47 protein-coding genes and 1 pseudogene (2 of these 48 cut by a window edge) are annotated in these 57,671 nt (G+C 34.0%); 31 read left to right on the top strand and 17 right to left on the bottom strand.

The genetic code is table 11. The annotated features are described in order from the left end of the window. The 11 genes and pseudogenes from CGC52_RS00740 to CGC52_RS00690 form a co-directional block, all read left to right on the top strand. Positions 1-1,012 carry the 3' portion of a Wzz/FepE/Etk N-terminal domain-containing protein gene (locus tag CGC52_RS00740; protein WP_095893156.1) on the top strand. The gene continues 71 nt to the left of window position 1, outside the view, so 1,012 of the gene's 1,083 nt are visible here — the last part of the coding sequence; its start codon lies beyond the left edge, outside the window; it ends in the stop codon at positions 1,010-1,012. A 230-nt stretch (positions 1,013-1,242) separates the two neighbouring features. Next, positions 1,243-3,498, top strand: a pseudogene (locus CGC52_RS00735) (helix-turn-helix domain-containing protein); the annotation flags it as partial. 252 nt (positions 3,499-3,750) lie between these two features. Beyond that, complete coding sequence (tatC, locus tag CGC52_RS00730; RefSeq protein ID WP_042345283.1) at positions 3,751-4,572, top strand: twin-arginine translocase subunit TatC; 822 nt, start codon at positions 3,751-3,753, stop codon at positions 4,570-4,572. 59 nt (positions 4,573-4,631) lie between these two features. Next, the gene (locus CGC52_RS00725) at positions 4,632-5,285 is read left to right on the top strand and encodes a hypothetical protein (RefSeq protein ID WP_042006507.1); all 654 of its coding nucleotides are present in this window, start codon (positions 4,632-4,634) and stop codon (positions 5,283-5,285) included. Positions 5,286-5,501: 216 nt separating this feature from the next. After that, positions 5,502-6,239 (top strand): LPS export ABC transporter ATP-binding protein, encoded by a 738-nt coding sequence (lptB, locus tag CGC52_RS00720; protein WP_042006509.1) that lies wholly within the window; start codon positions 5,502-5,504, stop codon positions 6,237-6,239. 454 nt (positions 6,240-6,693) lie between these two features. Next, positions 6,694-7,527 (top strand): 50S ribosomal protein L11 methyltransferase, encoded by an 834-nt coding sequence (gene prmA, locus CGC52_RS00715; RefSeq protein WP_095893154.1) that lies wholly within the window; start codon positions 6,694-6,696, stop codon positions 7,525-7,527. 10 nt (positions 7,528-7,537) lie between these two features. After that, positions 7,538-7,828, top strand: a complete 291-nt coding sequence (locus CGC52_RS00710; protein WP_042345277.1) for an ATP-dependent Clp protease adaptor ClpS — start codon at positions 7,538-7,540, stop codon at positions 7,826-7,828. A 48-nt stretch (positions 7,829-7,876) separates the two neighbouring features. Then, entirely contained in the window at positions 7,877-9,283 is a 1,407-nt protein-coding gene (gene hutH / locus CGC52_RS00705) for a histidine ammonia-lyase (protein ID WP_095893153.1), read from the top strand. Positions 9,284-9,551: 268 nt separating this feature from the next. Next, positions 9,552-11,222 carry a murein L,D-transpeptidase gene (locus tag CGC52_RS00700; RefSeq protein WP_095893152.1) on the top strand — a complete coding sequence of 557 codons (1,671 nt, stop codon included), beginning with the start codon at positions 9,552-9,554 and terminating at the stop codon, positions 11,220-11,222. A 17-nt stretch (positions 11,223-11,239) separates the two neighbouring features. After that, complete coding sequence (locus CGC52_RS00695; RefSeq protein WP_042345271.1) at positions 11,240-12,490, top strand: ABC transporter permease; 1,251 nt, start codon at positions 11,240-11,242, stop codon at positions 12,488-12,490. Next, positions 12,483-12,875 carry a thiol-disulfide oxidoreductase DCC family protein gene (locus CGC52_RS00690; RefSeq protein WP_095893151.1) on the top strand — a complete coding sequence of 131 codons (393 nt, stop codon included), beginning with the start codon at positions 12,483-12,485 and terminating at the stop codon, positions 12,873-12,875. Before CGC52_RS00695 ends, CGC52_RS00690 begins: the two co-directional genes overlap by 8 nt. Before the next feature lie 14 nt (positions 12,876-12,889). Here the strand turns inward: CGC52_RS00690 and CGC52_RS00685 are convergent, their stop codons facing one another. From CGC52_RS00685 to CGC52_RS00675, 3 genes are all read right to left on the bottom strand, one after another. Continuing rightward, the gene (locus CGC52_RS00685; RefSeq protein WP_095893150.1) at positions 12,890-13,897 is read right to left on the bottom strand and encodes a lysylphosphatidylglycerol synthase transmembrane domain-containing protein; all 1,008 of its coding nucleotides are present in this window, start codon (positions 13,895-13,897) and stop codon (positions 12,890-12,892) included. An 18-nt stretch (positions 13,898-13,915) separates the two neighbouring features. After that, positions 13,916-14,266: an aspartate 1-decarboxylase gene (panD, locus tag CGC52_RS00680; RefSeq protein WP_042345342.1), complete on the bottom strand. Its 351-nt coding sequence runs from the start codon at positions 14,264-14,266 to the stop codon at positions 13,916-13,918. A 1,006-nt stretch (positions 14,267-15,272) separates the two neighbouring features. Beyond that, positions 15,273-15,779: a helix-turn-helix transcriptional regulator gene (locus CGC52_RS00675; RefSeq protein WP_095893149.1), complete on the bottom strand. Its 507-nt coding sequence runs from the start codon at positions 15,777-15,779 to the stop codon at positions 15,273-15,275. A 367-nt stretch (positions 15,780-16,146) separates the two neighbouring features. Between CGC52_RS00675 and CGC52_RS00670 the strand changes: the two genes are divergently transcribed. From CGC52_RS00670 to CGC52_RS00625, 10 genes are all read left to right on the top strand, one after another. Beyond that, positions 16,147-17,172 (top strand): aldose epimerase family protein, encoded by a 1,026-nt coding sequence (locus tag CGC52_RS00670; RefSeq protein WP_369800761.1) that lies wholly within the window; start codon positions 16,147-16,149, stop codon positions 17,170-17,172. Positions 17,173-17,207: 35 nt separating this feature from the next. Beyond that, positions 17,208-18,488 (top strand): adenosylmethionine--8-amino-7-oxononanoate transaminase, encoded by a 1,281-nt coding sequence (bioA, locus tag CGC52_RS00665; protein WP_095893147.1) that lies wholly within the window; start codon positions 17,208-17,210, stop codon positions 18,486-18,488. 325 nt (positions 18,489-18,813) lie between these two features. Beyond that, the gene (gene mltG, locus CGC52_RS00660) at positions 18,814-19,857 is read left to right on the top strand and encodes an endolytic transglycosylase MltG (RefSeq protein WP_095893146.1); all 1,044 of its coding nucleotides are present in this window, start codon (positions 18,814-18,816) and stop codon (positions 19,855-19,857) included. Between the two features lie 78 nt (positions 19,858-19,935). Further along, a complete protein-coding gene (locus tag CGC52_RS00655; protein WP_095893145.1) occupies positions 19,936-22,344 on the top strand; it encodes a thiamine pyrophosphate-dependent enzyme in 2,409 nt (802 codons plus the stop codon). Positions 22,345-23,003: 659 nt separating this feature from the next. Further along, positions 23,004-23,831, top strand: a complete 828-nt coding sequence (folP, locus tag CGC52_RS00650; protein ID WP_042347908.1) for a dihydropteroate synthase — start codon at positions 23,004-23,006, stop codon at positions 23,829-23,831. After that, positions 23,824-24,417 (top strand): hypothetical protein, encoded by a 594-nt coding sequence (locus tag CGC52_RS00645; RefSeq protein WP_095893144.1) that lies wholly within the window; start codon positions 23,824-23,826, stop codon positions 24,415-24,417. The genes folP and CGC52_RS00645 overlap by 8 nt, the downstream gene beginning before the upstream one ends. Before the next feature lie 51 nt (positions 24,418-24,468). After that, complete coding sequence (locus CGC52_RS00640; protein WP_042006574.1) at positions 24,469-25,254, top strand: diadenylate cyclase; 786 nt, start codon at positions 24,469-24,471, stop codon at positions 25,252-25,254. Positions 25,255-25,438: 184 nt separating this feature from the next. Then, positions 25,439-26,710, top strand: coding sequence for a DUF2851 family protein (locus tag CGC52_RS00635; protein ID WP_095893143.1), 1,272 nt, complete (start codon positions 25,439-25,441; stop codon positions 26,708-26,710). Positions 26,711-26,802: 92 nt separating this feature from the next. Continuing rightward, entirely contained in the window at positions 26,803-27,765 is a 963-nt protein-coding gene (locus tag CGC52_RS00630; RefSeq protein ID WP_042006576.1) for a Gfo/Idh/MocA family protein, read from the top strand. A 2-nt stretch (positions 27,766-27,767) separates the two neighbouring features. Next, complete coding sequence (locus tag CGC52_RS00625; protein ID WP_095893142.1) at positions 27,768-28,427, top strand: YggS family pyridoxal phosphate-dependent enzyme; 660 nt, start codon at positions 27,768-27,770, stop codon at positions 28,425-28,427. Positions 28,428-28,546: 119 nt separating this feature from the next. Here the strand turns inward: CGC52_RS00625 and CGC52_RS00620 are convergent, their stop codons facing one another. The 9 genes from CGC52_RS00620 to lpxD form a co-directional block, all read right to left on the bottom strand. Next, positions 28,547-29,890: a TlpA disulfide reductase family protein gene (locus tag CGC52_RS00620; RefSeq protein ID WP_095893141.1), complete on the bottom strand. Its 1,344-nt coding sequence runs from the start codon at positions 29,888-29,890 to the stop codon at positions 28,547-28,549. Between the two features lie 192 nt (positions 29,891-30,082). Then, positions 30,083-31,246, bottom strand: coding sequence for a class I SAM-dependent methyltransferase (locus tag CGC52_RS00615; RefSeq protein WP_095893140.1), 1,164 nt, complete (start codon positions 31,244-31,246; stop codon positions 30,083-30,085). A gap of 86 nt (positions 31,247-31,332) precedes the next feature. Next, positions 31,333-31,725 (bottom strand): hypothetical protein, encoded by a 393-nt coding sequence (locus tag CGC52_RS00610; protein WP_042006582.1) that lies wholly within the window; start codon positions 31,723-31,725, stop codon positions 31,333-31,335. A gap of 157 nt (positions 31,726-31,882) precedes the next feature. After that, positions 31,883-32,911 carry a uroporphyrinogen decarboxylase gene (gene hemE, locus CGC52_RS00605; protein ID WP_095893139.1) on the bottom strand — a complete coding sequence of 343 codons (1,029 nt, stop codon included), beginning with the start codon at positions 32,909-32,911 and terminating at the stop codon, positions 31,883-31,885. Between the two features lie 79 nt (positions 32,912-32,990). Continuing rightward, on the bottom strand, positions 32,991-33,740 hold the full coding sequence (tpiA, locus tag CGC52_RS00600) for a triose-phosphate isomerase (protein ID WP_095893138.1): 750 nt from the start codon (positions 33,738-33,740) through the stop codon (positions 32,991-32,993). Positions 33,741-33,922: 182 nt separating this feature from the next. Further along, positions 33,923-34,489 carry an elongation factor P gene (efp, locus tag CGC52_RS00595; RefSeq protein ID WP_042006589.1) on the bottom strand — a complete coding sequence of 189 codons (567 nt, stop codon included), beginning with the start codon at positions 34,487-34,489 and terminating at the stop codon, positions 33,923-33,925. Positions 34,490-34,527: 38 nt separating this feature from the next. Further along, on the bottom strand, positions 34,528-35,319 hold the full coding sequence (gene lpxA, locus CGC52_RS00590; RefSeq protein WP_042006642.1) for an acyl-ACP--UDP-N-acetylglucosamine O-acyltransferase: 792 nt from the start codon (positions 35,317-35,319) through the stop codon (positions 34,528-34,530). A 10-nt stretch (positions 35,320-35,329) separates the two neighbouring features. Continuing rightward, on the bottom strand, positions 35,330-36,724 hold the full coding sequence (locus CGC52_RS00585) for a bifunctional UDP-3-O-[3-hydroxymyristoyl] N-acetylglucosamine deacetylase/3-hydroxyacyl-ACP dehydratase (protein WP_042006591.1): 1,395 nt from the start codon (positions 36,722-36,724) through the stop codon (positions 35,330-35,332). A 14-nt stretch (positions 36,725-36,738) separates the two neighbouring features. Continuing rightward, the gene (gene lpxD, locus CGC52_RS00580) at positions 36,739-37,758 is read right to left on the bottom strand and encodes a UDP-3-O-(3-hydroxymyristoyl)glucosamine N-acyltransferase (protein WP_095893137.1); all 1,020 of its coding nucleotides are present in this window, start codon (positions 37,756-37,758) and stop codon (positions 36,739-36,741) included. Positions 37,759-38,166: 408 nt separating this feature from the next. Between lpxD and CGC52_RS00575 the strand changes: the two genes are divergently transcribed. The 4 genes from CGC52_RS00575 (at position 38,167) to CGC52_RS00560 (ending at position 41,793) form a co-directional block, all read left to right on the top strand. Then, entirely contained in the window at positions 38,167-38,841 is a 675-nt protein-coding gene (locus tag CGC52_RS00575) for an alpha/beta hydrolase (RefSeq protein ID WP_042006644.1), read from the top strand. A gap of 36 nt (positions 38,842-38,877) precedes the next feature. Further along, positions 38,878-39,747: an ion transporter gene (locus tag CGC52_RS00570; protein WP_042006594.1), complete on the top strand. Its 870-nt coding sequence runs from the start codon at positions 38,878-38,880 to the stop codon at positions 39,745-39,747. After that, on the top strand, positions 39,740-40,645 hold the full coding sequence (gene miaA, locus CGC52_RS00565) for a tRNA (adenosine(37)-N6)-dimethylallyltransferase MiaA (protein ID WP_095893136.1): 906 nt from the start codon (positions 39,740-39,742) through the stop codon (positions 40,643-40,645). Before CGC52_RS00570 ends, miaA begins: the two co-directional genes overlap by 8 nt. Before the next feature lie 140 nt (positions 40,646-40,785). After that, the gene (locus CGC52_RS00560) at positions 40,786-41,793 is read left to right on the top strand and encodes a PTS transporter subunit IIC (RefSeq protein WP_206675634.1); all 1,008 of its coding nucleotides are present in this window, start codon (positions 40,786-40,788) and stop codon (positions 41,791-41,793) included. Between the two features lie 70 nt (positions 41,794-41,863). Here CGC52_RS00560 and CGC52_RS00555 read toward each other — a convergent pair whose 3' ends face one another. From CGC52_RS00555 to glyA, 3 genes are all read right to left on the bottom strand, one after another. Further along, entirely contained in the window at positions 41,864-43,414 is a 1,551-nt protein-coding gene (locus CGC52_RS00555; RefSeq protein WP_095893134.1) for a DUF4301 family protein, read from the bottom strand. Between the two features lie 256 nt (positions 43,415-43,670). Continuing rightward, positions 43,671-47,069 carry a T9SS type B sorting domain-containing protein gene (locus tag CGC52_RS00550; RefSeq protein ID WP_095893133.1) on the bottom strand — a complete coding sequence of 1,133 codons (3,399 nt, stop codon included), beginning with the start codon at positions 47,067-47,069 and terminating at the stop codon, positions 43,671-43,673. Between the two features lie 160 nt (positions 47,070-47,229). Continuing rightward, the gene (glyA, locus tag CGC52_RS00545; RefSeq protein ID WP_095893132.1) at positions 47,230-48,504 is read right to left on the bottom strand and encodes a serine hydroxymethyltransferase; all 1,275 of its coding nucleotides are present in this window, start codon (positions 48,502-48,504) and stop codon (positions 47,230-47,232) included. Between the two features lie 370 nt (positions 48,505-48,874). On the opposite strand from glyA, the gene CGC52_RS00540 reads away from it, so the two are divergent. After that, complete coding sequence (locus tag CGC52_RS00540) at positions 48,875-49,729, top strand: YicC/YloC family endoribonuclease (protein WP_095893131.1); 855 nt, start codon at positions 48,875-48,877, stop codon at positions 49,727-49,729. Positions 49,730-49,737: 8 nt separating this feature from the next. Continuing rightward, positions 49,738-50,307 (top strand): guanylate kinase, encoded by a 570-nt coding sequence (gene gmk, locus CGC52_RS00535; protein WP_042006607.1) that lies wholly within the window; start codon positions 49,738-49,740, stop codon positions 50,305-50,307. A gap of 103 nt (positions 50,308-50,410) precedes the next feature. Here gmk and alr read toward each other — a convergent pair whose 3' ends face one another. Then, the gene (gene alr, locus CGC52_RS00530) at positions 50,411-51,532 is read right to left on the bottom strand and encodes an alanine racemase (protein ID WP_042006609.1); all 1,122 of its coding nucleotides are present in this window, start codon (positions 51,530-51,532) and stop codon (positions 50,411-50,413) included. Between the two features lie 278 nt (positions 51,533-51,810). Here alr and mscL point away from each other — a divergent pair, with 278 nt between their 5' ends. The 3 genes from mscL (at position 51,811) to CGC52_RS00515 (ending at position 54,397) form a co-directional block, all read left to right on the top strand. Continuing rightward, positions 51,811-52,194 carry a large conductance mechanosensitive channel protein MscL gene (gene mscL, locus CGC52_RS00525; RefSeq protein ID WP_042006648.1) on the top strand — a complete coding sequence of 128 codons (384 nt, stop codon included), beginning with the start codon at positions 51,811-51,813 and terminating at the stop codon, positions 52,192-52,194. Positions 52,195-52,388: 194 nt separating this feature from the next. Continuing rightward, positions 52,389-53,699, top strand: coding sequence for a methylmalonyl-CoA mutase family protein (locus CGC52_RS00520; RefSeq protein ID WP_095893130.1), 1,311 nt, complete (start codon positions 52,389-52,391; stop codon positions 53,697-53,699). Next, the gene (locus CGC52_RS00515) at positions 53,663-54,397 is read left to right on the top strand and encodes a hypothetical protein (protein ID WP_095893129.1); all 735 of its coding nucleotides are present in this window, start codon (positions 53,663-53,665) and stop codon (positions 54,395-54,397) included. The genes CGC52_RS00520 and CGC52_RS00515 overlap by 37 nt, the downstream gene beginning before the upstream one ends. 14 nt (positions 54,398-54,411) lie before the next feature. Here CGC52_RS00515 and CGC52_RS00510 read toward each other — a convergent pair whose 3' ends face one another. Beyond that, positions 54,412-56,979, bottom strand: a complete 2,568-nt coding sequence (locus CGC52_RS00510) for a BamA/TamA family outer membrane protein (RefSeq protein ID WP_232751823.1) — start codon at positions 56,977-56,979, stop codon at positions 54,412-54,414. A gap of 37 nt (positions 56,980-57,016) precedes the next feature. On the opposite strand from CGC52_RS00510, the gene CGC52_RS00505 reads away from it, so the two are divergent. Beyond that, positions 57,017-57,671 carry the 5' portion of an RNA methyltransferase gene (locus CGC52_RS00505; RefSeq protein WP_095893128.1) on the top strand. 74 nt of this gene lie beyond the right edge of the window, so 655 of the gene's 729 nt are visible here — the first part of the coding sequence; its start codon is at positions 57,017-57,019; its stop codon lies off the right edge, out of view.

The raw sequence follows: 57,671 nt of genomic DNA, 5'->3' as shown, positions 1-57,671 counted from the left end.
TCGTAAGTATATCTTAAAAGTTACAATCTTATTTTTCATCATAGGAATCTTAGTTGCTTTGTTTTCGTCAAAGGAATATACCGCAACTACACTGATGATTCCTCAAACTACTGATGGTAAATCAATTGGAGGAGGATTAGGTGGGTTTGCGGCTATAGCTGGAATTAGCTTAGGCGGAGCTTCCTCAGAGGAGGTTCCCATTACAGTTTACCCAAAAGTGGTTCAAAGTGTTCCGTTTAAAAAGAAATTAGTACAAACTCCTTTGAATTTTGAAAACATTTCAGAAAAGATTACCTATAAAACTTATTGTGAGGATCATGTAAAACCTGGTATATTGGATTATGTGAAAAAATATACTATAGGTTTACCTGGGTTGTTGTTTGGAAGCAAAGAAGAAGAAAACACTTCTGAGGAACAAAAGACCGTATTACAACTATCTCAAAAGGAGCGAGAAATTTTAAATAGCGTTGATAGTCAATTGTCAATTACAATCAATGAAAAAGAGGGTACGATTATGCTATCTTACTCAATGTCGGAGGCCTTAGCAGCTGCTCAGATGTTACAAAGTGCTCAGAATTTATTACAAGAGAGTATTACTGAATTTAAGACTCAAAAAGCAGTTGAAGAATTAGATTTTATTAAGGAACGCTATCAAGAAGCTGAGAAAGATTTCAAGAGTAAACAATTTGCTTTGGCTCAGTTTCAAGATAAAAATAGAAATCTTTTTAGTTCGTTACCTCAAACTCGTTTACAGCAATTACAAACAGATTATAATTTGGCTTTCAGCGTATACTCTGAATTGGCTAAACAATTAGAAAGCAAAAAGATAAAAGTAAAAGAAGACCAACCTATTTTCACTATTATTGAACCTGTGAGTGTTCCTAATGAGCGTTCAAAACCAAAACGACCGATGATAGTTGCTATTTGGACATTTTTAGGTATAGTGATTGGTATAGGAGGTGTTTTTATAAAAGATTTTATCAAACAGATTAAACAAAAGAAAGAAGCTTAGTAAGGCTTCTTTTTTTGTTAATTGAATGTGTCAAATAGTTTGGTATGAGTTGGCAAAACCAATAATTTACTACAAGAATGCATAAATAATCACTCTTTCTCAAATTTTGTTACTGTTTTATGGTAAAAGTTTACTCTTCACTGATTTATTTAATCTATTGAATTTCAAGGGGGTTGAATGTTAAAGTTTATTTGCCTAAATTCTAAAGATTTTTTACCTTTACCCCCAATCAAAATAGTTGCCTTATGGAGGAACTCATACTCACGTTAATAAATCAAACCTCACAAAATATATTTCTAACAGGAAAAGCAGGAACAGGAAAAACTACATTACTGCACAAAATCATTAAAACTACACATAAAAATACTATTGTGGTTGCTCCCACAGGCATAGCAGCTTTGAATGCAGGTGGAGTTACCATTCACTCTATGTTTCAGTTGCCTTTTGCGTCATTTTTACCAACATTGTCCAATCCACCTGTGGTTTATGCTAATTCGCGTTTTGAAAATCGGATGACATTGCGTAAGCACTTTAAAATGAGAAGAAATAAACAACAGTTATTTCATCATTTGGAGCTATTGGTTATTGACGAGGTGAGTATGCTACGTGCCGATGTTTTGGATGCTATGGATTTTATGTTGCAAAATATTCGAAAAGACAAACGTCCTTTTGGAGGGGTACAAGTTTTGTTTATTGGAGATTTATTGCAGCTACCACCCGTAGTCAAAAACGAAGAATGGGAGGTTTTGAAAACATACTACAGTGGGATATTTTTCTTTCAGTCCAAAGTTATTACTGAAAATCCGTTATTATACGTAGAGTTGGATAAAATATATCGACAGTCGGATGATGATTTTATTTCCATACTAAATAATCTTCGAGATAATAAATTGAATTTCAGTAATATGGAATTATTACAAGGTTATGTAAATCCTAATTTTAGATCGGATAGACGAAATGAATATATCACTTTGACGACTCACAATGCCAAAGCTGATGCTATTAACAATCATGAAATGAGAGAGTTACATAGTAAAGAATATATGTTTGAGGCAGAGATCGTAGGTGATTTTCCTGAATATATGTATCCTATAGATAAATATATTTACCTAAAAGAAGGAGCGAGGGTTATGTTCATTAAAAACGACTTATCACCTGAAAAATTGTTTTTTAATGGAAAAATGGGAACCGTAAAGAGGCTTTCGGATGATGAGATTGAAGTTCTTTTAGATGGAGGAAAAACCATTAATGTTGAAAAACATGAATGGGAAAATATCCGCTATCAGATTAATGAGCAAACCAAAGAAATTGAAGAAGAGCGACTTGGAACGTTCTCACAGTATCCATTGAGGTTAGCTTGGGCAATTACTGTACATAAAAGTCAGGGGCTTACTTTCGAAAAGGCAATTTTAGATTTAGACCATGTGTTTGCCCCAGGACAATTGTATGTAGCTTTTTCTCGATTGCGTTCCATGGAAGGAATGGTATTGCTTTCTCAAGTTAGTAAATATGGTATCGAAAATAGTGAGGAAGTGGTTCAGTATGCAGTAAATAAAGCTAGTCCAGAACAACTTTCTCAAGCATGTGTCAGTGGTGAAAAAGCGTACTTAGAGAATGCCGTTTTACAATGTTTTCAATGGGATAATTTGCTAGGAAATTGGAACTTACACAAAGGTAGCTATGTAGGAGATATGGGAAATAAGAATCTTTATAAAGACTGGGCATTAGAACAGATGAATCAGGTCGTTGAAATGGTTATACTGACCGAAAAATTTACCAAACAGTTGAAACATATCTTACATACTGACTATGATTTTAACTTCCTCTATGAGCGTTTTGAAAAGGCATATCTCTATTTTTTTCCACGATTAGAGGTTATTTGGTATGAAGTCTTACGAGTGCAAAAAGAGATTGAAACTCATAAAAAAGTGAAACAATTTCGTGAGGAACTTATTGATTTGGAGAGTGTAACTTCGGAAGTAATACGTAGCCTATTTAAAACAAGACAAATGATGCAATTGGCTAAAAATCAACAGCCATTTAATAATTCTTCCATCAATCTTTCGCCGTTGGTAAGGATTCGTGAAAATTTAATATTAAAAGCAAAAGAACAGCTGAAAGAAAAACGACTTTTTGTGGAGGAGCAATCACATCAAGCAATAAAAATTGCTACCAAAGAAAAAGAATCGACCTATGATATCACCTATCAATTATGGAAAGAAATGCGTTCTGTTGAGGCAGTTGCAGAAAAACGCATGTTTACCACAGCAACTATCTATCGACATCTTATGAAGTTAATGGAAATGGATAAGGTGCAAATTTCAGAATTGCTATCCGAACAGGCTCTAAACGAACTGACAACTGTTTTTGAACAGGAAGAAGATTTGAGTTTAGGATATATCTATGACCTTTTGAACGAAAGATACACTTGGGATGAATTACGCCTTTTTAAAAGTTATTTTTTGAAAAATATGAGTTCAGAATGAATAGACAGACTCTGCAAGAATCCCTTCCTTATGGTTTATAAACTATAAGTGCATTTAGTCAGTATTTTAAACGGCATCAGGAAACAAAAAGTTCTACTTGATGTAATTATATAAAAGGATTTTTAGAGTAATTTTTTAGTGGTACTGCTTCAAAAAACTATTCTAAAAATTCCAAAAATTCAAAACAAAACGTATATTTGCACATTATTTATCAAACGGAGAGAGCTATACTCTTTATTTTCAAACAACTATATGACACAGCAAAAAGATGAAATGTCTTTTTTAGACCATTTGGAGGAACTACGGTGGCACCTAATCCGCTCCACTGTAGCCGTTTTGGTCATTGCCGTAGTGGCGTTCTTCTTGAAAGATTTTATTTTCGATACTATTATTTTTGGACCTCGAAAAGGTGATTTTATTACCTACGAAATGTTTTGTAAATTGGGACAATTTTTTAATTATGAGAGTGATTTCTGTATGGAAAAACTGCCTTTTAGCATCCAAAATAGAACAATGGCAGGACAATTTTCAGTGCATTTATGGACATCTATTTGGGCAGGAGTTATTCTTGGTTTTCCTTATATTTTGTATGAAATTTGGAGATTTATAAGTCCAGGGCTATATGAAAATGAGCGAAAAATAGCGAGTGGTTTCATTTTCATAGCGTCCTTGTTGTTTTTTATGGGAGTGTTGTTTGGTTATTACATGATTGCACCTCTTTCTATAAATTTTTTAGGAACATATACTGTTAGTCAAGAAGTTGCAAACCAAATTGATCTAAATTCTTACATTTCGGTAGTCCGATCATCCGTAATTTCGTGCGGTTTAGTATTTGAATTACCTATTATCATTTACTTTTTAACCAAATTAGGACTCATAACCCCGACTTTTATGAGGAAATATCGTCGACATGCACTTGTTTTGGTACTTATTTTAGCTGCAATCATCACACCTCCCGATGTAGCGAGTCAAATTATTGTAGCTATTCCCATTATGTTACTTTATGAAATTAGTATATTCATTTCAGTCTACGTTTTGAAAAAGGAACAAAAGCGTAAAGCAAAAGTGGAATAAAATCCTATAAATGAAACATTATCATATTTTCAAAACATAATTTAATATTTTAAGGTTCAATGAATTGTAAAACCTACCTAAAGCAATTACCTAACGTGAAAACGTTAAAACAGATTTGTCGTGGCAGAGCTGTGATGGATTGGATTATTTGTGGATATGAGTTTGAAACCTACCACACCTTCTACAAGAGTAAGCAAGAGGAGTATGACGGCACCGAGGCTCAATGGGGCTTAGGGTTTGAGGATGAAGATGGAATCTCCCTGTCGTTCTATTTTCTTGACAAGGCGTGTCTGATTGTGCCGTCAGCGAGTTCGGAAGATAGTAAAGATGCGAACAGTCAGTTGTTTGAAAAAAAAATACCGAAGATTTTTCATCCTTATTTTCGTAAAAATTTTTCGAATTCTGATATTCCGTTCGTGTTGTGGTCATTGGATGGAGAAACGTGGAATGCTGAGGAAAATTTTGAAATTGAAGAAATTATTTCTAAATTTGACCAAATCACTACTAATCCTGCCGTCTATAAGCAATGGGCATTTGATTTCTTTGGTGATGAAACTTATTTCAAGGAAGATGCTTCCGAGCAGACTATTACGGACATTTATGAAGGTAAGATACTCACCGAAGCAATGGTATATAGTTTAGTGAGCGAAGTGCATGATTGGGTGGATTTGGAGGCCGAATTGGATGAAATGCCATACCGATTTGAGTTTTAAATCCTAACCATTTTTTATACCAAAATTCAAGCAGGAAAATTTATCTTTTGGTGTGGATAAACAATATTTATTCTGAGTTTAAAGTTAAACCAAAGTAGTTACAGTTATGCAAAACGAGGGGTTTGTTAGCTTTGGTAGTATTTGGAGTGTATTGTTCTAACTAATAGCATTAATATTGCTCGAAAAATTAAATTTATTGCATATTTTTTACATACGATGAAATTAATAGTCAATGATATTATCAAAATCTATAAAGGAAGAAAAGTTGTTAAAGGCGTTTCTTTGGAGGTAAATCAAGGAGAAATTGTTGGGCTTTTAGGGCCTAATGGAGCGGGTAAAACAACATCTTTCTATATGATTGTGGGGTTGATTAAACCCAATGGAGGAACTATTTATCTTGATAGAGAGAATATTACTGACTATCCGATGTATAAAAGAGCTCAGCGAGGTATTGGGTACTTGGCACAAGAAGCCTCCGTTTTTCGTAAATTAAGTATTGAGGACAATATCAAAAGTGTGTTGCAATTGACCAAGTTATCGAAAAAAGAACAACAAATGAAAACCGATTCATTGATTGAGGAGTTTGGTTTGGGACATATTCGCAAAAACCGAGGTGATTTATTATCAGGAGGTGAGCGACGTCGTACTGAAATTGCACGAGCATTAGCAACAAGTCCAAAATTTATTCTATTGGATGAACCTTTTGCAGGAGTTGATCCCGTGGCTGTAGAAGATATTCAACGTATTGTTGCACAGCTTAAAAATAAAAATATTGGTATCCTAATCACCGACCATAACGTACAGGAAACTTTAGCGATTACTGATCGTACTTATCTTATGTTTGAGGGAGGAATTCTCAAAGCGGGAGTTCCTGAAGAGTTGGCAGAAGATCAAATGGTTAGAAAAGTTTATTTAGGACAAAATTTTGAATTGAGAAGAAAAAAGTTATTTTAGTAAGGAGTTCCCACTTGTATTTTTTTGAACTATTAGCGTTGTTGAAATAGTTAGGAATACAATGTTTATGTCTTCTTCATTTTCAATACTTGAAAGAGTTACTCCATAGGTCGTTTGTAAAATGTGATTAATCCAAATTAATTATGTTTCTGATTATTAGTAGATTGATGTATCATTTAACTTACTCTTAATTAGTTATACGTTGATTCGGTATATTTTTTCTGGGAAAAGCAATAGCAAGAATCTGATTTTTAGGGGTTTATTTTTTGTAAAATTAGAGCCTTTGTCCAAAATGTTTATGTGGAATGGGTAATTGAGTATCAAATAAATTCTAAAAATTTAAGACGAATTTGGTTTGTGTGTATTATTTTAAATATGAAATAGTTATATTAGAATGTTCTGCAAATCATATTTTCAAAATAAACTTGTATAAAATAGTAAAGAAGTATTACAAATGAATTATATAGAATATGATTTCAAAATAGAACCTCAGGGAGTTGCTTCTGAGATTCTGGTGGCTGAGTTAGCAGAATGGGGTTTTGAGAGTTTTGTTGATACCGAACGAGGGATTTTGGCCTATATTCAAGAAAGTTTGTGGAATGAACATATTTTAGATGAGATTTATATTTTAAAATCGGAGGAATTTCTCATAACTTATTCATTCCGAACTATTGAGCAAGTAAATTGGAATGAAGAGTGGGAAAAGAATTTTGATCCCATTTCAGTAGATGGTTTGTGTACGGTTCGGGCTCCTTTTCATCCAAAAACAGACACTAAATATGATATTATTATCGAACCCAAAATGAGTTTTGGAACAGGACATCATGAAACGACTTATATGATGTTGCAGTTTTTATTACAGACCGATTTTAGCGGAAAATCGGTACTTGATATGGGTTGTGGTACCAGTGTTTTGGCGATTATGAGTGAAAAACGAGGTGCGACCAAAATTACGGCAATAGATATTGACGATTGGTGTGTTGAAAATTCAATAGAGAATATACAACGAAATGATTGTAAGTGTATTGAAGTGAAGTTAGGTGATGCTTCTTTATTAAAAAACGAGCATTTTGATGTGGTAATAGCTAATATCAATCGAAATATTTTATTAAATGATCTCTCGTTGTACGCAGCGACTCTATCGCAAAATGGAATGGTGCTTCTCAGTGGATTTTACAAAAGTGATATGCCAGTAATCCTTGAGGAATCCAGTAAACATGGTCTTTCATTTGTTGAAAATTTAGAACGTAATGAATGGGTAGCAGTAAAATGTGTCAAAAAAGATTAATTTTTGTAATATGCTAATTTTCAATCATAAAGAGCAAACCCAAACTGAAACCGAAACGCTTGTTGAGGAATTATTGGATAGGGAATATCATCTTGTTTTATACAACGATGATGTAAACACCTTTGATCATGTGATTGATACATTGGTACGAGTTTGTGATCATACCTATGAACAAGCCGAACAATGTGCTATTATAGTGCATTACAAAGGAAAATGTGATGTAAAATCAGGAACCTACAAGACCTTAGAACCGATGTGTACTGCACTTTTAAATGCCGATTTAAGTGCTGAAATTGAGTGATTTCTATATTCTTGTCGAAAAACTGATCGAATTAAACGAAAAATTGAAATGAATCACTATATATCTAACGATACATTATTTTTAGAAAATATTGAAAATCTCTTAATTGAGGATGTAAAACTCAAATTATCGGAGGAGGCAAAAATAAATATCCAAAAAAGCCAAGATTTTTTGAGTAGATGGTCTCTTGAGCATCAAAAACAAAATATTCCTAACGAAAATGCTGATTTTCAGTGTCGTTTATTGAAATCCTATGCCTGTGGTGTAGGTACTGCCATTCCTGATGAGGTGGTAAAATTGATGTTATTTTTAAAAATACAGTCTTTTTGCTACGGATTCAGCGGTATACGTCTAGAAATTATTGAACGATTTTTGGATTTTTTTAATTACAATGTATTGCCAGTTGTTTATTCAAAAGATACACCAGATGATCGTATTTCATTGGCTCACTTGTCTTTACCGCTTATTGGCGAGGGTGAGGTACGCATTAAAGGAAAGATTTTTTCCTCCTGTGAGCTGGAAGAAAAATTTGGGTGGAAACCGTTGCATCTGAAAGAAAAAGAAGCCGAAATCTTGTTAGGAGGTACACAATTGACAACTGCTTATGGAGCTTTTAATATGATCAAAGCTCTTAAATTGTGTGAGTTATCGGATTTTATAGCTTCGGTTTCTTCACAAGTTTTCGGAGTGAGTGACTTGTTCTTCTCAGAACAAGTCCAAATCGTTCGTCCACATAAAGGGCAAATTCAAACAGCAGAATCGTTACGCAAATTTCTGAAAAACAATGAAATAAATGTGGAACGTTCAGAGTTTGATACAGCTCCCGAGGCTTTTCGTGCTATTCCACAGGTGCATGGGGCTGTCAAAGATACGGTAGCCCATGTTCGAAAAGTTATTAAAACCGAAATTAATTCTGTAACGGATAATTTGTTGGTTTTTTCTAAAGAAAACCAACTGATTTCCAGTGGAAATTCACATACTTTACCCTTGTCATTAGGTTTAGATTTTCTTGCTATAGCATTGACAAGTTTGGGAAATATGTCAGAACGACGAATTTTTCATCTTATTTCATCAAGAGAAGATGAAAAGGAGGATTTTTTCTTAGATTTATCTGTTTTTCAACGTATAACAGAGAGTATTTTAGCTGAAAATAAGCGGTTGTCTACACCTGTGAGTGTTGAAAGCCCTATTTTTACTGAAAAAATGACTGATATTAAAGGAATGGGAGGTAGTTCGGCTGTAAAATGCTTGCAGGTTATTGAAAATATTGAACAAATATTAGCTGTTGAGTTATTAGTCGCGGTACTATGGTCAATAAATCAAAAAATGACCTTCACATCTTCTGTTTTGAATGAGTATATTGACTATTTGGAGTTACGAGCTGAAAAAATATCCCTGAAAAAAAGTATCGAAAAAACCATACAATTTTTTAAAATAGAGAAGAATGAAAACTAAATGGTTGTGTTATAAAAAGTATGATGGTAGTTTTGATTGTCAGGCTGAGCGTAGTCGAAGCCTCGTAATTACAGGGCTTCGACTACGCTCAGCCTGACAGAAATATCCACTTTATTAAAAGTATCATACTTTTTACAACACTTCCAACTAAATTATTGAATTTAAACGCTTTGTAACTGAAAAACGTATCTCAGTATCGTGCTCAATATGAGTAATTTACTATCGGAAATGAAAAATAAAAACATTAAAACTTAAAAATAAATAATAGATGAATAAATGTTTGTTGGTTCTTTTAGCGGGTTTTCTGCTTTTTCAAAGTTGCAAAAATAACCCCAATCCAAAGGAATTAATTGATGAAATCAAATCACGTGAAGTATTTGAAAATAACGAAACAATCTCATTTTCAGATACAACACAACTGTCCTTTGAGAGAATAGCCATAAAAGATAAAGAGGTTTTGGCGGAATTGAAAAGTTTTTATTCCCAAAATGGCTACAATACACGTTGGCTTTACGAAAAAAAACCGACTCCGTTGTTTTATGGTTACATGAAAGTATTAGAAAAATCAGAAAATTACGGGCTGAATCCAGAAACGTATCGCCATAAGGCACTGAAATATTTGGTGGATAGTCTTTATTCCAAAACGATTGATTTTACGGAACTTGAACAAGCCGATAGAGAAATAACGGCTTCTTTTTTATTGTTAACGAAGCATTTAGGTAGCGGACGTGTATCTAAATTATCACATGGTCAACACATTTGGAAGCCAACCAAACGCAACCGAAACGATGTTGAAATTCTATTGAAATTGGAAGATACGGACGATTTGGTAACGGTGGTTGATGCCCTACATCCGAGTCATCTTCTCTACAAGCGAATGAGTGAAAAATACGCTGAATTGAGAGCTGATACTCAGCCGGATTCAATCATTAAAGTTGCTTTTGAGAATCCAAAGTTATTTGTTGATGGGTATAAGCATTCGGCAGTGGAGGCTATGCGGCATAATTTAAAACAGAAAGGTTATGAAGTCACTCCGTTGGTTTCGACAAATGTGGTTGATACCGTTTTGTTAAATGCCCTCAAAAAGTTTCAGGAAACCAAAGACATTACCCCTGATGGTGTTCCAGGGAAGACAACTCTCTATCACTTAAATATGACCAAGGCTCAAAAAGTGGAACTTCTAAAACTTAATATGGAGCGTATGCGTTGGTTAAACAATGATTTGGGTGATGATTATCTCATTGTGAATATTCCTGATTTTAAGTTATTTGTATATCATAAAGATTCAATGATTCATCAAATGAATGTGGTAGTAGGCAGGGAATATACCGCAACTCCTGTGTTCGTTGATTCAATTCGTCATGTGGAATTTCGACCTACTTGGACGGTACCACAGAGCATTATTCACAATGAAATGATTCCGCAAATGGTATCAGAAAATGATGCCGAAAAATACCAAAAACGGGGTTATACCATCTATGAAAATGGTGAAAAGGTTGATCCTAATAGTGTAGATTGGACAAACCCTGAAATCAGAAAACGTAAATTTCGTTTTGTAGAAGCTCCATCAGCTCGCAACTCGTTAGGGTTGGTAAAGTTTATATTAACCAACGATATGAGTATTTATTTACATGACACTCCTTCAACACGATTGTTTTCACGTGAAGAAAGAGCTTTTAGCCATGGTTGTGTGCGTGTGGAACAACCTGCCGAATTGGCGTATTTACTGCTTAAGAATCAAGATGAATGGACTCGTGAGAAGGTAGACCAAGCAATGCAATCGGGGCCCAATCAAAATCGTATTACTCTAAAAAACAGATACTTAATCAGTTTGTTGTATATTACCGCTTGGGTTGATGAAAATAATCAGCTTATTATCAAAAATGATATTTATGGTTTTGACCAACAGCAACTTAAAGAGTTGAAAGTATATGAATAGACTTAAAATTTCGTAGTATGGCAATCCGATTTACAGTTATTCGAGAAAATATAAAAATTGCTTTAGAGTCAATCAAAAGCCAGTTGTTGCGTACAATTCTTACGGTGCTAATCATTGCTATCGGTATAACGGCATTAGTCGGGATTTTGAGTGTTATCACAGCACTCCGCAACACTTTGGAAGGTAACTTTTCAAAAATGGGATCCAATACATTTTCTATTACACGCTATCAGTATACCCAACGAGTTCAAGGTAGCGGAGCTAATGAGAAGATAAATCCGCCCATTAGTTACCAAAATGCAATAGCGTTCAGAGAACAATTACAAAATCCGTTTGCACAAATCAGTATTTCATTGTTTTCATCTGCTTCGGTTGAAGTTAAATACGAAAATCAAAAAACCGATCCTTCATCAAAAGTGATTGGAGTGGATGAGTTCTATATTAAAAATTCGGGCTTAGAACTTGACAGTGGTCGGGATTTCAGTAAGTTAGATATTGAGAATAATGCAGAAGTTTGTATTATTGGAGCTGATTTTACAAAAAAATTATTAAAAGATGTCAATCCTATTGGTAAGGTTATTTCTATCAAAGGACATAAATTTACAATTATTGGCGTATTGGAGTCAAAAGGTTCTACATTTGGAAATAATGAAGATATGCAAGTGTTGATTCCATTAGGGATTGCTCGTTCGGTTTTTACGCTCCAAAATCCGAATTTTGCAATAAAAGTAAAGGTAAATGATAAAGGTAAGCTAGATGTCGTTATGGATGATGCACTTATTGTTATGCGTAACATTCGAAGCCTCAGACCATTGGATGAAGATAATTTTGGTATGGAACGCAGTGATGATTTATTGCATCGTATTGAAAGTATCACACAAGGCATTGGAATTGCAGGGTTTGTGATTGGATTGATTACTATTTTAGGATCGTCGATTGCTTTGTTGAATATTATGCTCGTTTCTGTAACTGAACGTACCAAAGAAATTGGTATTCGCAAGGCTTTAGGAGCTCATCGTAAGGCAATTACAATGCAATTTTTCACTGAAACAGTTATCATTGCACAATTGGGAGCCATGGCAGGAATTGTTTTAGGCATAACATTAGGTTACTTCATTTCACTCGTAGCAGATTTTGATTTTATAATTCCATGGGGAGTCATTTTTGTGGCCATTTTGATAGCCTTTGTAGTAGCCATTATTTCAGGGTTATACCCTGCGATGAAGGCTTCCAAGTTAGATCCTGTTGAAGCTCTTCGTTATGAATAATTCTTTTTTGATTTTTGATGGTGATTGCCTTTTTTGTAATTGGATAGCTTATCATTTAGCAAAATCCGACAAGCGGGATAGTTTTAAATTTCTGTCAAGCACCTCTGAAACGGGACAATATTTTATCGTAAAATATCAATTGCAAAAGTTTGTAGATAAAACAGTTATAGTTCGAGTAGGGGAGGTGTTTTATATAAAATCAAAAGCCATTTTTATGTTTTTGAAAGAAAGTAATATGTATCCATTGCTTCGGTTTATTATTTGGATAACTCCTGCATTTATAGCTGATTTTGTGTATGACATTATTGGAAAACATCGTAGGAAACTCATTAAAAAAGAATGCCCCATACTGCCTCCTGAAATTCGTAAAAAGTTTTTGAATTAATTTGGTTCAAGGCTCTACGAGTTGCGTGTTTTCGGTATTTTTCTCATTCTTAGAAAGAAACATTTTTCATCTTCTCGATATCTATTTAATAACGGGAGTAAAATAAAAGAAATTCCTCCGAAAAAGAGAGTCATAAAGAACTGTGCTGTCCATACAATCCAACCAAAAGCGGTACCTGACACTAAAGGTATGCCAAAAAGTAGTAAAATTTCTGCTATAAAAAAGGGATATGAACCAAAGCCACCATTAGTAAAAGCTATGGCAAAACTGCCTACTACAAAGGATGTTAGTACCGTTCCTATGCTAACGTAGGAGGTCTCAGGTAGAGCAAGAAACGGAAGATAGAACATCAAAACGTACATTGTCCAAATGAAAATTGTATGCAATAAAAAAGCTCCTCGTCGCCGTAGTTTAAGTATGGAAAAAATACCTTCTTTAAGTCCTGCTACAAAATTGCGTACCTTTAAAGCAATGAAATGTGTTGATTTATAGACCCATATAGAAAATAATACTCCAAGAACTAATACAATTCCTAAAAGAAAAATCAATTTTTGGAAAGGAATTATAGACAGTAAAAACTCGCTAATTAAATTAAATTGAAGTAGAAAAGCAGTCAACGTGAACGATAGTAATAGGATTAGATCAACTACTCGTTCCGAAATTATGGTTCCTATACTTTTGTCAAAAGGAACACCATCATAACGATTTACTACCAAAGCTCTTGATATTTCCCCAGATCTTGGGATAGTAACGTTTACTAAATATCCGATAAAAACTGCCATTATCCGATTATAGCTACGAGTTTTGTATCCCATAGGGTTGAGTAATAATTCCCATCGTAAAGCACGTGAGACATTGCTCAAAAAACCGAGTAAAACTGATAATATAATATAAAAATAATCCGCTTTTAAGAATTTTTCTTTGATTTCATTCAGCTGCTCATCAGTGAATTGGCTGTAGGCATACCAGCACAGAAAAACACCTAAAAATAGCGGAAGGATAGTTTTTATTAACTTCATTATCAGTATTTTATGTTTTATTTATTCTATTTTATTTGTCTTTTCATTGGGGAAAATAATCCAAGGTTTAAAGGCCTTAGCTTCCTCAAAATCTAAAATTCCGTAGGAAATGATGATAATGATATCGCCTCGCTGTACCTTCCGAGCTGCAGGCCCGTTAAGAATTACCTCTCCCGAACCTCGTTTTCCTTTAATAATATAGGTCTCTAAACGTTCACCATTGTTTACGTTTACGATTGCAACTTTCTCTCCTTCAATCATATTGGCCGCTTCCATCAAATCTTCATCGATTGTGATGCTTCCTACATAATTTAGGTCAGCTCCAGTAACTGTAACTCGGTGAATTTTAGATTTTAATACTTCTATTTGCATTTTGTAAATCATTAAAAATCGGGCAAAGATACTAAAAAAAGAAATAATTAAAGTTTTCCATAAAAATTTTATCACAAATTTGAATTCGTATGATTGTTATTCCTTTTAAAGAGTAGGGGATAGCGATTATTCTTGTTAGATAGAACTTCTTCGATGAAAAATACATTGGATAATACAACCTCAGCAAAAAAATGTTGACCAAAATAAAAAATAAAAATCCGTTAATGGAAGTCGTTTTTTCAGGATTTATTTTATAAAGTTGACTGCGAATATATCTGTAAAATTTTACAGTTTAAATAATTGGTAATAAGTAATTTATATATCAATATATAAATAATAACTTTAATATATATAAAAATATGTTTTTGAAGAAGTATTAATGTAATTCAAATATCTGTAAATCAATTATTTAAAAAGAAATATCAAAATAACTGCCAAAATGTCATATATTAATAAATTGTTACTAATATTAAAGTATTAATTTATAAATTAATATATAAGTATTTTATAATCATTATTTTATATATAAAAAATTTTATTTCATTTTTTCATCTTATTTTATTAGTAAAAATAGTATATATTTCAAATGATTTTTATGAGGTAAAAAATAAACTTACGTTCGTAAAAACTATTTTTGGACGCTGAATTAATATGGAAAATAACTTCTTACTATGTTATCTAGGAAAGAAAAAGCGAATAAAAAATGGGAAGTAGATTTCTAATCTTGATATTTTCCTATTGTAGCAGTTCTGATGAGCAGACATCATCTGAGAATAGGAATTTTGTAAGATGAAACGTGAGGTGTTTATCACAGCATGACATATTTAGGAAAGTATAAAAAATTGATGTCAATGTCAAGTGTTTGACCTGATGTAATACCACCTACAATTTGTTTTTACATGTACAGACTTTAGTACCAATAACACGAGAGAAAAGAGGTAGCACAGTAAATTGTACCCATCCCAATGAATTTAAGTGCAAAAAAAGATTTGTTTACAAAAGTAAATTAATTTTCGAAAACCTCAAAGCTGTTATCGTCATAAAAAAAGATAATCTTCTTCAATTGTTTTTTATTGTTTACTTTTGTAACAGATGTATTTTCTACAACTTTGGAGATTGGTGAAATCTGTTGATAAGAAATTTCGCTTTCAGGTTCTTTTACTTTTGCTACGTTTTGAGGTGGGCTTTGTTTTCTTTTAGTAGTAGCAGATTGTTCGGGTTCATCACCAAAAAGATTTGTTTGCATAATAGACTTTTTTTCTTCAATTTTAGTTACAGAATTTTCTTTAGAAGGGAAATTACCTTTTCCTTGTGTTATCCAGTGGAAATTAACTTCAGGAAACTGCTCTATGAGCTTCATTATGAACTCTAAACTAGGTTTATTACGTTCAGACAATAAATGCGAAATACTTGATCGTTGTATGTCAAGTATATCAGCTAAAGAAGAAGCATTAAGGTCATAGTGTTCCATAACTTCTTGTAACCTTTTAACGAAATCAGGGGTGTTTATCATTGTAAAGTCTTTTTAAAATTAAAGATAGCACAAATGTAAACTATTTTTTTGAAACATACAAACATTAAAAGTAATGAACAAAGTTTATTGCAAGTACTCTAATTTACAATTGTAACGCAAAAACTGTAAATTATATTCATATACACAAATGTAAACACGAATTAGATTTATTTAGTAAGTACAATTTTGATAATTAATTTTCTCTCACAACTATCCTAAACTTTTTTCATAAAAATTGCCTGAGAATGCCTTATATTTGTAAAAATCTAACTCCCGTCCGAAAGTTTTTAATTTTGGGACGGGAGTATGTTTTTGTGTAAAATCTTTGCAAAATCCCAAAAAAAGGTGTACATTCGTCCGAAAAAATATAATGAAACAGATACATAAAAAAACTTTCGGAACATACGCAGGTAAAAACGTAACACTCATCACGTTAGAGAATAGTAAAGGTATGGAAGTCTCCATTATGAACTACGGAGGTATCATCACTTCTATAAAATATCCTGTGAATGGAAAAAAAATAGAAACAGTCTTAGGATTTGATACTTTTGAAGAATACTTAAGTGAGGCTTATCGCAAGGAATATCCTTATTTCGGGGCTATTATTGGACGAAATGCAGGGCGTATTAAAGGAGGAAAAACAACGCTTAATGGTAAAGAACTTCAGTTGACGGTGAACCATGGAGCAGCTCAATTGCACGGTGGTTTTCAAGGATTCGATAGTAAAGTTTGGGAAATTGTTGAAGTTGGTGATAGCCAGAATTTATTCGTAGTCTTAAAATACACTTCACCAGATGGAGAAGAAGGCTTTCCAGGCGAAGTCGTAGTAACCGTTACTTATTCACTCAACGATGATAATGAACTTCGTGTGGATTATCATGGAAAAACGGATAAACCAACTATTTTAAACCTGACACAGCATACGTATTTTAACTTTAATAGTGATTCAAAAAATATATTGAACCATCTTTTACAGGTCAATGGAAATCGCTACTCGCCATTGAATCCCGACTATTCTCCAACTGGTGAATTGCTTCTTGTAGAAAATACACATTTAGATTATAGAAAACCAGTAACTGTACATCCAGATATAGACAATGCTTTTCCTCGTCAAGTATCTGAAAATGAAGTTGTAGGTTCGTTGATATGTGAAGAAAGTAACATCCGAATGGACGTAAGAACCAATCAGCCTGTACTGCATATTTATGGAGGATACTACGTGCCAGAGCTACATCCAGAAGGCAGAAAATCAACAGGACAAAACGCAGGAATATGCTTTGAATGTCAAGGATTTGCTGATGCTCTGAACTATCCGCAGTTTCCGTCAACGCAATTGAATCCTGAGGATGAATATTCCTATTTTGCAACATTCCACTTTTTTGAAAATAAATAGGTCAAAATGCTACCTATATTTTACATATTTTTAAAATGAATTTACAACAACGAGACGAACGCCATCTATGGCATCCTTACACTCAACATAAAACAGCCATGTATCCCATCGGTATTGTTAAAGGAAAAGATGCCTTACTTTGGGATGAAAACGGTAAACAATATATAGATGCTATCGCCAGTTGGTGGGTAAATGTATTCGGACATGCTAATCCTCATTTAGCCGAGGCAGCTTTCAAACAACTCTCGCAACTGGAACATGTGCTCTTTGGTGGATTTACTCACGAACCAGCTGTAAAACTCGCCGAAAAACTAATTGAATTATTGCCTGAAAATCAACAAAAAATATTCTTTTCTGATAATGGTTCAACGGCAGTAGAAGTAGCTATAAAGATGGCTATTCAATATTTTTTTAACAAAGGACAAAAAAAGCATGTTATTGTAGCCTTTGAAAACGCATTTCATGGTGACACCTTCGGAGCAATGGCAGCTTCAGGGATTTCTTTTTTTACCGAATCTTTTAAAAATCAGTTACTTGAAGTGGTTCGTATTCCAATTCCTGAAAAAGGAAAAGAACAGGATTCGGAGAGAAAATTAGCTGAAGTCATAAAGAAATACAATCCTGCGGCTTTCATTTTTGAACCTTTAGTACAGGGAGCTGCGGGTATGCGAATGTATGCACCTGAAGCATTGGATAGATTAATTCAAATAGCTAAAAATGAAAAAGTTATCACAATAGCTGATGAAGTAATGACAGGATTTGGCAGAACAGGAAAAATATTTGCCTGTGATTATTTGAATGAAAAGCCAGATATCATTTGTTTGTCCAAAGCCTTAACAGGAGGTACGATTCCACTTGCAGTAACTTCAACTACTCAAGCTATTTTTGATGCTTTTTGTAGTGATGATGTTAATAAAGCATTTTTTCACGGGCATACCTATATGGCAAATCCTACAGGTTGTGCTATTGCTTTGGAAACCATTCGAATTTTGCAAACTAATGATTGTAGCCAAAACATACAGCGAATATCAGATTTGCATAAACAGTTTATAAATAAAATGAAAAGCAGCTCAAAGACAAGCGGTTGGCGTAGTTTGGGAGTAATTTTAGCTTTTGAAGTGAACACTAATGCAGGAAATGAATACTATGGCAGTATACGCAATCAGCTATATGATTTTTTTATTTCTAAAGGAATTATCTTGCGTCCTGTTGGAAATACAGTATATGTATTTCCTTCCTATGTTATTACAAATCAGCAGTTAATGCAGGTCTACGATGCTATTGAAGAAGCCATTGAAAAATTTGGAATTGAATAAATAGGGAAATACATATTTAGCACTGTTTGAAACTATCAGTTTCGGTGGTTATTTTTCAATTTTCATTAATTTGTAATCACTCCCGTCCGAAAGTTTTTAATTTTCGGATAGATATTTTGCTATAATACTCTGATATCGTGTATTTTATCTTCGGTAATATTGACCATTTCAGGCGGTCCAAATAGGTCGTTCTAAATGGGAAAATTTTGAGTTCGCCTAATGCTATATCCTTTATTTATCAATAAACCTTTGGTAAAGCCAAATATTCTTGTAAATTTGTGGCATATTATTTTTACGTAGAATATAAATTTCAATATATAACGACATGTATTTCAAGAAAATATTAATCGCTATTTCAATTATTGGTTTAATTATTTTAGGTTTCTTTTCCTACTCAATTTACAATCTTATTTTAGCTCCTAACACCAATTTTGAGGAGCGTGAAATTGAAATATTCATTCCAACAGGAGCTTATTTTAGCGATGTTACGCATGTGCTAAATCCATATTTATCTGATATAGAATCATTTATACAGGTAGCCAAGCAAAAAAAATATGTTGATAACATCAAGGCGGGTCGTTATATCATCAAAAAAGGAAGTAGTAATAATGACATAATCAATGTATTACGCAGTAAAAATAGACCTATAAAATTGACTTTCAACAACCAAGAGACGTTAGAAAATTTAGCAGGACGGGTTGCACAGCAAATTGAAGCGGATAGTATTTCGCTGTTGAATGCTTTCTTAGATCCCCAATTTTTGACTGAAAATGAATTTACATCGAAAGATGTGTTAGGAATGTACTTACCCAACACGTATGAATTTTTTTGGAATACTTCAGCTACGCAGTTTAGAGATCGTATGCTCAAGGAGTACCGTCGTTTTTGGAATTCAGACAGAATAGAAAAAGCTAAAAATCAAAATCTTACGCCAAAGCAAGTGAGTGTTTTAGCTTCGATTGTGCAAAAAGAAACAGCGCAAGTATCGGAACAGAGTAGGGTAGCGGGGGTTTATATCAACCGTTTAAGAAATAATATGCTCCTTCAAGCCGATCCTACGGTTATTTATGCCATCAAGGAACACACTGGTAAGCATGATACTATCATAAAAAGGGTGTTAAATCGTGATTTGACAATCGACTCTCCGTATAACACCTATAAGCACGCAGGACTGCCACCAGCTCCTATTGCCATGTCGGATATTTCAGCAATTGAAGCTGTATTAAGCCCTGAAAATCATGATTTTTTCTATTTCGTAGCAGATGTCGAAAAACCTGGGTTTCACAAGTTTGCGTCTACCTACTCGCAGCATCTGATTAACAGTCGAGCTTATCACGAGTGGATTAATGCACAAGGAATTAGAAGATAAACGGATGAAGCATACCTCAAATTCTTTGCTTATATCATAAAATTATATTACCTTTGAGGTCGCTATATTTTCAGAATTATGACACGAAAAAATAAAATACAAACAACAATTCATTTATCGAAAGAAGATATTTTAACAGACTATAGAACAGCAGTAATTAGCCGTGAATGTAGTCTTCTGGGTAGGAGAGAAGTCCTTACCGGAAAGGCCAAATTTGGTATTTTCGGAGACGGAAAAGAAGTACCTCAATTGGCAATGGCTAGAGCGTTCCAAGATGGTGATTTCAGAAGTGGGTACTACCGTGATCAAACTTTTATGATGGCCATTGGAGCATTTACTATTGAAAACTTCTTTGCAGGACTCTATGCTAATCCTGATATCGAAGCAGATCCAACCAGTGCAGGACGGCAAATGGGAGGGCATTTTGCCACTCACAGTTTGGACGAGAACGGCAATTGGAAAAATTTATTACAACAGAAAAATAGTAGTAGCGACATTTCTCCCACTGCTGGACAAATGCCACGTTTACTTGGATTAGCTCAGGCTTCAAAAATATTCAGGGAAGTACCCCAAACAGAAAAAGAAAAATTTTCAAACAACGGAAATGAAGTAGCTTGGGGAACTATCGGAAATGCCAGTACCAGTGAAGGTCATTTTTTTGAGACCCTCAACGCTGCAGGGGTGTTGCAAGTACCTATGGTAATTTCGGTTTGGGATGACAACTATGGAATTTCGGTACCTGCTAAATATCAAACTACTAAAGAGAATATTTCCGAAATATTGAAAGGATTCCAGCGTGATGAGAATAACAATGGTTATGAAATTTTCGTTGTGAACGGATGGGATTATCCTGCTTTGTTGGAAGTTTTTGAAAAAGCTGGAAAAATTGCTCGTGAAGAACATGTCCCTGTACTGATTCACGTTCGAGAACTCACACAACCTCAAGGACATTCAACCTCTGGATCGCACGAACGTTACAAAAGTACTGAGCGACTGGAGTGGGAACGTGAATTTGACTGTAATCTGAAAATGCGTCAGTGGATTGTTGAGAGTGGCATTGCTACCGAAGAAGAAGTAGCATCCATTGATGCTGAGGCTAAGAAAATGGTTCGGGATGGGAAAAAACGAGCTTGGGAAGCTTATCAAAATCCTATTTTCAGGGAAAGAAACAATTTAATTGAAATTATAGAATTATCTGTAAATGAATCATTTAAAAATTATGATGCTGTTCAAAGCATAAAAAACCATTTAGCCTCTATTTCTACCATTTCACGCCGAGATGTAGCAAGTGCCGCACGTAGAGTATTGCGATATGTTGCCACTGAAACGACAACTAACGCAGAAACCTTACGTAGTTGGATCAATGATTATTTTGCTGAAAATCAACCGAAATATAGCAGTCATTTGTATATTGAAAATGAAAAAAATCCAACATTGGTCACAGAGGTAAAACCTATCTACAAAGAAAATGCTGAACTGGTTGATGCTAGGGTAGTGCTACGCGAAAATTTTGACGGATTATTTGCTAAATATCCGAATTTACTCATTTTTGGGGAAGATACAGGAAACATCGGTGATGTAAATCAAGGATTGGAAGGTTTGCAAAAGAAATATGGAGAGCTGAGAGTTGCTGATACTGGTATTCGTGAAGCTACCATTATTGGACAGGGTATTGGTTTGGCTATGAGAGGGTTACGCCCAATTGCCGAGATTCAATATCTAGACTATATTTTATATGGATTACAAACGATGAGCGATGATTTAGCTACGGTACATTATCGAACCTTAGGTCGGCAGATGGCTCCGCTGATTGTCAGAACTCGTGGACACCGTTTGGAAGGAATTTGGCATGCAGGTTCGCATATGGGAGCTCTGTTGCATTTATTGCGTGGCGTACATATTCTGGTACCTCGAAATATGACCAAAGCGGCAGGTTTTTATAATACCTTATTAGAGTGTAACCAACCTGCAGTAGTCATCGAATGCCTAAATGGATATCGACTTAAAGAGCAGTTACCGAGTAACTTAACAGAATTTAAAACTCCTGTAGGAGTAGTAGAAACGGTACGTGAAGGAAAAGACATTACGATAGTTTCCTATGGTTCAACATTACGAATCGTCTGTCAGGTTGCTGAAGAGTTGTCTGAATTTGGAATTGACGCGGAAGTTATTGATATTCAGTCTTTATTGCCGTTTGATTTGAATCATGATATTGTAAAAAGCATAGCTAAAACGAATCGTTTGCTAATTATTGATGAAGACGTTCCAGGCGGAGCTTCGGCATACATCATGCAAAAAATATTAGAAGAGCAAAATGCGTATCAGTATTTGGATTCCGCTCCTCAAACTCTTTGCTCAAAAGATCATCGACCTGCTTATGCTAGTGATGGAGATTATTTTTCAAAACCGAATGCGGAAGACATCTTCGAAAAAATTTATGAAATCATGAGAGAGTCAAATCCTGCAAAATTTCCAAAAATTCTTTAGTTCAGTAGGAAATTCAAAATAACGTTATTAAAATCTCCAAGGTTTATCATAAGGTAGAATTTAGGAGATTTTTCTTAATTTTAAAAATACTATTTTACATAATGTAAATTATAGTACAAAAATATGAAAAGAAAAAAATATTACAAAACAACGATAATCAGATAAAATTATATAAAATGAACTCGTCTTGACTTTTTATTTTGCTTAAATTACTATCTCAAAGAACCAAAAATATGAAAATCATTAAGTTAAATCTTCTTTTTATGGATTTTTAACGAAAGAATCATTACATTTACTTTTTAATGATTATTTTTTTCAAATAAATCGAGATACCTTCAATGTTTAAAAAGAAATGTCACTTAAATTCCATTAGTAAGTGCAATTTTTTGGGATCGTTTTTCTCTTTTTTCTTTGGGCTGGCTCAAAGAGCAAAATTCTTCCAAAAACCTCAATCAATTTCAATGATTTTTATACGGAACTGCCGAGGAATCAGGTCTAAAATTTGTCCGATTACTGGTTTATTTGTACCTTTGCTTCGTTTGGATGGTACTATAATTGATAAAATTCGGCATTTTTTTAATATACAGTATTCTCAAGTAACTTTTATTTAGAAAGTTTCGGACGGTTATGAAAGTATTTATAAAAGAAAACATATACAAATGACAATCAATTGCAAAGGAATTTTAGTTTCATTAGAACGTCCGAAAGTGATGGGAATTTTGAATGCTACACCCGATTCATTCTATGAAAACAGTCGGATTACAGAAACAGAGGTGTTGAAAAAAGCTACGCAAATGTTGGTAGATGGTGCTGATTTTTTGGATGTTGGTGGATATAGCTCACGTCCAAATGCGGATGAAGTTTTAGAAATTACTGAATCACAACGCGTTGTTCCAATCATTCGTAGTCTAGTCAAAGAGTTTCCAAATTTGCCAATTTCCGTGGACACATTTCGTAGTGAAATCGCACGACAATGTTTGCTTGAAGGTGCGGCAATGGTAAATGACATTTCAGCAGGACAGTTGGATGAAAAGATGTGGGATGTTGTGGCTGAATTCCAAGTTCCATACATTGCAATGCATTTGCGAGGTACTCCACAAACTATGAATCAATTTACTGATTATGAAAATATTGTCACTGAAATGATTCATTATTTTTCCAAAATAAAAGCTAAAGCACAGCTGTGGGGTATCAATGATTGCATCATTGATCCTGGTTTCGGTTTTTCAAAAACCTTAGATCAAAACTACGAAGTTTTACAAAAAATGGAATTATTCCAATCGTTGGACTCACCTATTCTGGTAGGATTTTCAAGAAAATCAATGCTATATAATCTTTTGGGAGTCGATTCTTCTAAGGCTCTGAATGCAACCACGGTAGTTAATACAATAGCTCTGATGAAAGGAGCTTCTATTTTGAGAGTTCACGATGTTAAGGAAGCGGTAGAATGTGTAAATATATTTAATAAAACATCTGAAAATGAATAGATTAATTATTTTAATACTTGCTCTTTTACTTTGGTCGTGTAACGAACGTAGCGTACAGTTACCCCAACTTTCACAGGCTCAACTTCCTACCGAGGTTACGGATTATTCACCCATCTATATCTTTTTTAATGAAAATTCTGGATTAGCCGACTTGAACAGAAAGAACATGATTTCAACAACCCATTGGGTATTTAACATTGATAAGCGATTACCTCTGTCTGAAGTAGGAAAAACAATGTTAACAATGCAGAAAAAACGGGCTACGATGAGTTTTCACAGTAATCCTGATGCAAAAAACTATTTCACTATAGCCGATATGCATGATCATAAGTATAAATTTTTAGAGTTTACTACTACCCAATTTGAGGTAATTACTGAAATACAAAATCAAGATAAAATATTAGAAATAAGTGATTTTAAAAACATAAAACACCTTATAGAAACACTAAAAGCTAATCCAAGTGAAACAATTTCCATGGATGGGAGTATATCGTTTCAAGATTTTGTTGTATTTTTACAGAAGATACAAGAAGTAGGTCTTTTTTTTAAGACAATAACCATTCTTGATATTGATAAAGTCAAATAAAGAAAGGTAAAAAAGGTTCTACTAAAAACCTAATCAGAAAGTAAAAAGGATATGAAATTATTTGAGATTTTAGATTTTTCAATAGCCGATGCTATTGATATTCTTTTAGTTGCGATGTTGCTTTACTATGTGTATCGGCTTATTCGTGGTACAGTGGCAATTAATATTTTTTTGGGAATTGTCATCATCTATTTAATTTGGAAAATAACGGAAGCCTTACAGATGCAATTGCTCAGTAGTATTTTAGGTCAATTCATTGGTGTGGGGGTTTTTGCTCTGATTGTTGTTTTTCAGCAAGAAATACGAAAATTCTTACTTACCATAGGTTCAACAAATATTACAGCACGAAACAAATTTCAAAAGTTTTTTGGCTTTTTGCGTCTGACAAAAAAAGAATCCGCATTGGATGTGAAAGGATTGATTGCCGTATGCCGAAAATTAGGGGCTAACAATACTGGAGCGTTAATTGTACTGGAACGGAACATGTCATTAGAATTCGTTCGAGAGACGGGCGATAAAATGAATATCGAATTTTCGCAACCCATAATTGAAAGTATCTTCTTTAAAAACAGTCCTTTACATGATGGTGCTATCATCATAAAGGGAAATTTTATAGTAGCAACCCGTGTCATTCTGCCTGTAGCAGGAGAAAATAAATTGCCTAAACATTTCGGATTACGACACCGAGCGGCTGTATCTATTTCGGAAAAAACGGATGCTTCAGCATTAATCGTTTCAGAAGAAACAGGACGTATTTCGTACGTAAAAGGAGGAGATTTTATCAAATATAAAAATGATGAAGAACTCTTCCTTTTGATTAATAAGGACTTAGGATAAAATCAAAATTTTCAGATTTGATACTTTGAATTTTTGATAACTAACCTCTGAGGATTGAATCTCTACTCCTGTTACTTTAAATATTTAAAATAATATACTGATTTACAACAACTTAGATTCATGTTTTTATTAATCCATAATTTAGGTTAGGAATTACTTGGATTTTGTTAATTAAGATTGCTCTATGAAAGAAGATTTTTTGCAGTACCTTTGGAAACATAAAATAGTTCCTCAAGTTTCTACGCTCACTTCTGGTCAAAATCTTGTTATACATTCTTTTGGAACACCAAACAGACTTTCAGGGGCTGATTTTTTTAATGCTCAATTACAAATTGATGAACAACTATGGGCAGGAAATGTGGAGTTACACGTAAAATCATCCTATTGGTATGCCCATCGACATGAGCAAGATCCTGCTTATCAAAACGTTATTCTACATGTGGTTTGGGAACATGATGTGGAAGTTTTTGATTGCAATCAACGTCCTATTCCTACTTTAGAACTTCGACACGTTATTGATCAAAATATCGTAAAACGATACGAAATCTTATTTTCTAAATCTCATACATTCATAAATTGTGATAAAAACTATAAAAAAGTACAAGAATATATCTCTTTTTCATGGAATGAGCGTCTTTTTGTTGAAAGATTAGAGCAAAAATCCTTTTTAATTGATAAATTATTGACAGAATCACATTCAGATTGGGAGAAGGTATTGTTCTTAATGCTTTTAAAAAGTTTTGGAGGGACTGTTAATGGAGAAAATTTCCTAAATATTGGGAAAACAATTGACTTTTCCATTATTCGGAAAGAGAAAAATAACCCGCTGTATGTAGAAGCTCTACTTTTTGGACAAGGTCAATTACTTTCAAAACCTACTGAAGGTACATATTTCCAAACACTATTGGCTAATTATGACTACCTAAAACGAAAATATAATCTGAAAAACAATAATTTGCATCTTGAATTTTCCAAACTCCGACCACAAGGTTTTCCAACCATTAGGCTTTCGCAATTGGGACAAGTATATGAAAAAAACGAAGGATTATTCTCAAAAATAATAGAAACTAAAGACATACAACAACTCAAAACTGTACTTACTGTCGAAACATCGCCTTTCTGGGAAACGCACTATACCTTTGGAAAAACGTCTAAAAAAGTAAAAAAGAAAATCAGCAATTCGTTGATTGAACTGATTTGGATAAACGTCATATTGCCTGTTAAATATATATACTTCAAATATTTAGGTAAAGACATTTCTGAAGAACTTATGGAAAGTCTACGGCAAATGAAACCTGAAAAAAATACGATTATTGACCATTTTGAAAATATAGGAGCATATCCAACTTCAGCATTTGATACTCAAATTTTATTACAACAATATAACCAATACTGCAAAGAGAAAAAATGCTTGAATTGTGCAGTAGGGATATCTTTATTAAAAGAAGAAAAATAGAGAATCTACTATTCTTCTGTTATAAAATTAATGATTGTCAATAAATATTTTACTAATATTTTTTATATCTTTGTGACTTTAAAACATAATAAATGAAACTAAAAGCAGGAGTTTTAGGAGCTGGACATTTAGGAAAAATACACCTACGATTGTTGAATCAATCTGAGAAATATGAATTAATGGGGTTTTATGACCCTGATAAAGAAAACGCTCAAAAGGTGAGTCAAGAGTTTGGTTATCACTGTTTTGATAGTATTGATTCGCTGATTGAATCTTGTGATATGGTCGATGTGGTTACCCCTACTTTGAATCATTTTGAATGTGCTGAGCGAATCATTACGAGGGGTAAGCACCTGTTTATAGAAAAACCAATAGCTAACACGGTTGAAGAAGCGGAACACATTATCGCTTTGGCAAAAAAACATAATGTTAAAGGTCAAGTCGGGCATGTAGAACGGTTCAATCCTGCTTTTTTAGCAGTGAAAAACAGCATTAACAATCCAATGTTTATTGAAGCTCATCGTTTAGCTGAATTTAACCCTCGTGGTACAGATGTTCCCGTTGTGTTGGATTTAATGATTCACGACATTGATGTAATTCTAAGCATTGTACAATCAAAAGTAAAACATATTTCTGCAAGTGGAGCTTTAGTTATCAGTCAATCACCAGACATAGCCAACGCTCGTATTGAATTTGAAAATGGTTGTGTTGCAAATCTTACGGCAAGTCGTATTTCAATGAAAAATATGCGAAAATCACGATTTTTCCAGAAAGACGCCTATATATCAGTTGATTTTTTAGAGAAAAAGGTCGAAGTAGTCAAAATGAAAGACGCTCCCGAAATAGCAGGTGATTTCGATATGATTTTGCAAAATGCAGAGGGTGAAAAGAAACAAATATATTTTGAAGTCCCTGAAATTAAGGGAAATAATGCTATTCTAAACGAATTGGAAGTATTTGCCGATGCTATAAATAATAATACTACACCTGTTGTAACCCTAGAACAAGGTACGGAGGCTTTGCGAATAGCCAAACAAATCATCGAAAAATTGTAGGTATGAATATTGCTGAGAATCTGAAAGGGCTACAACAATCAATCCCTGAATGGGTTACGCTAGTTGCGGTCTCTAAATTCAAACCAATTGAAGATTTGCAAATAGCCTACGATGCTGGGCAGCGTATTTTTGGGGAAAGTAAAATTCAAGAAATGACCCAAAAAGAGGCTCTTATGCCAAAAGATGTACAATGGCATTTTATCGGGCATGTACAACGCAACAAAGTAAAATATATGGCACCTTATGTGAGCTTGATTCATGGTGTTGATAGCTTAAAACTGCTTGAAGAAATTAACAAACAAGCACTTAAACACAATAGAATTATTGATTGTCTGTTACAAATTCACATAGCTCAGGAGGAAAGTAAGTTTGGATTTGATCCCCAGGAAATTTTTAACCTTTTGGAAAATCCTACATTTGATAAATTACAAAATATACGTATAAAAGGTATCATGGGAATGGCTACCTTTACAGAAGATAAAAAACAAATAGCTTCTGAATTTCAATCACTTAAATCTGTTTTTGACTTACTAAAAAACAAACAACATCCTCTTTTGAATGTTGAAATTTTATCCATGGGGATGAGTGATGACTATCCAATAGCCATTGAGTGTGGGAGCACCATGATTCGTGTGGGGAGCAAAATTTTTGGATCTCGATAGAAAACTTTTACTCAGAAAATACTACTTCAGAAGTTACAAAATAGATTGATATATAAAAAACTGTCTACAGAAAATTTTCACTTCTATAGACAGTTTTTATTATTTTGTATGATATTGGATTATAAGTTTTTAACCAATAATTCTTTAATTTCAGGAGATGATGGTCTCGGTGCGTCTGCAGATATTATTTTACCTTCTTTATCTAATAGAATGAATCTTGGGATAGACGAAACGGAATAATCTTGTATAAAATTTTGCCCCTCTGTTGTCATTTCAGCATACAATTGGATACCTTGTAATTTGTTTTCTTTCATATATCCCAACCATTTATCTTTATCTTGGTCAATAGAAATGCTCACAAAAGCAATATCTTTCCCATGAAATTCTTTCTCAAGAGCTTGTAATGCAGGAATTTCATTGAGACAAGGCTTACACCAAGTTGCCCAAATATCGATATAGACTAATTTCCCCTTCAAATCATCCAATGAAGTTTTTCCTCCTTTAAAATTTTCGTATTCAAATTTTGGAGAAATAACTCCTGCTTTTAAACTTTTCAATTTTTCCAATTCGGCATAAAGTTGCTCAGCATGTTTCAAATAATCTTCTTTGGTAACATTATCTTTTATAACCTTGTAAATGAATTCATTAGTTTCAGAACCATTTTGTGGATTCAGCGCAAAAACCAATTGTTCAGCAAATACACTTCTAATTTTAGCCGGTTTCACAGCTTGAATTTCTTCAGCCATAGCTTTCCAATCAGGCTCTTGGTTCATGTATTTCCCGAAGAAATTTTCCATAACCAATGATTTGTATGTTTCAAACAACTCAAAATCAGTTTCGTTGGTGTAATCTACTTTATCTAATTCGGCTTTAAACTCAGCAGGCATCTCAATTTGTCTTCCACTGAATTGAGACTTAACACGTGGGTACAATGCTTTCAATTGCAAGTCAAAATAATGGTTTGATTTCTCTTCCAACTTAACAAATTCTTTTGGAAGCCCTTTATAGTTTGCTAAAAATTCATCATTTTGTTTTTTGATATCAGCAACTGTCGTTTTGAATCCATCCAGCTCCTCACTCAAGATTGTTTCTAAATTTTGTCGAGTTTCATTTATTTTTTTGTTTTTCTCACGTAAAAAGACTTGTATGATGGTGTCTTTTCCTGAGAAAGTTACTTTTTCAGGACTGATATTAATCCCTAATTCGTCTCCTTTTTGCAAATACAAAGGAACCATAGCCGTTTGTTGAACCAACAAATTGTAGTAGTTCGTACTGATTGTTAAAGTATCGGCAAACGTTCCATCAGATTTTACATTCAACGTATGACGTTCTGTTCCACCGATAAGTTCTACTGGCATTCCCATATAGCCATCTATTTTTCCTGAGAGAATCACATGGTCAGCCTTCTTTCCACACGCTACAAATCCGAGAGTAGCGAATGATACAATAAATAATTTTTTCATTTTCTGTATGTTACAATTAATATTAAAAAATCGGTGCAAGATACAATATTTTTCCGATGTATCTTATTTCTTTCCTAAGAAATTTTACTCCGAATCCGTATTAGAAAAATAAGCATTAAGAAACTCATCACCATAGAAGAAATAAAAAGTTGATATACAACAACGGTTATTGCATTATGAGATTATAGCTTATTAATAGTTACCTTCCTCTAATCTCCCTAAAATTATTTCTTTTCCTGTTACAGATTCTGTAAAAATTAAATAACGATTACCTCCTTCTTTAATTTTGTATTTTTTCTTGATTTCTTCCACTGAAAGAGGATAATTTTTGGAGATAATATTATATTTAGCTCCTTTTTCGATATTTTTTGCAGAAATTACTTCTGATTTAAGCGTACGACCTGGAAAATTAGGTGTTTTTATATCAGATGTATATAGATGTGTATTTGGGTGTAGCTTTTCTAGTCCAAAATGAACAGCTATATGACTAAAAGCTCCCGATTTGAGCAAAGCATTATTCGGAATATAGATAAAATTCTTCACTTTTGAGAAAGCAACATTTTTTTTATACTTTTCATCGAAGAAAAATGTAAAAATGGGATCTTCACTACCTAAGTTTATACATCTACACTCTGTTTTTGCTTCTATCTTATACCTATTTTGTGTGATAAAAATTTCTTTAACTTCGTTTTTTACTGCAATAATATCTATTCGCTCCACGAAAGGAAGCGTTTGTATCAAATAGGTCAAGTCAATCAACGGGGAGAGCTTTACTAATATTTTATCGGAAATATTCCACAACTGTGGTTGCAACTCCAAAAGATTGGGAGAAAGATCTTCCAGCAAAAATTTCTTCTTGTTATGAATATCTCGACGAGCGGGATCAATATAAATAACATCATATTTTTGTTGGTTTTCAGCCAGAAAATCAGTTGCATTTTGCAGATGAAAATTTGCATTCCTACCTAATATTTGCCAATTGTGTTTAACCAAGGACAGAAGTTCTGGATTTTGTTCTACCAAATGCACTTCTTCAAATCTTTTTGATAGGAAAAAGGCATCAATTCCCAGCCCACAGGTGAGGTCTAAAAATCGTTTTCCTCTAAGATTCAAGGATTTAAATTCAGCTGTTTGTTGCGATGAAGCTTGTTCCAAATTCAGCTGTGGGGGAAAAATAATATTCTCATGGAGCAAAAAAGTAAATTTTCGCGAAGCCACGTTTCGTCCCACTATTTGCTGAGCTAACTCTTTATTGGTAACAGATTCAAAGATAGGCTTTTTGAGTAGTAGTTCTGAGATATTTATATCCTGATTAGTAAGAATAAAATTTTGAACTTTAGGATCTAAAATATTCATATATAACAAATTATACACAAACTTTATCCGATTTAGGAATGTTCTATTTTTAGGTTAATAATACTGTCAAATACTATTGTTTCTAATCAGAGTTCCTGCATTTTAGTAGCTAATGTTTCAATAAATTTTGAAATCGGATTTTTGACCATCATTGCCATCATTGGATTAAAACTTCCTTCAAATAGTAATTGAACTTCACTTTGATTTTCAGCTATTTGAACAATGTTAGTAATCAGCGTAAAAGGTATTTTATCTCCCACAGCTCCCATAACAATTTGTGTATAAGGTGTTTTGCTTTTTTTCTGCAAGGCAATTTCAGGCATTCCTTTCAAAGCAAAAACAAATGAATTTTCATCAATAACTTCAAATTTACTGATAGATTCAGGCATTAATTTTTTAAAGTTACGAAGATCTTCCAACATCGTAAACAGTTCTTGAGGGTTTTTGGAAACCACTACTTTTGGGCTTTCTAAATTCATCTTATGACTTTTATAAATAGATATATATAAAGCAAGATTTACAATAAAATTACTTTCATTGTAAATCTTATTATTACATTGAAAAACAATGTTTTACAAAAAAAGTTTCTTAAGTAATATCTTACCTAAGTTGTTCATAATCCCAGAAAAACTTGCTCTATTTTTCTCTGTAAGATTTTACCGCCTCCACAAAAGCTTTTGCGTTTTCAACAGGAATGTTTGGCAGAATTCCGTGTCCTAAATTGACGATGTAGTTGTCTTTCCCAAAATCGTCAATCATTTGATGTACCATTCTTTTGATTTCCGAAGGCGGAGAGAGTAATCGTGAAGGGTCAAAATTTCCTTGTAACGTAATTTTTCCTCCCGTAAGTTCTCGAGCTATTTTCGGAGTACACGTCCAATCCACACCAAGTGCGGAAGCTTTGGATTTTGCCATTTCATCAAGGGCAAACCAACATCCTTTTCCAAAAACAATCACTTTGGTAAGTGGTGCTAACGCTTCCACAATCTGATTGATATATTTCCACGAAAACTCTTGATAATCAACGGGAGAAAGCACGCCTCCCCAACTATCGAAAATTTGTACTGCATCAACTCCTGCTTTCACTTTTTCTTTCAGATACAAAATGGTCGTATCCGTAATTTTTTGCAACAATTTGTGTGCCGTTTGCGAATCTGTAAAACATAACTCCTTGGCAATGTTGAAGTCACGCGAACCTTTCCCTTCTACGGCATAACAGAAAATCGTCCAAGGAGACCCTGCAAACCCAATAAGGGGCACACGATTGTCAAGCATTTGTTTGGTAAGTTTGATACCCTCCATCACGTATCCTAAAGTTTCGTGAATATCAGGAACTATCACATTTTCAACATCTTTAGCAGAACGAATCGGATTAGGAAGCCAAGGACCTACTCCTGATTTCATTTCCACTTCAATATTCATCGCCTGTGGAACAACCAAAATGTCTGAAAACAAAATAGCTGCATCAGTACCTACAATATCAATAGGTTGTACTGTGATTTCGGCAGCTAATTCAGGAACTCGGCAACGCGTAAAGAAATCATATTTATCGCGTAAAGCCCTAAATTCTGGCAAATATCTACCCGCTTGACGCATCATCCAAACCGGCGGACGCTCCACAGTTTCGCCATTCAAGGCTCTTAAAAATAAATCGTTTTGTAACATTTGTTAGTGCTTAGTGATTAGTAATCAGTGGTTAGTACAATTACTAAATAACTAACCACTAATCACTAACTGCTATGAATTAAATTCCGTTAATAATTGCGATAAAATCATCGGCTTTGAGTGATGCTCCTCCAATAAGTCCGCCATCAACATCTGCTTTTGCAAAAATTTCTTTGGCATTATCAGGTTTTACACTACCTCCGTAAAGAATTGAAACGCTGTCGGCTACTCCTTTTCCGTATTTATCAGCAAGTGTCTTACGAATAAATGCGTGCATTTCCTGAGCTTGTTCAGGTGAAGCGGTTTCGCCCGTTCCGATTGCCCAAACAGGTTCGTAGGCTAAAACGATATTTTTCCACGCATCAGCAGACAAGTGGAACAATCCGTTTTTAATCTGATTTTCAACTACTTTAAAATGATTATTTGCTTTTCTGTCCGCCAATTCTTCTCCGATACAAAATACCATTCGGATATTATGTTTCAAGGCTGTGTCTGCCTTTTTAGCCAAAGACTCGTCAGTTTCGTTAAAATAGGCACGACGCTCCGAATGTCCTAAAATTACCATTTTTACGCCTATGCTTTTTAACATTTCAGCTGAAATTTCACCTGTGTAAGCTCCGTTTTCAGCAAAATGCATATTTTGAGCAATTACTTCAACTGCAGTTCCTTTTGCGGCTTCAGTTGCAGGAATTAGATTCACAAAAGTAGGAGCCACCATCACTTCTGCTTCTGTTTTAGGTAATTTTTTTAATAAATCAGCTATCAACTCTGTTGATTTTTTCAGGTCATTGTTCATTTTCCAATTTCCTGCTACAATTTTTTTTCTCATATCTTGTATTTTTACGATAAATAACTAATGCAAAACTAGCCACAAAAATACAATTTTTTATGAAATACATCAAGACATCCCGAAATTTATTTTGAAGCGGGAATGAATTGATATATTTGAAGAAAAATAAAAAAAAAGCTACCCTTTTTGGATAGCTTTATCTTATAGACGATTTTAGGTATTTAATCTTTCATACGTTCAACATACGTACCTTTTTCGGTCTCTACCTTAATGCGGTCACCCTCATTAATAAAAAGAGGTACGTTTACGATAGCTCCTGTTTCAACTGTAGCTGGTTTTGTCGCGTTTGTTGCTGTATTTCCCTTTACACCCGGTTCTACATGAGTCACTGTAAGAATTACGTTTGCAGGCATTTCTACTGACAATGGAGATTCATCCTCAGCATTAAAAATAATCATTACAATTTCACCTTCTTTCAACAAATCAGGGCTTTCTAACATGTCTTTTCGAATATGTACTTGGTTGTAATCTTCGGTGTTCATAAACACAAAATTATCTCCCTCCTCATACAGATATTGGAATGAACGTGTCTCAACACGTACATCTTCAATTTTGTGTCCTGCTGAAAAGGTGTTATCCAAAATTTTTCCCGTAGTAACGCTTTTCAATTTCGTACGAACAAAAGCTGGTCCTTTTCCAGGTTTAACATGTAAAAACTCAATGATTTTGTAAATGTCATGATTGAAACGAATGCACAATCCTTTTTTGATGTCTGCTGTTGTTGCCATTTATTTTAGTTCTTGTTTCTATAAATTTTTAATATTTTTTAAAGTGTTGATACTCCCATGTATCCTTTCATAATCCCTCGTGATGAATTTCGGATAAAATCTAAAATTTCATCTCGTTCAGGAGTAGCCTCCATTTCAGCTTCCACGATGGATAAGGCTTGTCCGATGTTGTATTTTTTTTGGAAGATAATTCGGTAAATATTTTGGATTTCACGTATTTTTTCAGCGGTAAATCCTCGTCTGTGTAGCCCTACTGAATTAATACCAACATAGGACAACGGCTCACGAGCTGCCTTCACGTATGGAGGTACATCCTTTCGAACTAACGACCCTCCTGTTACAAAAGCATGATTACCGATGTTTGCAAATTGTTGAACAGCTACCATACCTGCCAAAACCACAAAATCGCCAACAGTAGTGTGTCCGGCCAATGTTGTGTTATTTGAAAAAATGCAATGATTTCCTACAAAACAGTCATGAGCAATATGGCTGTATGCCATAATCCAACAATTTTCACCTACCACTGTTTTCATTTTATCAGAAGTTCCTCGATTGATAGTCACACATTCGCGGATGGTAGTCCCATCACCGATGATGGCTACAGTTTCTTCATTCTGAAATTTTTTATCTTGTGGGATGGCCGAAATTACAGCACCAGGAAAGATCGAACAGTTTTTTCCGATACGAGCTCCTTCCATAATGGTTACATTTGAACCTATCCAAGTACCTTCACCAATTTCTACGTTATTATGAATAGTCGTAAAAGGTTCTATAACAACATTTTGAGCTATTTTTGCCCCTGGATGTACGTATGCTAAGGGTTGATTCATCGCTTTGAGATTAAGATTCTTTAACTTTAACAATTTGAGCCATCAGCTCTGCTTCGGTCGCTAATTTTCCATTTACATAAGCATATCCTTGCATATGACAAATACCTCTTCGGATTGGGGTAAGCAATTCCAACTTGAAAATTAAGGTATCTCCTGGCATTACTTGTATTTTGAACTTCACATTGTCAATTTTCATAAAATAAGTTAAGTAATTTTCAGGATCTGGCACAGTACTCAGAATTAAGACCCCTCCAGCTTGAGCCATTGCCTCAATTTGCAATACTCCTGGCATGACAGGAGCTCCAGGGAAATGCCCTACAAAAAAAGGTTCATTCATTGTTACATTTTTCAAACCAACTACGTGCTTATCTGAAAGTTCATAAATTTTATCGACCAATAAAAACGGAGGACGATGTGGTAATAATTTTGATATATCATTGATATTCAGTAAAGGAGGTTGGTTGATATCAATTGTAGGAACATTGTTTCTACGTTCATTTTTGATAATTTTGGACATTTTCTTTGCAAACTGTGTGTTCGTAAAGTGTCCTGGCTTAGTAGCTATAACTTTTCCTCGGATGCGTGTCCCAACTAAAGCTAAATCACCAATAACATCTAATAGTTTGTGACGTGCTGCTTCATTGGAATAGTGCAAGGTTAAATTGTTCAAGATTCCATTTGGAGTCACAGAAATGTCCTCTCTATTAAAAACCTTTTTCAACTTTTCGATGGTCTCTTCTGAAATCTCTTTGTCTACATACACAATGGCATTGTTCAAATCACCACCTTTGATAAGCCCGTGATCAATAAGCATCTCCAATTCGTGCAAGAAACTGAAAGTACGTGCATTAGCGATAGTATCTTTAAATTCAGACAATCGATACAAATAAGCGTTCTGGGTTCCCAAAATTTTTGTACCGAAATCAACCATGGTTGTAACCTGATATTCATCGGCAGGAATTAAGGTTATTTCACTTCCTGTTTCTTCATTTACGTATGAAATAACTTCTTTGACAACATATTCCTGGCGAGGAGCATCTTGAGCTTCAATACCCGCTTTTTCAATGGCTTCCACAAAAAGACGAGACGAACCGTCCATAATAGGGGGTTCAGAAGCGTTTAGCTCAATGATAACATTATCCAAATCCATCCCTACTAAGGCTGCTAAAACGTGTTCACAGGTTTGAATGCGTACACCTTTTTTCTCTAAAACAGTACCTCTTTCGGTATTGGTTACGTAATTTACATCGGCCTCAATGACAGGATTTCCTTCCAAATCAACACGAACAAACGTAAATCCATTATCAATAGGAGCAGGTTTTAACGTCATTTTTACGTTTTGCCCTGTATGCAATCCAACTCCTTCTAAAAAAACTTCCTTAGATAAAGTATTTTGGTTTACCATACTTTCTTTATGTCTTATTTAATTTTACTTTCTAGTTGTTCTATTTTTTTTAAAATATCGGGGAGTTTTCGGAAAACCACGTACGCTTTATTGTACTCCGCATAGCTCAACGCGGGGGTTCCTTGCAAGGTTTCCTCATCCTTAACATTACGACCAATTCCTGTTTGAGCTTGAATTTTTACGTGATTTCCTATAGTCAAATGCCCAGCAATGCCCACTTGTCCGCCAATCATGCAACTCTCCCCTATCTTGGTTGACCCTGCTATCCCTGTTTGCGCGGCTATGACTGTGTTCTTTCCAATCTCAACATTATGAGCGATTTGCACTAAATTATCTATTTTTACTCCTTTTCCAATAACAGTAGATCCTAAAGTAGCTCTATCAACTGTTGCTCCTGCACCAATATCAACATAGTCTTTAATGATAACATTACCTATCTGTGGTACTTTGTTGTAGAATCCTTCTTGAACAGGGGCAAATCCGAATCCATCAGCACCCAAAACCACTCCGGCGTGTAGAGTGCAATGCTTTCCAATAACTGTTTCTGAGTAGATTTTACAACCAGCAAAAATAGTGGTATTATCATCAATAGTTACATTATCACCAATATAGGTGTTAGGATATATTTTTACATTGTTTCCAATTTGTACATTTTCCCCAATATAAACAAACGCACCTACATAAACATTTTCTCCCAAAGTTGCTGATGATGAAATGAATGAAGGATTTTCAATGCCCACTTTGTTAAGTTTAATTTGGTTGTAATATTCCAATAATTTTGAAAAAGCGGAATAGGCATCTTCTACTTTCACCAGCGTCACTTCAAGCGGACTATCTGGGTAAAACGATTTATTAACTATAGCAATAGATGCTTTGGTAGTATATATGTGGTGTTTGTATTTTGGATTTGCCAAAAAAGTGATACTCCCCTCCTCGCCTTCTTCAATTTTTGCAAGTTTATAAACTTCAACATTCGGATTTCCTTCAACCTCCCCGTTCAGTATATTGGCTATTTGTAAAGCTGTAAATTTCACCTTGATTTATATAATTAATTGACTATTAATTTTATACAAAGAAAAAGAACCGAAGAATTAGGATTCTTCCTCTTTAAAACACACGGTTTTCGCAACAAAAGTATAAAAATTATTTAAAAAAACAGCGTTTTAAAGAAACTTATTTACAAGTTTTCTTCCCGAGTGAAAATAAAACTAATAGGCTTTATAGTATGGTTCTAAAAAATTTTCTTCTTTGTTATGAGGCGTAGTCATGTATTCAAAATTACGACTTCTTTTGTTCTAAATGTATATTTTTTTTCTGAATATCTATTCAAAAATATTTTTTACTATATATTTTTTCCTTACCTTTGTGTTTAGTTTTTTCCTCAGTGGACAACCGAAAAGATAAATACTAACTTAAAATAATAAAAATAAAAGGATAATATGATGAAGATGGAAAACCAACTTCCGTTGGAATATGTAATGCGAGAGCCTTTGAAAAAAGCAAGACGTTCGCCTGTCATTTTTATGCTACATGGATACGGAAGCAATGAAAAAGATCTATTCTCTTTTGCAGATGAATTGCCTGAAGAATATGCAATCATTTCTATTCGAGCACCTTATGAGCTATCTACGTTTGGTTATGCTTGGTTTTCGCTTTATTTTGATATTGAAAATACCCCACATGCTGATAACGAAGAAGCGATAAAATCACGTGATTTAATAATGCATTTCATTGAAGAGGCATGTAAATTACATAAATTGGATGCGAAAAATGTAACTTTAATCGGATTTAGCCAAGGGAGTATTTTGAGTATGGCTATTGCAATTTCTTATCCCCGAAAAATACGCAATGTTATTGCATTGAGCGGGTATTTGAACATGGATATTCTCAAAGAAAGTTATAAAAAACAAAAGCATTTTCCAATAAATTTCTACGTATCACATGGAACTAGTGATCAGGTAATTCCAATTGATTGGGCGAGAAAAATCCCTGAGTTTTTAAAGAAAATCAAAGCTGATTTTGTGTATGAAGAATTTCCTGTGGGACATGGCGTGGCTCCACAAAATTTCTACTCATTCCGAGAATGGTTGAAAAAGCGAAGTGCTGCTGATAATTAACGGAATTAACTTACAAATAACATATTAAAACAAAAGATGCGAGGTGTTTTTAAATCTAAATACGACATTTTAAAGCAAAAAGCTTACGTAATTATCTACGGAACAAATACCCCTTTGGGGAAGCTTTTTGATATAGTACTGCTCATTCTCATTTTTTTGAGTGTGATCATGGTGATGTTGGAAAGTGTGAAAGATATTGACCATCAAGCACATGGCGTTTTAGTATTTTTGGAATGGGTAATCACCGTTTTTTTTACTTTGGAGTATATTTTACGAATTATCTCCAACAAAAAGCCTTTGCAATATATTTTTAGTTTTTATGGGATCATTGATTTGATTTCGATTCTCCCAATGTACTTGTCGTTTTTTATTCCAGGGTCAAAAGCACTTTCGGTAGTAAGGGCATTACGTTTGTTACGGGTGTTCCGTATTTTGGATCTGGTCAGCTTTACCAATCAGGGAAATGAGTTAAAAATGGCTTTGCGTACTAGTAGGAATAAGATTATTGTGTTTATTTATTTCGTATTAGTAATTTGTGTGTTATTAGGTTCAGTAATGTATGTTATTGAAAGTGAGGAAAGTGGTTTTACAAGTATCCCTAAAAGTATTTATTGGTGTATTGTAACTTTAACTACGGTAGGGTATGGCGACATTGCTCCTACCACCATTCTGGGACAAATGATAGCTTCGTTTGTAATGATTTTGGGGTATGGTGTCATTGCTGTTCCAACAGGGATTGTAACGGCTGAGTTTTCACGTACTAGGACTAAATTCAGAGCTACTATTTCTGAACAGAAAACCGATCAAGTTCAAAAAAAATGCCAATCTTGTGGACACACAAATCATCAGAGACAGGCGAAATTCTGTTGCCAATGTGGAACTTCGTTGAAAAATGCCGATGTTTAAAGAAAAGAAACTTATCACAGTTGTAGGGCCTACAGCCATTGGAAAAACACGTTTAGCAATTACCTTGGCTAAACATTTTAACACTGAAATCATTTCGTGTGATTCTCGACAATTCTTCAAAGAGATGTCTATCGGGACGGCCGTTCCTAATTCATTTGAGTTGGAACAAGCTCCGCACCATTTCATCCAACATAAGAGTATCCACGAGCCTTATTCCGTAGGTGATTTTGAGCGTGATGCTATTAAACTACTCAATCAATTATTTGAAAAGCAAAATATTGTGATTATGGTTGGTGGCAGTGGCTTGTATGTCAATGCTGTTACACAAGGGCTAGACGATTTTCCCGAAGTTTCGTCGACCATTCGTGAGGAAATCAATCAGAATTATGCACAGCAAGGAATTGGCTACTTGCAAGAACTCCTTAAAAAATTAGACTTTCAGCAATATCAGAAAATGGATATTCAGAATCCACAACGAATGATACGTTCTCTAGAAGTTTGCTTGGCAAGTGGAAAACCATACTCTTCATTTTTGAAACAAACGGAAATAAAACGTAATTTTTCAGTCATCGAAATAGGGTTGACTGCCGACAGAGATATTGTTTATGATCGTATTAACCAACGCGTGGAATTAATGCTTGAACAAGGACTGCTATGTGAAGCTCAGAATTTATATCCGTACAAGCATCTAAACGCTCTGCAAACTGTAGGCTATCGTGAGTTGTTCGATTTTTTTGATTGTAAATGCTCTTTTGATTTTGCAATTGAAGAGATTAAAAAAAATACCCGTCGATTTGCTAAACGACAATACACATGGTTTCGGAAAAATACAAATGTACAATGGTTTGATTATAAGGTAGATATAAGAGATGTTTTTGAATATTTACTTAACTATTAATTCAACAATGTATTTTCAAAATTGCTGAAATTTTTAAATTTAAACGTTATTTTACTGTTTTTCAGATAGAAATGTGAAAACTAAAATCGTCAAGTTATTTCATATTTGAGTTTAAATAGAATAAAGAGCCGATGTACAATATGATAGCAAAATTTTTAAAAGAAAAAAATATAGAAATCAGCTTGAAACGCTATGGCATTGATGCTCTTAATGCTATGGCATTAGGGCTTTTTGGATCGTTAATTATTGGTTTAATTCTCAAAAATATAGGAACTTGGACAGGTTTTGATTGGTTAGTTGGTGCAGGAAATCAAGCACAATCAGCAATGGGAGCTGCTATTGGTGTTTGCGTAGCTCATAGGTTATCGGCTTCAATTTTAGTTATTGGAGCTACTGCTGTGGTCGGATTGTCAGCTGCTTCGTTAGGTGGCCCTATGGGATGTTTTGTAGCTGTACTTTTTGCAGTAGAATTCGGAAAATTAGTTGATAAAACAACTAAAATTGATATTATAGTTACGCCCCTCACTACGATATGTATAGGGTTGGGAATATCACAACTTATTGGAGAACCCATACAGTTGGTAATGAATAAAATAGCAGAGTTCATCACATGGTCAGTAGCTTTACATCCTGTAATAATGGGAGTTATAATTTCGGTGGTTATGGGAGTAATTTTAACCTTACCGATTTCGAGTGCAGCAGTAGCTATTTCTTTATCTCTCAGTGGCTTAGCTGCAGGGGCTGCTACTGTAGGATGTTGTGCTCAAATGGTAGGATTCGCCGTGATGGGCTATAAAGAAAATCGAATGGGTGGATTATTGAGTATAGGATTGGGAACGAGTATGTTACAGATGCCTAATATTATTCGAAATTGGAAAATATGGCTTCCTCCCATCATAACAAGTGCCATTTTAGGCCCTGTTGCTATACTTGTTTTTGGTATGCAAAACGTACCCTCAGGTGCAGGGATGGGTACAAGTGGGTTGGTAGGACAAATTGGCACTTTTGATGCAATGGGAAGTGGTTGGCAAGTAATTTTAGCTGTAGTGTTACTGCATTTCCTATTTCCTGCTTTAATATGTTGGTTATTAAGTGTTTGGTTTCGTAAAAAAGGATGGATCAAAGAGGGAGATTTATTGTTAAGATAGGAAAAAGAGACTTTTGGGTTAATAATAAATATCCAAAAATCTCTCTTTTCTATTAAGAATATTCGTTTTTTTATGCCTGATGCGTTTTCTTAAGTAAATCGTTGACTGTTTTCACAGGGTTAAATGTGATAAGTGGTACTTCAACAAAAATAGTAATCCAATTTGCCATCGAACCATTCCATAATCCAGGGCGTTCAAGTGCTTTTAGTGGTTTCCCCATATAGGTTTTGTTTGTAATAAAAGCTTGTTTGGGGTCCACGAACTGATGTAAGTCGAACTTTTCTTCTTTAAAGTTTTTTGTGCCACAAACCAAATCTACTGGATTAAAATGCGTAGCTTGTTGGAAAATTTCTTTCTGTTGCGGATTATTCAGGTCAACTTGAGCTGATTCAATAATTTGTAAACTTAAATTTCCATCCGAATTTCTAACCCAGAAAGGGCCACCTCCTGGCTCACCTTCGTTTTTTACCATTCCACATACACGAATCGGTCGGTTGAGTTGCTCTTCTATAAATTCTAAAGCGTAATGACGCTTAAATTTATACAGATAATCAGGCACATAGATATTTATTTCCTTTAAGAAATTTAGAATTTTAGTTACTTCTTTCTTCTTAACTTTGTTATTTTCAATACGTTTTAGAATATGAAAGACATCGGACTGCACTTCCCGAAGTTTTCCTGCCAAAGCCTCTTTGTAGAAAACCGTTTCGTCTGTGTATTTTTTAACTACCACATTGTCAATGTTTTTAATGAAAATAACATCAGCATCTACCTCATTGAGGTTGTCTAGTAATGCTCCATGCCCTGATGGACGGAATAATAGGTTTCCATTTTCATCTCTGAAATATTCATTGCTTTCCGTTACAGAAACCGTGTCTGTACTTGGTTTTTGGTAAGAAAAATTGACATCAAATTTGATATTATAGCGTTCTTCTAAATTGGGTTTGATGTCGCTCAGTTCTTTATTGAAAGCATCGGTATGCTGTTCGGTAATTGTAAAGTGAAGATGAGCTAATTCCTCACCTGAAGCATACATCACAGATTCCCGAAAATGCTCCTCAAAGGCGGTAGCTATTTTTTCAGAATGTTTATGAAAAGGAAGTAATCCTTTTGGAAGATTACCATAGTTCAATCCGTTTTCTCCAAGTAAGGTTGAAACTAAAATATGTTTTTGATTATCTTCGTTTTGGGAATGAAATTCTGGGATATTTTTTGCAATATAATCCATCAGAATGGGATAAAATGCAAATTTTTCCAATCCATTGAAGAAAACTTCCATTTCTTTATCACCTTTTCTTTTGATGTAAGCTTTAAAAGATTCTTTTTCAGGATCAAAATTATCTTTAAATGCAAAAAGTGATTTAAACATTCGTGTAGCAGCTCCTGATGCGGGAACAAATTTTAAAATTGAAATACCTTTTTTCTTTTTTTGGTAAATAGCGGCATATTTAGCGGTTTCTTCCTTCGAAAAAGAGATAATTCCATTACCGATAGTGGCTGCAGATTCTAATTCAATTGGAGGGACACCCTCTTTAAAAAGTGCTATCTGTTTGTGAAGCATCTCCTCCGTAATTCCCTTTTGAGTTAATAGCTGTTGATCTTTTTGGGTAAGTTTGGTCATATTTTTAATTTTTTAATATTATTTTTTGTAAACGAATTATTTTATTTTTCTTTTTTCTGGCAGAAGGATAAAAATAACCTCCTACAAAGTTACAAAAAATATTTAAAAATATTCAGAATCTGCTTGATTTTTTTTGAGAATTTACTCTTTGGGCAATAACAAAAAATACGTCAGATTATATGTAATTTGTTGTAAATACAACCGTAGTTATAGTACTTCCATGGGTATTTTACTTTCTAAAGTTGAATTCTTACAATTAGCGATAAAGCGTTAAATTACCTCGATATAGTTCTGTTCCAAACCAATTGAGTCTCAGGATATACCAATAATCTCCTGAAGGCATTTTTTTTCCTTTGTAAGTACCATCCCAAGTTTCATTTCTACGCAGAATTTTCAATGTTCGTCCGTGTCGATCAATTATGTCTAACCTAAGTTTAGGATATCCACTTGCATTGCGAACTCCCCAAGTGTCGTTCACTCCATCTCCGTCGGGGGTAAAATAGTTCGGAAGTTCTATGTCTACGAATAAAGCCTCAAATTGCGATTCGAAATAACATCCCAAATCGTCCTCTATTCGTACATTTACTTTTTTTATACTATTCCCGTTAGCATCCGTATATCCAATATCTGTGGATTTGAAATAGTAAATATGTTCATCGGAAGGAACTCCGTTGTAATATATGGTATGATTACCACTACCTCCATTCACATTAAATTCAATTGCCGAAAGTAATTTTGTAGGTTGTACTTGTGTAATATTTAAACTCGTAACTTTTTCAAAATCAATATTTTTAACTATCGAACATCCATCGTAATGTATCGTAATTTGTTGATTTGTTTCATTCGATAGATTTCTTTGGTGGATATATGCTCTGTTTTTTGAAAGCTTATCAAACGTTTGTGTGGCAATGCTTTCCCCAAGGCTGTAACTGAGTTTATTTACGTCTAAATTTGTCGAAACGAAATCTAATATTAAATAAGAAATACTTTCATTATCTTCACAGGCTTGTTCTTGTGAGACAATAAAGTCTAAATTTGCAGCAGCTGTTACTGTAAAACTACGGGTTACGACACACGAAAGAGCATCTGTGACACTCAACAAATAGTTTGCAGGGATTAAATGATCAAATGTTATGACACCTTCGGTCATGACAGACCTATTTTCAGTGTTTCCTGTGTTTTGATTAGTTAAAATTATCGTGTAAGAGGCTGTTCCTCCTTTAATTTGGAATGAGAACGATGCATCATTCTGCTCAAAGCAGGTTTCATTTGTAACCTTTTCCGATTCCAAATTGAGGTTTACATCCTTTATTATTACATTTGGAATTTCGATTGTACAGTCGGATGCTAATCGTTCTTTTTTACGAATATATATGGTATAATTTCCGTTTTTGGTAATCTCGAATGATGGATTTTCTTGATAATTCGTAGGATTAGTTCCCGATAAGGCTACAGCAAATTCGTAATTATTTGAAATTCCTAATACATTGATTTTTCCTGGATTACAGGAAATATTTTCAGTACTAACTGTAGGATTTATGGGAGAGGTATGCACTCTAAAAAAGTAGGGAGCGGTACATCCGTTTGTGAAAGTTAGGAGTACTTTATAAATACCCTCTTCCGCAATGGCTATGCTTTTTCCAATATGTATTTGTTGCCAATTTGAGTCTGTTGGTGGACAATTTTCAATAATTTTTAGAGTTTCTCCTGTGTGTTTTTGCCATTCGATACTTGTTACATTCGAAACGGTGTTTAAATCAAAAGTAATGGATGCCGTCGCCCCACAAATAAATACTTGCGGAAAAGATATCTTAGAGGCTTCGCACTTAAAGTTAGTAGTGGTATATGGAACAATAGGGTTGTATTCCTGTCGAATAGTAGTATTCATATCATATATTTCCTTACGAGGGAGACATCCCTTTTTAGTTTTAGCGACGGTGTATTGTCCGCCTTGTGTAATGATTAGTTTTTGTGAATTGCTAACCACTTGTCCACTACCATTTGTCCATACATATGAATCGTAACCACTCTCAGCAGTTAGTGTTTTATTTTCACCACAGAATAATTCTGTTTGTTGCATAGGAGTACATCCGCTTATATCAACATAAAAAATAGTTTCTTCAGGCACACCGATATTGCATGGATTTATTTCTGAATAACTTCCTAAATCGTTAATGATTTCGCTATTTTTCATTCCTTTATAAATGGAATAGGCTTTATTAACGACAGTTTCTGAACAAATCGTAGAAAAATCATTACAATCATTGCTCAATTTCACAGCAAAACGTATCTTCTGTTTAGCACTTCCTTCGGTAACTAAAGCGTTAGGAACGGTGAATATGAGTTGAGTTTCTCCGTTAGTTGTTGTGGTTAAAGAATAAGTGACTCCCGCAGGAATCTCTACAGGAATGGTCGTATCAAAGGTTACATTTTTGGGCAATATATCCGTAATAGAATAGTCAATAGCATCGTCATTCCCTACATTTTGAAACTCCAATCCATAGTAAACGGTTGTTCCTAAGGGAATTATTTGTTTGTTTAGTACATTTTGGGAAGCGTCTTCCACGGTTTTAAGCAAATTCATCTTCGGTTCGATAACTTCTACCTCGAAAGCACTGAAAAATACGTCAAATTTATCTCCTGTGGTCGAAGCCTTGAAATTTGCGGAAGTTTGGTTGTTACCAATCACTGAATTATTTGAATTTTCAATAGAAAAAAGGTCAATATCCCAACCCAAACTATTAGTTGAAGCAGGGCGACGGTCGTTCATATAACTATTTTCATAGCTTATTGAACTATTAAAAAAATTATTTATAGGATTAACATCATTGGACAATCCCATGTAAGAGCCATTGGGTCGTAAGATTGAGAGTCTATCACCCTTGATCTGTTTATCGCCTTCCAAAGCAGCTATTCCAAAACGAGCTTTTACGGGTAACGGAGCAGGTAAGGTTTTAAATCCAGAAAAGGTGAAGGTCATCTCCATAGGTATGTTGTTGTTGGTTTCTATACTTGCGTATCCATCAAAAGTTGAGATATTTTTAGTAGTTTGTGAAGGATCTTCGTAGATGATTACCAAAAGCCATCCTGCCGAAGTACCTCCAAATTTTTCTGTCAGCAAAGTTTCCGTAGCTCTGACGTTCGCTACTACGTACTCCCCTATCGGATTTTCATCTGTTAAAATGTGAGTAATGTCTTTGTAGCATACATAAGGATTGTAGGCGATGATTTGTGTAGCCGTAAAACTGTCGTAGATATAAGTATCAGCCTCTAAATCAATGTATGTTTCTTTTGAAGGAATTTTGATTTTTATGTTATTTTTTGTGCTATCTTTCGTATCATACATTCCTCCCCAGTAAAGTCCCGCGTATTTCACCTTAGAGCAAGTGCTGGACAAATTCAAAGAAGCGGCACTCGAACTGAAAGTTGTAGCATCGTTATCCACATCAATATATGACATTCGTAATCTATCATTAGTTTCATCTCCATGATACGCCATATTTGAAGGTTGATTATTAACCACATTATTCCCTATCATGCGAAGCCCTCCTCTTAAGTTTTCTTGTTTACGCAACTTAAAAGGAATTATTTCTTGAGCAAAAATCGCTGAATTTATTGTTAATAATAACAGTAGTATGCCTCTCTTAATTGTCATTTTGTTATTTTACTCTGTATTAAATGTTTTGAAGTTAAGTACAAAGGTATAAAAAATATTAAATTATCTAAATATAAAGTTAGATGTTTTACATAAACTAAAAAACACCCTCACGAAAAAAGTGAAAGGTGTTTCCAAGAGTAATTTAAACAATATTTTTTTAGTACGCGAACAATGGTCTTTCTTCCATAAAATCATAAACGCGTTCGGCGATAGCTTCCAAAGCCTCATCGTTAGTGTGATTTGTAATTGCTTCATCAATGAAACCAGCGATTGTTTCCATATCGGCTTCTTTCAATCCACGAGTGGTGATTGCTGCTACTCCCACACGAATACCACTGGTAACAAAAGGAGAACGTGTATCAAAAGGTACCATATTTTTATTCACTGTGATGTCGGCTTTTCCAAGAGCCTCTTCCGCTTCCTTACCACTGATGTTTTTATTTCTTAAATCGATGAGCATCATGTGGTTATCAGTTCCCTTAGAGATAATATCATACCCTTTTTCAATCAAAAGAGAAGCTAATTTTTTCGCGTTTTTCTGAACTTGGATAGCATAATGTAGAAATTCATCGCTCAATGCTTCGCCAAAAGCAACCGCCTTAGCAGCGATTATATGTTCCAGTGGTCCTCCTTGGTTTCCAGGGAAAACAGCACTATCAATCAACGATGACATCATTCTTATCTCTCCTTTTGGAGTTTTCAATCCGAACGGATTCTCAAAATCTTTTCCCATTAGGATAAGTCCCCCACGAGGCCCACGCAAGGTCTTATGCGTAGTTGTTGTTACAATATGGCAGTGTGGTATCGGGTCGTTTAGTAATCCTTTGGCAATCAATCCTGCAGGATGCGAAATATCTGCAAAGAGAATAGCACCTACTTTATCGGCGATTTCACGAAATTTTTTGAAATCAATGTCTCGAGAGTAGGCGGATGCACCAGCAATGATGAGTCGTGGACGCTCTTTTTCTGCAATTTCAAGAATTTTGTCATAGTTTAGAAGCCCCGTTTCTTTTTCCACTCCATAGAACACAGGTGTGTACAATTTTCCTGAAAAGTTCACGGGTGATCCGTGTGTTAGATGTCCGCCATGTGAAAGGTCGAATCCTAAAATTTTATCTCCTGGTTTTAAACAAGCTGCATATACCGCAGTATTAGCTTGTGAACCACTATGTGGTTGAACATTAGCATATTCAGCTCCGAAAAGAGTCTTTGCACGATCAATGGCTATTTGCTCAATTTCATCAACCACCTCACAACCACCGTAGTATCTACGTCCTGGGTAGCCTTCTGCATATTTATTCGTCAAAATGGATCCAGCAGCTTCTAATACTTGATCACTGACAAAATTTTCAGAGGCAATTAGCTCAATCCCATGGATTTGTCTTGCTTCCTCATCATCAATAAGGTCAAAAATTTCGTTATCACGTTGCATATTTCCTGTTGTTTTTAATTTTTTCCCAAATGTACGTATTTTAAAAATATAAAGGAATCATCTGCTCAAAAAAGTTTTTAACATATGTATCTATCTGTTTGATTTATAAATAAATATAATGTTAATATCTATACCTTAAAAAATATTTTGAAAGAAAATTTTTATATCTATTTATAAAATAATACCTTTGTTAGCTGTTTTTAAATGCGTTATAAAGCCCATACAGATTATTTTCATCCCCTAAATGAAGGAAGTATAGGACGAAAAATTTGCTTACTTTACCCAATATTTAAAACAAATCGGCTTGTAACTGCGTTTTCACATGTGTGTGCTAATAAGAACTAAAATTAAACTTAAATTAATTATCTGAATGATACAATCAATGACAGGCTTCGGCAAAAGTACCATTTCTCTTGCTGATAAACATATCAACATAGAAATTAAATCACTCAATAGCAAGAGTATAGATATCAGTACTCGCATTCCATTAGCTTATCGTGAGAAGGAGTTGGAGTTTCGTAAAATAATCGCCGAGCAACTGCAAAGAGGCAAAGTTGATTTTAACATCTCTATGGAAAATACCAGTATGCAAACCTCAGTGAAAATCAATGAAAATGCAGTGAAGGCGTACATGGGACAGATGAAAAATATCGTAGATGGCGATCCTGTGGAATTATTGAAAATGGCGGTTCGTATGCCTGATGCTTTACAAACGACTTCTGAGAGTATTTCGGAAGATGATTTTCAATTGATTGTCAATTTATTACATACAGCGATAGATGACTTACAGAAATTCAGAATTGAGGAAGGTAAAGTTTTAGAAGCGGATTTTATATTGCGAATCCATAATATTCAATCACTACTTCAAGAGGTGGAGAAGTTAGATCCTGAGCGGTTAATTTTAGTGCGTGAACGGTTAGAAAAAGCGGTGGCTGAAGTCCAAAATGTAGACGAAAATCGATTTGAACAGGAATTAATTTTTTATTTAGAAAAATTCGATATTACTGAAGAAAAAATACGTCTTAAAAACCACTTGGATTATTTTATAGAAACGCTAAACTCTTCTGAATCAAATGGACGAAAATTGAGTTTTATAGCACAAGAAATTGGTCGAGAAATCAACACTTTGGGATCGAAGGCTAATTTTTCTCCAATGCAACAAATAGTGGTGCAGATGAAAGATGAATTGGAAAAAATCAAAGAACAAGTATTAAACGTATTATAGTATTGGTAATGAATAAATTAATTATATTTTCAGCACCTTCCGGAAGTGGAAAAAGTACCATTGTTCGTCATTTATTGGGGAAGGAATCTCTCAACTTAGCTTTCTCAATATCAGCTACTTCAAGAGCTCCACGAGGAGAAGAACAACATGGTAAAGAATATTACTTCCTTTCGGTGGAAGAGTTCAGAAAACGCATTGAGAATAATGATTTTCTAGAATGGGAGGAGGTTTATGCAGGGAATTTTTATGGTACTCTAAAATCAGAAGTAGAACGATTGTGGGGGTTAGGCAAAACAGTTGTTTTTGATATTGATGTTGTTGGAGGATTGCGAATCAAAGAGCAGTTTCCGGAGCAAAGTTTAGCTATTTTTGTGAAACCGCCGAGTATTAAAGAACTGGAAAAACGTCTTCGAGCAAGACAAACAGAAACTGAAGAAAAGATTAAAATGCGATTAGGTAAGGCAGCTATTGAATTGGAAGCTGCTCCAAAATTTGATGTAATTATTGAGAATGACATATTAGAGAAAGCTCTACAAGATACTGAAAATGTGATTGTTAATTTCATAAATAAGCAATGATTGAGTTTTTCTACCAAAAAAAACTCAATCATTAAACGAATGCATTTCCTTTTACAAAGCCTTTTTTGTTAGATTATAGTGCGTTTAAAAACCAAAAATATTGTTATTCTACATATATGCGTTTAATGCGTCGCGAAAGAGAGGTAATCAGTTCGTACGAAATCGTCTGTGCATTTTCTGCCAATATTTCGGCAGTATATTTTTCATCAAAGACAGTAACTTCTTCGCCTTCCTGACAGTCGATATCAGTGACATCAACCATTAGCATATCCATACAAACATTCCCCAAAATAGGAGCTTTTTTGCCTTTGATGTACACAAAACCAATCCCTTTTCCATAGATTCGATTCAATCCATCGGCGTGTCCTACGGCAATAGTTGCTGAACGTGTGACTTTATCTGCTTGAAAACCAAAATTATAACCAACATATCCTCCCACAGGAATTTCATTGATTTGTGAGATAAAACTCTTTAGAATGGTTATCGGACGAAAATCGGACTGATATTCACTATCATTAGCAAAACCATACATTCCAATACCACTTCGAACCATATCAAAATGAGCATGTGGATAATTTAATATTCCGGAAGTATTACAAGTGTGGAAAAGTATTTTATGAGAGAAGTGTTTTTTTATAACATTTTGAAATTCAATAAATAAACTTATTTGCTTTTCCATAAATTCAGAAGCATTTTTATCTTCCGAAGCGAATAAATGAGAAAATGCTGTCTTTACGAAAATTGTCTTTTGCCTACCCAAAATTTGACATACATCCGTTATTTGATCCAACAAAAAGCCCAAACGATTCATGCCAGAATTACATTTCAAATGTACGGGATATGCTGTTTTTCCTTTATTTTCAACAAACTCAATAAAATGAGATAAAATTCGTTTTGAGTACAGCGTAGGTTCTAATTCATACTTTATAATTTCTTCAAAATCTGATATTTGAGGATGAAGCACCAAAATAGGTTTTCTTATTCCTGCTTCACGTAATTCCACACCTTCGCTAACACAAGCAACTGCAAAGTAATCAACTAAATTTTTCCTTTGTAAAAAGGAAGCAATTTCACAGTGATTATTTCCATAAGAAAACGCTTTAACAACAGCCATAAACAAAGTGTTTTCATTCAGTTTACTTCTTAGAAAACGAACATTATGCTCCAAATTATCTAATCGAATTATCAGATGAGTCGAACCTATTTGAGATGTGTTATATGTCATTTTTATGTATTTACTGCAAAAGAAATACATTTCCATTTTTTGTGCAAATACTTTATTATTTAATTTCTTATGTTTTTTTTAAAGTATTGAATGATAATTATTTAATTCTATTTTCAAAGTGTACTTATCAAGTGTTTGTTTTGTTTTTTTAAATAACATAAGAATTACAAAGGGTTAAAGTTTTATTAAAAAGAAGTACATCACTTTTTTGTGATATAAATTTGACTACTTTTGCACGTGAAAAATATACTATTTTAATAACAAAAAGTCAAAAGATTATGGGATTTTTAAAAGAATTTAAAGAATTTGCTGTAAAGGGCAATGTAGTTGATTTAGCAGTCGGTGTTATTATCGGGGGTGCTTTCGGAGCTATTGTAACTTCATTGGTATCTGATGTTATTACTCCTCTGTTATTGACTCCTGCACTGGAAGCCACTGGAGCTAAAAACTTGGAGGGATTAGTATGGAACGGGGTTGCCTATGGTAAGTTCTTAGCAGCTGTGATTAACTTTTTGTGTATTGCTTTTGTTTTGTTTATGTTGATCAAAGGTATTAACAAAATGAAAAAAGAAAAAACAGTTGAACCTGAAGCTCCTGCTGCACCAGCTGGTCCAACACAAGAGGAATTACTTGCTGAAATCAGAGATTTATTAAAAAAATAAAAAAGTCTGTATAGCATCTTCGTGCTATGGTGTATTTCAATTAATAGATTTAAAAATTAGTATAAAACTGCTTGAATATAATATTTTTCAAGCAGTTTTTTTATGTAGATAGCCCTACTTGTGATATACTGTAAGTGTCAAGGAGCTGTCCGAAAATATGGTACTTTTTTGTATATTTGCAAAAATAAAATGAAATGAATAACTTTCATGCGACCTCCTTCAAACAATGGAAGCAACAGGTTCAGTTTGAGTTAGAAGGAGCTGACTACAATAAAACTTTAGTGTTTAAAACGCTTCAAGAGGTGGATATATTACCTATCTACACTTCTGAAAATAATCACCTTTATTATGACATAAATGATAAAAAAACTGAAATTATGATTCCAGTGGAATGTTTTAGTGTCATTCCTGTAGTTAAAAAAATTAATTTCTTTAAAAAACATCATTTTTCAAATTTCTTTTTATCAATACATCCTCATATCGACATAGCTGATTTACTAAACACTTTACCCAAAGAGAATAGGTATTTCATTAATAATAAGCATATTACAGATGAAGTCATCAATAAACTGAAAAAGTGCATTGAGGAATGTAAATTGGATATAGTCGTCTGTAACGACTACATTCATCGCTATATAGAAAAAGGCATGTGGTTTAGAAGTCAATATGATGATTTTGAGTGCTTTGCAAAAACATTCAATATTAAAAAGCCTGTTTTATTCGTGGATACAACACTCTACCAAAATGCAGGAGCTTCCATAATACAACAGATTGCTTATGGATTTTCTCATGCTTTGGAATACAGCAAACATATAGAAAAAACACTGAACATCAATAGATTAACAATCTACTTTAAAATAGCTGTTGGAAGTCATTTTCTGTTAGAAATAGCTAAACTGAGGGCTTTTCATCAAATCGCGATGAGTATTTTTGATGTATTTCCGTTTAAAATAGAGTGTATGTTTATGGTAGAGCCATCTGATAGGGAACTTTCTTTATCAACTTCGAATTACAATGAACAATACATTAAAATGGCACACGAAAGTGCTATTTTGGGAGGAGCTGATTTTTTATTTCCGAAATATCCTATCATATACCATAAAAAAAAGGAATACCAGCAAGAGTTTAAAAGTATCATGACGGCTTCTGATTCTTTAGGAAATAAAGCTTCTATCATAAATAAAAGTGACTGTTTTCAATCTTTATCGTATCAATTTGCTAAAAAATCATTATTATTATTACAAAATATTGAAAAAAATGGAGGATTATTGGAAGTATTCAAAAATGGTAGCTTACAAAAAAGTATTCGCGAAAAAGCCTTAGAAGAACAAGAGCAATTTGATGCTTTAGTTATCTCAAATAATATTGATTTTAAAGATATTGTTCAAAAAGAGCTATGGGAAACATATCCTTTTTTAAAACGAAACAATACCCAAACTTCTGTTGAACCATTAATACCCAAACGTTTATGGGAACATCTAGAAAAGAAACACCTAAGCAAGTAGCCACCAGATTTGATACTATTTCACTAAAAGGCTACTCCCCCACTCTCTCAAAGACAGAAATTATGCCAGGTTTCCCTCCGTACGTGCGAGGGTATCGTACTATGGGCAATATTCAGCAAAATCCTGTATACGAACCAATTATGTTCTGGGGTAGTTATGAAATTGATGAAATATTTAAACAAGAAATCATGTTTTTGTTTTATGATATTTCCGAATTAATCAAAGCTACTGATGTGAAAAAAAAATCACTTTTTATTTATAAAAAATCTGATTTTGAAGCTATTATGTCTCATCAGAAAGATATACAATACCTCTATGTGGTTTGCATAGGAAAGAATTATGAATTAAATAATTTGAATTTTTTAAACAATTTAGATAAAGAATTACTTGATAAAGTACGTTTTTTCTTCAATTTTAGTCAAACAAGTATGAAAGTAATTGAGAAAATAAGACAAATACGAGCTTTAAGTCATCTTTTCGTTAGTGAAAATAATTTAAACTTTTATTTACCTATAGTTTGTTATGTAAACAGTGTAACAGAGCAAATCTATTCCTTATCTGCTCACTGTGATTATATTATTTATAACGCAAAAAATAATCAATTTAACACGAGTTACAATACGTTTCTGATTGAAAACTCAATGATTTCAAAAACAATAGACCCTTTTTGGAACAATGATGAGTCGATTCAATTTTGAGAGTAAACTAAGCATTAGAACGGATAGTTGATACCTATGTTGAATATAATATTTTTGAAACTTACATCCGTAAACCAACGCTCTGACATTGCTTTGGCAGGATTGTAAATTTTGTTTCCTAAATCCAAGCGGAAAACAAAAAATCCGAAATCGTAACGAAGTCCAACTCCTGAACTCACTCCAACATCTTTTAGAGAAGAAATATCCTTGAATTTATTTTGTTCAAATGAGGTGTTATCAAGCACGTTCCAGATATTACCTGCATCGGCGAACAGAGCCCCTTTAAAAGCTCCTGAAATTGGAAATCGATACTCTAAATTGAGGGTTAATTTCATATTAGCTTCGTTAAAGTCCAATAAGGAACCGCTTTGTCCTGGACCTAAGCTATATGCTCTCCAACCACGATTGTCACTTGAACCTCCTGCAAAATAACTTTGGGTGAAAGGAATATTTTTAGAATTGCCATACGGAACTGCTAAACCAAAGAAACTTCTGAAAGCTAGATAGTTACCTCTTCCTAATGGAAAATGCTTAATATAGTCCAATTCCATTTTTACGTACTGAGCAAACTCTACATCTAAGAATTTTGTACTCTTGTTATTTGAATCAACTACTTTATAGGCATTTGATAACAAACTTAAAAAACTACCCGCCGACTCTAATTTCACTCGAAATTGGTAAAAATCTTCTTGATTAAACTGAAAATTATTATTCAGTATAAAAGTGTAACTTGTTGATAGGATAAAGTCATCATATGTGAGTCGATTAGCTCTTTCTAACACACTGATAGTAGAACGCAAATCGGTTTCCGTAATGTTTGGAATTCCTCCCCAAAGAGCTAACCCCATAAATTGATTGGTTCCTTCTGGAATTGTTAAATCACCATTGTTATCTAATAATGAGCTATCTACTGAATATTTTTTAGATATTTCGTTCAATCGGCTGTAAGTGGAACGATAGACATTGAAAAAGTTGTCCACGTTCAAATTATGTATATATTGCAAATTGAACAAATCAAGTATAACGCGATTTTTTTTCGGATTCCAAGTATAGCGAAGAGCTCCCGAAAGAGTTTGTTTGTCTAATCCAATATTTTTTTGCTTACTAACACCAAACTGAAACATCGTCTGTGGTGTCATTGAGTAAGGTATGATGTTCGTGGTATTAAACAAAAATACAATTTCTGGAAAGATAAGACGAACATCGGCTCCTAATTCCGACATATTAAACCATGGTTCTCCTTGGTCTCTATCGAATTGAGAAGCAATAGTTCCTTGTAAATTCAATTCTAATACTTCACTTCTTCTGAACAGATTTCGTGCAGAAACTGAGGTTCCTAACGAAATACCAAATTGTTCAATTTCAGAGCGTTTTAATTCATTAGTAAGTCGCAATGAAAATTTGTCCATCGGCAAGAGATAGATATTAGCGTCCAATTTAGTTTGTAAAGAATCATTTTCAGCATATTTTAAGTCAATATTCGGATATTTGAATATACGTAAGTTATTGATTTGCTTGTAAGTAAGACTTCTATTTTCATCCGAATAAATAGCTCCTTTTTTAAAGGCTGTTGCCATCTCTAAAATACGAGGTCTGTAACGTAGTTTATTCTTGTAAAATACTGTTACATTCTTATAATCAATAGAATCTAATTCTGATTTATCACTTCCCATTTCATAATCGGTGAAAATACGAATTTTATTGAAACGATGTACTCGATAGGGTTTCACTGTTACTTCATCGCCATCACGCTCAATCAAATCGTCAATGACGGTAACCACATCCATTTTTTGGTCGTTATTAGTAGCTATGGTATCTCGTGTGATTTCAAAATTAATAGAACTCTGTTGAAAAGTATAGAAACCATTATTGCGAAACAAATTCGTTAAACGGCTACGTTCTGCATTAAAATCTGCTAATAAATATGGTTTTTGTGATTTCAGCAGACTCTCATGCCGATGTAAGTGATACACCGAATCAACTTGAGAAGAACTAATTGAGGTTTTCAAATCATCAATAAAATACTGTTCACCTGTTTTTATAATATAAGAAACATCTGCGAGTTGTTTTTTTCGTTTCGTATCCTTTAAAAATACACTATCTCGTACAGTGGCATTGAAATAACCGATACTTCTATAGTAAGCCTTCAAATAGTTTACGGTTGATTTTGTTTTTGAGTTATCTAAAATCACAGGAGCTTCACCAATTTTTTTCAATTGATTGTGAATTCCCGATACAAAAAAAGATTTTTGTAAGCGTCCCACTTGCTTTTGTGATAGTAATCTATCCAAGGTTTTATGTGTTCTGGGATGCTCTTCCAGCCAATCTACAAAATCTTGTTCAGGGTTTTCTTTGGCTAAGTTATAGATATACAATCCCAAAGGCATCCCTAACAAACTCCCATTTGGTTTTTGTAATATAAAATTGTCTATCTTTGCATCTTCAGTTTTTACATCATTGACTAAAACTTTAGTTTTATCCAGTAAATAGGCATTGTCAGGTACTCTCTTTGTAGCATTACAAGCTGATAATAAAATTGTTATGCAAAAAATAGATGCTATTTTTAAAGTAATTAATCTCACGAAATATCTTTTTTAGGGTCAAAAATACATTTTTTTTATGGTAACTAAAAATCAAATTAAACTAATTCAGAGTTTACAACAAAAAAAATATCGTTCAAAACACCAAATGTTTGTTGTTGAAGGTCGGAAAAGCATCCTAGAGTTTTTGACGCAAAACTTTCAAGTGGAATCCATTTTTGCTACCGATTATTTCTCAGAATTATTGCCAAAATCAAAAACCATACTGACTACCAAAGATGTCTTAGAAAAGATGAGTAGTTTTAAAAACCCAGACGAAGGAGTAGCTATCTTCAAAATACCACTCCCCCAACCTATTGTTGATGAAGGTATTATCGTCGCTACTGACGATATTCGCGACCCTGGAAATTTAGGTACCATTATCCGTCTGTGTGATTGGTTTGGAGTGCAGCATTTGGTATGTAGCTACCAAACGGTTGATTGCTACAATCCTAAAGTAGTACAAGCCTCCATGGGGTCATTAGGACGAGTAAATATACACTACGAAGATTTACATATTTTCTTAAAAAACAGTAAGTTACCAATTTTAGCAACTGCCATGGATGGTGAAAATATATACCAAACCTCATTTCCAAAAGAAGGAATTTTGGTTTTAGGAAACGAAGCTAATGGAATTTCTAAATTGAATTTGGAAATTGCTCATCAAATTTTAACAATTCCAAAATTTGGCAGTT

It is taken from the genome of Capnocytophaga sp. H2931 (assembly GCF_002302535.1).
Classification (GTDB): domain Bacteria; phylum Bacteroidota; class Bacteroidia; order Flavobacteriales; family Flavobacteriaceae; genus Capnocytophaga; species Capnocytophaga canis.
This window is presented reverse-complemented; position numbering and strand designations above follow the sequence as displayed.

What these genes read in the sequence shown, in the direction of transcription:
- lptB (WP_042006509.1), top strand. Translation starts at nt 5,502, where the DNA reads ATGAAATTAATAGTCAATGATATTATCAAAATCTATAAAGGAAGAAAA.
- prmA (WP_095893154.1), top strand. Translation starts at nt 6,694, where the DNA reads ATGAATTATATAGAATATGATTTCAAAATAGAACCTCAGGGAGTTGCT.
- bioA (WP_095893147.1), top strand. Translation starts at nt 17,208, where the DNA reads ATGAATTTACAACAACGAGACGAACGCCATCTATGGCATCCTTACACT.
- CGC52_RS00700 (WP_095893152.1), top strand. Translation starts at nt 9,552, where the DNA reads ATGAATAAATGTTTGTTGGTTCTTTTAGCGGGTTTTCTGCTTTTTCAA.
- tatC (WP_042345283.1), top strand. Translation starts at nt 3,751, where the DNA reads ATGACACAGCAAAAAGATGAAATGTCTTTTTTAGACCATTTGGAGGAA.
- CGC52_RS00550 (WP_095893133.1), bottom strand. Translation starts at nt 47,069, where the DNA reads ATGACAATTAAGAGAGGCATACTACTGTTATTATTAACAATAAATTCA.
- lpxA (WP_042006642.1), bottom strand. Translation starts at nt 35,319, where the DNA reads ATGAATCAACCCTTAGCATACGTACATCCAGGGGCAAAAATAGCTCAA.
- miaA (WP_095893136.1), top strand. Translation starts at nt 39,740, where the DNA reads ATGTTTAAAGAAAAGAAACTTATCACAGTTGTAGGGCCTACAGCCATT.
- CGC52_RS00675 (WP_095893149.1), bottom strand. Translation starts at nt 15,779, where the DNA reads ATGATAAACACCCCTGATTTCGTTAAAAGGTTACAAGAAGTTATGGAA.
- CGC52_RS00625 (WP_095893142.1), top strand. Translation starts at nt 27,768, where the DNA reads ATGAATATTGCTGAGAATCTGAAAGGGCTACAACAATCAATCCCTGAA.
- CGC52_RS00615 (WP_095893140.1), bottom strand. Translation starts at nt 31,246, where the DNA reads ATGAATATTTTAGATCCTAAAGTTCAAAATTTTATTCTTACTAATCAG.
- CGC52_RS00635 (WP_095893143.1), top strand. Translation starts at nt 25,439, where the DNA reads ATGAAAGAAGATTTTTTGCAGTACCTTTGGAAACATAAAATAGTTCCT.
- efp (WP_042006589.1), bottom strand. Translation starts at nt 34,489, where the DNA reads ATGGCAACAACAGCAGACATCAAAAAAGGATTGTGCATTCGTTTCAAT.
- CGC52_RS00540 (WP_095893131.1), top strand. Translation starts at nt 48,875, where the DNA reads ATGATACAATCAATGACAGGCTTCGGCAAAAGTACCATTTCTCTTGCT.
- CGC52_RS00555 (WP_095893134.1), bottom strand. Translation starts at nt 43,414, where the DNA reads ATGACCAAACTTACCCAAAAAGATCAACAGCTATTAACTCAAAAGGGA.
- CGC52_RS00695 (WP_042345271.1), top strand. Translation starts at nt 11,240, where the DNA reads ATGGCAATCCGATTTACAGTTATTCGAGAAAATATAAAAATTGCTTTA.
- alr (WP_042006609.1), bottom strand. Translation starts at nt 51,532, where the DNA reads ATGACATATAACACATCTCAAATAGGTTCGACTCATCTGATAATTCGA.
- CGC52_RS00725 (WP_042006507.1), top strand. Translation starts at nt 4,632, where the DNA reads ATGAATTGTAAAACCTACCTAAAGCAATTACCTAACGTGAAAACGTTA.
- CGC52_RS00620 (WP_095893141.1), bottom strand. Translation starts at nt 29,890, where the DNA reads ATGAAAAAATTATTTATTGTATCATTCGCTACTCTCGGATTTGTAGCG.
- CGC52_RS00710 (WP_042345277.1), top strand. Translation starts at nt 7,538, where the DNA reads ATGCTAATTTTCAATCATAAAGAGCAAACCCAAACTGAAACCGAAACG.
- CGC52_RS00570 (WP_042006594.1), top strand. Translation starts at nt 38,878, where the DNA reads ATGCGAGGTGTTTTTAAATCTAAATACGACATTTTAAAGCAAAAAGCT.
- CGC52_RS00645 (WP_095893144.1), top strand. Translation starts at nt 23,824, where the DNA reads ATGAATAGATTAATTATTTTAATACTTGCTCTTTTACTTTGGTCGTGT.
- CGC52_RS00640 (WP_042006574.1), top strand. Translation starts at nt 24,469, where the DNA reads ATGAAATTATTTGAGATTTTAGATTTTTCAATAGCCGATGCTATTGAT.
- hemE (WP_095893139.1), bottom strand. Translation starts at nt 32,911, where the DNA reads ATGTTACAAAACGATTTATTTTTAAGAGCCTTGAATGGCGAAACTGTG.
- gmk (WP_042006607.1), top strand. Translation starts at nt 49,738, where the DNA reads ATGAATAAATTAATTATATTTTCAGCACCTTCCGGAAGTGGAAAAAGT.
- panD (WP_042345342.1), bottom strand. Translation starts at nt 14,266, where the DNA reads ATGCAAATAGAAGTATTAAAATCTAAAATTCACCGAGTTACAGTTACT.
- CGC52_RS00610 (WP_042006582.1), bottom strand. Translation starts at nt 31,725, where the DNA reads ATGAATTTAGAAAGCCCAAAAGTAGTGGTTTCCAAAAACCCTCAAGAA.
- hutH (WP_095893153.1), top strand. Translation starts at nt 7,877, where the DNA reads ATGAATCACTATATATCTAACGATACATTATTTTTAGAAAATATTGAA.
- folP (WP_042347908.1), top strand. Translation starts at nt 23,004, where the DNA reads ATGACAATCAATTGCAAAGGAATTTTAGTTTCATTAGAACGTCCGAAA.
- CGC52_RS00575 (WP_042006644.1), top strand. Translation starts at nt 38,167, where the DNA reads ATGAAGATGGAAAACCAACTTCCGTTGGAATATGTAATGCGAGAGCCT.
- CGC52_RS00560 (WP_206675634.1), top strand. Translation starts at nt 40,786, where the DNA reads ATGATAGCAAAATTTTTAAAAGAAAAAAATATAGAAATCAGCTTGAAA.
- CGC52_RS00630 (WP_042006576.1), top strand. Translation starts at nt 26,803, where the DNA reads ATGAAACTAAAAGCAGGAGTTTTAGGAGCTGGACATTTAGGAAAAATA.
- CGC52_RS00515 (WP_095893129.1), top strand. Translation starts at nt 53,663, where the DNA reads ATGGGAACATCTAGAAAAGAAACACCTAAGCAAGTAGCCACCAGATTT.
- CGC52_RS00690 (WP_095893151.1), top strand. Translation starts at nt 12,483, where the DNA reads ATGAATAATTCTTTTTTGATTTTTGATGGTGATTGCCTTTTTTGTAAT.
- glyA (WP_095893132.1), bottom strand. Translation starts at nt 48,504, where the DNA reads ATGCAACGTGATAACGAAATTTTTGACCTTATTGATGATGAGGAAGCA.
- mscL (WP_042006648.1), top strand. Translation starts at nt 51,811, where the DNA reads ATGGGATTTTTAAAAGAATTTAAAGAATTTGCTGTAAAGGGCAATGTA.
- CGC52_RS00585 (WP_042006591.1), bottom strand. Translation starts at nt 36,724, where the DNA reads ATGGTAAACCAAAATACTTTATCTAAGGAAGTTTTTTTAGAAGGAGTT.
- CGC52_RS00655 (WP_095893145.1), top strand. Translation starts at nt 19,936, where the DNA reads ATGACACGAAAAAATAAAATACAAACAACAATTCATTTATCGAAAGAA.
- tpiA (WP_095893138.1), bottom strand. Translation starts at nt 33,740, where the DNA reads ATGAGAAAAAAAATTGTAGCAGGAAATTGGAAAATGAACAATGACCTG.
- CGC52_RS00520 (WP_095893130.1), top strand. Translation starts at nt 52,389, where the DNA reads ATGAATAACTTTCATGCGACCTCCTTCAAACAATGGAAGCAACAGGTT.
- mltG (WP_095893146.1), top strand. Translation starts at nt 18,814, where the DNA reads ATGTATTTCAAGAAAATATTAATCGCTATTTCAATTATTGGTTTAATT.